Origin of the sequence: Streptomyces sp. NPDC006476 (assembly GCF_040612015.1) — a bacterium.
Taxonomy (GTDB): domain Bacteria; phylum Actinomycetota; class Actinomycetes; order Streptomycetales; family Streptomycetaceae; genus Streptomyces; species Streptomyces griseorubiginosus_B.
In genome coordinates this window covers 113941-171252 of record NZ_JBEXPK010000019.1, presented here as the reverse complement: position 1 = coordinate 171252, position 57312 = coordinate 113941, and the positions used below count along the sequence as shown (strand labels likewise).

Annotated in this window: 45 protein-coding genes, 1 tRNA gene and 1 pseudogene (2 of these 47 cut by a window edge); 31 read left to right on the top strand and 16 right to left on the bottom strand. The window is 71.0% G+C overall.

Annotation, left to right across the window (positions count from 1 at the left end):
* Positions 1–2231 carry the 5' portion of a transglycosylase domain-containing protein gene (locus ABZZ74_RS22825; RefSeq protein WP_356767633.1) on the bottom strand. The gene continues 49 nt to the left of window position 1, outside the view, so the window shows 2231 of its 2280 coding nt (coding positions 1–2231); its start codon is at positions 2229–2231; its stop codon lies off the left edge, out of view.
* A gap of 408 nt (positions 2232–2639) precedes the next feature.
* Here ABZZ74_RS22825 and wblA point away from each other — a divergent pair, with 408 nt between their 5' ends.
* Positions 2640–2978 (top strand): transcriptional regulator WblA, encoded by a 339-nt coding sequence (wblA, locus tag ABZZ74_RS22820; protein WP_058924101.1) that lies wholly within the window; start codon positions 2640–2642, stop codon positions 2976–2978.
* A gap of 14 nt (positions 2979–2992) precedes the next feature.
* Here the strand turns inward: wblA and ABZZ74_RS22815 are convergent, their stop codons facing one another.
* Positions 2993–4381 carry an ArsA family ATPase gene (locus ABZZ74_RS22815; protein WP_356767631.1) on the bottom strand — a complete coding sequence of 463 codons (1389 nt, stop codon included), beginning with the start codon at positions 4379–4381 and terminating at the stop codon, positions 2993–2995.
* Between the two features lie 206 nt (positions 4382–4587).
* The gene (locus tag ABZZ74_RS22810; RefSeq protein WP_356767629.1) at positions 4588–5565 is read right to left on the bottom strand and encodes an ArsA-related P-loop ATPase; all 978 of its coding nucleotides are present in this window, start codon (positions 5563–5565) and stop codon (positions 4588–4590) included.
* Between the two features lie 72 nt (positions 5566–5637).
* Here ABZZ74_RS22810 and ABZZ74_RS22805 point away from each other — a divergent pair, with 72 nt between their 5' ends.
* From ABZZ74_RS22805 to ABZZ74_RS22790, 4 genes are all read left to right on the top strand, one after another.
* The gene (locus tag ABZZ74_RS22805) at positions 5638–5796 is read left to right on the top strand and encodes a DUF4177 domain-containing protein (protein ID WP_003991873.1); all 159 of its coding nucleotides are present in this window, start codon (positions 5638–5640) and stop codon (positions 5794–5796) included.
* The gene (locus ABZZ74_RS22800; RefSeq protein WP_133044220.1) at positions 5796–6260 is read left to right on the top strand and encodes a RidA family protein; all 465 of its coding nucleotides are present in this window, start codon (positions 5796–5798) and stop codon (positions 6258–6260) included. Before ABZZ74_RS22805 ends, ABZZ74_RS22800 begins: the two co-directional genes overlap by 1 nt.
* 61 nt (positions 6261–6321) lie before the next feature.
* The gene (locus ABZZ74_RS22795; RefSeq protein ID WP_356767626.1) at positions 6322–7191 is read left to right on the top strand and encodes an NUDIX hydrolase; all 870 of its coding nucleotides are present in this window, start codon (positions 6322–6324) and stop codon (positions 7189–7191) included.
* Positions 7188–8018, top strand: a complete 831-nt coding sequence (locus ABZZ74_RS22790) for an MBL fold metallo-hydrolase (protein ID WP_356767624.1) — start codon at positions 7188–7190, stop codon at positions 8016–8018. Before ABZZ74_RS22795 ends, ABZZ74_RS22790 begins: the two co-directional genes overlap by 4 nt.
* A gap of 17 nt (positions 8019–8035) precedes the next feature.
* Here ABZZ74_RS22790 and ABZZ74_RS22785 read toward each other — a convergent pair whose 3' ends face one another.
* Together ABZZ74_RS22785 and ABZZ74_RS22780 are read right to left on the bottom strand one after the other, a co-directional pair.
* Positions 8036–8854, bottom strand: a complete 819-nt coding sequence (locus ABZZ74_RS22785) for a nucleotidyltransferase domain-containing protein (protein ID WP_356767622.1) — start codon at positions 8852–8854, stop codon at positions 8036–8038.
* A gap of 36 nt (positions 8855–8890) precedes the next feature.
* Complete coding sequence (locus ABZZ74_RS22780) at positions 8891–9565, bottom strand: Crp/Fnr family transcriptional regulator (protein WP_058924095.1); 675 nt, start codon at positions 9563–9565, stop codon at positions 8891–8893.
* 276 nt (positions 9566–9841) lie between these two features.
* On the opposite strand from ABZZ74_RS22780, the gene nth reads away from it, so the two are divergent.
* The 3 genes from nth (at position 9842) to ABZZ74_RS22765 (ending at position 13045) form a co-directional block, all read left to right on the top strand.
* Positions 9842–10813 carry an endonuclease III gene (gene nth, locus ABZZ74_RS22775; protein ID WP_356767619.1) on the top strand — a complete coding sequence of 324 codons (972 nt, stop codon included), beginning with the start codon at positions 9842–9844 and terminating at the stop codon, positions 10811–10813.
* Positions 10814–11053: 240 nt separating this feature from the next.
* Positions 11054–11749: a CoA pyrophosphatase gene (locus ABZZ74_RS22770; RefSeq protein ID WP_356767617.1), complete on the top strand. Its 696-nt coding sequence runs from the start codon at positions 11054–11056 to the stop codon at positions 11747–11749.
* Positions 11750–11845: 96 nt separating this feature from the next.
* Positions 11846–13045: a MarP family serine protease gene (locus ABZZ74_RS22765; RefSeq protein WP_356767615.1), complete on the top strand. Its 1200-nt coding sequence runs from the start codon at positions 11846–11848 to the stop codon at positions 13043–13045.
* A 27-nt stretch (positions 13046–13072) separates the two neighbouring features.
* On the opposite strand, the gene ABZZ74_RS22760 is transcribed toward ABZZ74_RS22765, so the two are convergent.
* From ABZZ74_RS22760 to ABZZ74_RS22735, 6 genes are all read right to left on the bottom strand, one after another.
* Complete coding sequence (locus ABZZ74_RS22760) at positions 13073–13255, bottom strand: hypothetical protein (RefSeq protein ID WP_133044227.1); 183 nt, start codon at positions 13253–13255, stop codon at positions 13073–13075.
* A gap of 127 nt (positions 13256–13382) precedes the next feature.
* Positions 13383–14336, bottom strand: a complete 954-nt coding sequence (locus ABZZ74_RS22755; protein ID WP_356767612.1) for an alpha/beta hydrolase — start codon at positions 14334–14336, stop codon at positions 13383–13385.
* Positions 14333–14848, bottom strand: a complete 516-nt coding sequence (locus ABZZ74_RS22750) for a phage holin family protein (RefSeq protein ID WP_208782114.1) — start codon at positions 14846–14848, stop codon at positions 14333–14335. The genes ABZZ74_RS22755 and ABZZ74_RS22750 overlap by 4 nt, the downstream gene beginning before the upstream one ends.
* 77 nt (positions 14849–14925) lie before the next feature.
* Complete coding sequence (gene nhaA, locus ABZZ74_RS22745; protein ID WP_356767610.1) at positions 14926–16362, bottom strand: Na+/H+ antiporter NhaA; 1437 nt, start codon at positions 16360–16362, stop codon at positions 14926–14928.
* Positions 16363–16547: 185 nt separating this feature from the next.
* Positions 16548–18503 carry an acetate--CoA ligase gene (gene acs, locus ABZZ74_RS22740; RefSeq protein WP_356767608.1) on the bottom strand — a complete coding sequence of 652 codons (1956 nt, stop codon included), beginning with the start codon at positions 18501–18503 and terminating at the stop codon, positions 16548–16550.
* A gap of 220 nt (positions 18504–18723) precedes the next feature.
* Positions 18724–21363 (bottom strand): SulP family inorganic anion transporter, encoded by a 2640-nt coding sequence (locus ABZZ74_RS22735; protein WP_356767606.1) that lies wholly within the window; start codon positions 21361–21363, stop codon positions 18724–18726.
* 332 nt (positions 21364–21695) lie between these two features.
* Here ABZZ74_RS22735 and ABZZ74_RS22730 point away from each other — a divergent pair, with 332 nt between their 5' ends.
* Positions 21696–22967, top strand: coding sequence for a hypothetical protein (locus ABZZ74_RS22730; protein WP_356767604.1), 1272 nt, complete (start codon positions 21696–21698; stop codon positions 22965–22967).
* Positions 22968–22982: 15 nt separating this feature from the next.
* On the opposite strand, the gene ABZZ74_RS22725 is transcribed toward ABZZ74_RS22730, so the two are convergent.
* Positions 22983–23963 carry an ATP-binding protein gene (locus ABZZ74_RS22725; protein WP_356767602.1) on the bottom strand — a complete coding sequence of 327 codons (981 nt, stop codon included), beginning with the start codon at positions 23961–23963 and terminating at the stop codon, positions 22983–22985.
* Positions 23964–24064: 101 nt separating this feature from the next.
* Between ABZZ74_RS22725 and ABZZ74_RS22720 the strand changes: the two genes are divergently transcribed.
* The gene (locus tag ABZZ74_RS22720) at positions 24065–24889 is read left to right on the top strand and encodes an oxidoreductase (RefSeq protein WP_356767600.1); all 825 of its coding nucleotides are present in this window, start codon (positions 24065–24067) and stop codon (positions 24887–24889) included.
* Positions 24890–25225: 336 nt separating this feature from the next.
* Here ABZZ74_RS22720 and ABZZ74_RS22715 read toward each other — a convergent pair whose 3' ends face one another.
* Positions 25226–26059 carry an HAD family hydrolase gene (locus tag ABZZ74_RS22715; RefSeq protein ID WP_356767598.1) on the bottom strand — a complete coding sequence of 278 codons (834 nt, stop codon included), beginning with the start codon at positions 26057–26059 and terminating at the stop codon, positions 25226–25228.
* A gap of 575 nt (positions 26060–26634) precedes the next feature.
* Between ABZZ74_RS22715 and ssd the strand changes: the two genes are divergently transcribed.
* The 7 genes and pseudogenes from ssd to ABZZ74_RS22680 all read left to right on the top strand — a co-directional run.
* Positions 26635–27747 (top strand): septum site-determining protein Ssd, encoded by a 1113-nt coding sequence (gene ssd / locus ABZZ74_RS22710; RefSeq protein WP_356767596.1) that lies wholly within the window; start codon positions 26635–26637, stop codon positions 27745–27747.
* On the top strand, positions 27711–28943 hold the full coding sequence (locus ABZZ74_RS22705) for a TadA family conjugal transfer-associated ATPase (protein WP_356767670.1): 1233 nt from the start codon (positions 27711–27713) through the stop codon (positions 28941–28943). The genes ssd and ABZZ74_RS22705 overlap by 37 nt, the downstream gene beginning before the upstream one ends.
* The gene (locus ABZZ74_RS22700) at positions 28936–29796 is read left to right on the top strand and encodes a type II secretion system F family protein (RefSeq protein WP_356767594.1); all 861 of its coding nucleotides are present in this window, start codon (positions 28936–28938) and stop codon (positions 29794–29796) included. The genes ABZZ74_RS22705 and ABZZ74_RS22700 overlap by 8 nt, the downstream gene beginning before the upstream one ends.
* A 96-nt stretch (positions 29797–29892) precedes the next feature.
* Complete coding sequence (locus ABZZ74_RS22695) at positions 29893–30684, top strand: type II secretion system F family protein (RefSeq protein ID WP_356767592.1); 792 nt, start codon at positions 29893–29895, stop codon at positions 30682–30684.
* Between the two features lie 105 nt (positions 30685–30789).
* The gene (locus ABZZ74_RS22690) at positions 30790–30999 is read left to right on the top strand and encodes a DUF4244 domain-containing protein (RefSeq protein WP_356767590.1); all 210 of its coding nucleotides are present in this window, start codon (positions 30790–30792) and stop codon (positions 30997–30999) included.
* Positions 30986–31357 carry a TadE family type IV pilus minor pilin gene (locus ABZZ74_RS22685; protein WP_356767588.1) on the top strand — a complete coding sequence of 124 codons (372 nt, stop codon included), beginning with the start codon at positions 30986–30988 and terminating at the stop codon, positions 31355–31357. Before ABZZ74_RS22690 ends, ABZZ74_RS22685 begins: the two co-directional genes overlap by 14 nt.
* Positions 31358–31533: 176 nt before the next feature.
* Positions 31534–31812, top strand: a pseudogene (locus ABZZ74_RS22680) (Rv3654c family TadE-like protein); the annotation flags it as partial.
* Here the strand turns inward: ABZZ74_RS22680 and ABZZ74_RS22675 are convergent.
* Complete coding sequence (locus tag ABZZ74_RS22675; protein WP_356767586.1) at positions 31790–34258, bottom strand: DEAD/DEAH box helicase; 2469 nt, start codon at positions 34256–34258, stop codon at positions 31790–31792. The pseudogene ABZZ74_RS22680 and the gene ABZZ74_RS22675 sit on opposite strands and share 23 nt — an antisense overlap.
* Before the next feature lie 161 nt (positions 34259–34419).
* Here ABZZ74_RS22675 and bldG point away from each other — a divergent pair, with 161 nt between their 5' ends.
* The 12 genes from bldG (at position 34420) to ABZZ74_RS22615 (ending at position 53016) form a co-directional block, all read left to right on the top strand.
* A complete protein-coding gene (bldG, locus tag ABZZ74_RS22670; RefSeq protein WP_003975386.1) occupies positions 34420–34761 on the top strand; it encodes an anti-sigma factor antagonist BldG in 342 nt (113 codons plus the stop codon).
* Positions 34762–34879: 118 nt separating this feature from the next.
* The gene (locus ABZZ74_RS22665) at positions 34880–35311 is read left to right on the top strand and encodes an ATP-binding protein (RefSeq protein ID WP_356767584.1); all 432 of its coding nucleotides are present in this window, start codon (positions 34880–34882) and stop codon (positions 35309–35311) included.
* 328 nt (positions 35312–35639) lie between these two features.
* Positions 35640–38048: a sodium-translocating pyrophosphatase gene (locus ABZZ74_RS22660; RefSeq protein ID WP_356767582.1), complete on the top strand. Its 2409-nt coding sequence runs from the start codon at positions 35640–35642 to the stop codon at positions 38046–38048.
* Positions 38049–38254: 206 nt separating this feature from the next.
* Positions 38255–38851, top strand: coding sequence for a small secreted protein (locus ABZZ74_RS22655; protein ID WP_133044244.1), 597 nt, complete (start codon positions 38255–38257; stop codon positions 38849–38851).
* 43 nt (positions 38852–38894) lie between these two features.
* Positions 38895–40415: a methyltransferase gene (locus ABZZ74_RS22650; RefSeq protein ID WP_356767579.1), complete on the top strand. Its 1521-nt coding sequence runs from the start codon at positions 38895–38897 to the stop codon at positions 40413–40415.
* A gap of 181 nt (positions 40416–40596) precedes the next feature.
* Complete coding sequence (locus ABZZ74_RS22645) at positions 40597–42990, top strand: protein kinase (protein WP_356767577.1); 2394 nt, start codon at positions 40597–40599, stop codon at positions 42988–42990.
* A gap of 130 nt (positions 42991–43120) precedes the next feature.
* A complete protein-coding gene (locus tag ABZZ74_RS22640; RefSeq protein ID WP_356767575.1) occupies positions 43121–43318 on the top strand; it encodes a hypothetical protein in 198 nt (65 codons plus the stop codon).
* 258 nt (positions 43319–43576) lie between these two features.
* Positions 43577–46402 carry a type I DNA topoisomerase gene (gene topA / locus ABZZ74_RS22635; RefSeq protein ID WP_356767573.1) on the top strand — a complete coding sequence of 942 codons (2826 nt, stop codon included), beginning with the start codon at positions 43577–43579 and terminating at the stop codon, positions 46400–46402.
* Between the two features lie 144 nt (positions 46403–46546).
* On the top strand, positions 46547–49750 hold the full coding sequence (gene tmk / locus ABZZ74_RS22630) for a dTMP kinase (RefSeq protein WP_356767571.1): 3204 nt from the start codon (positions 46547–46549) through the stop codon (positions 49748–49750).
* Between the two features lie 154 nt (positions 49751–49904).
* On the top strand, positions 49905–51110 hold the full coding sequence (locus tag ABZZ74_RS22625) for a DNA polymerase III subunit delta' (RefSeq protein ID WP_356767569.1): 1206 nt from the start codon (positions 49905–49907) through the stop codon (positions 51108–51110).
* Between the two features lie 141 nt (positions 51111–51251).
* Positions 51252–52835 (top strand): alpha/beta hydrolase, encoded by a 1584-nt coding sequence (locus ABZZ74_RS22620; RefSeq protein ID WP_356767567.1) that lies wholly within the window; start codon positions 51252–51254, stop codon positions 52833–52835.
* A 107-nt stretch (positions 52836–52942) separates the two neighbouring features.
* A tRNA-Thr gene (locus ABZZ74_RS22615) sits at positions 52943–53016 on the top strand.
* A gap of 368 nt (positions 53017–53384) precedes the next feature.
* Here ABZZ74_RS22615 and ABZZ74_RS22610 read toward each other — a convergent pair.
* Positions 53385–53552 carry a hypothetical protein gene (locus ABZZ74_RS22610; RefSeq protein WP_356767565.1) on the bottom strand — a complete coding sequence of 56 codons (168 nt, stop codon included), beginning with the start codon at positions 53550–53552 and terminating at the stop codon, positions 53385–53387.
* Between the two features lie 307 nt (positions 53553–53859).
* Here ABZZ74_RS22610 and ABZZ74_RS22605 point away from each other — a divergent pair, with 307 nt between their 5' ends.
* Entirely contained in the window at positions 53860–54006 is a 147-nt protein-coding gene (locus ABZZ74_RS22605; protein WP_356767563.1) for a hypothetical protein, read from the top strand.
* Positions 54007–54243: 237 nt separating this feature from the next.
* Here the strand turns inward: ABZZ74_RS22605 and ABZZ74_RS22600 are convergent, their stop codons facing one another.
* On the bottom strand, positions 54244–57066 hold the full coding sequence (locus tag ABZZ74_RS22600; protein WP_356767561.1) for a PKD domain-containing protein: 2823 nt from the start codon (positions 57064–57066) through the stop codon (positions 54244–54246).
* 224 nt (positions 57067–57290) lie between these two features.
* Here ABZZ74_RS22600 and ABZZ74_RS22595 point away from each other — a divergent pair, with 224 nt between their 5' ends.
* Positions 57291–57312 carry the start of a hypothetical protein gene (locus ABZZ74_RS22595; protein ID WP_356767559.1) on the top strand. The gene runs 2993 nt beyond the window's last position, so 22 of the gene's 3015 nt are visible here — the first part of the coding sequence; it begins with the start codon at positions 57291–57293; the stop codon falls past the right edge of the window.

The window sequence follows — 57312 nt, the reverse complement described above, 5'->3', positions numbered from 1 at the left end:
AGGTTGTCCGGGAAGGAGAACGTCGGCGTCGGGAAGGTGTTGCCGCCGTTGTTGCCGCCCGAGTCCTGGCCGCCGTTGGTCAGGCCGGCGATGAGGCCGCCGTTGTCGTTGCCGCCGTTCTTCCCGTCGCCGTTGCCGTTTCCCTTGTCCTTGCCCTTGTCGGGGTTAGGGATGTAGACGAGGTGGAACTCCTCCACCGGCTTGCCGTCCAGCGCGCCGTCCATCATGTCGCGCCAGATCGGTCCGGGGACCTGGCCGCCGTAGACCTTCTCGTTCCAGACGCCGCCGATGGTGATGTTCTTCATCTGGCGCTCGTGGGCCGGGTCGCCGACCCAGACCGCGCCCGCCATGTTCGGGGTGAAGCCGACGAACCAGGCCGCGTAGCGGTTGTCCGTGGTACCGGTCTTGCCCGCGCTCGGGCGGCTGTCGAGGCCGGCCGCCTTACCGGTGCCGTCCTCGACCACGCCCTTCAGCAGCGTGGTGACGGTGTCGGCGGTCTTCTCCGACATCGCGCGCGAGCAGGTCGACTTCGGCACCTCCAGAGACTTCTTCTGGGTGCCCACGGTCTGGGTGATCGACTCGATGGCGACCGGCGTGCAGTACATGCCGCGCGCGGCGAAGGTGGCGTAGGCGTTCGCCATCGTCAGCGGCGACATCTCCTGCGTGCCGAGCGCGATCGACGGGGCCTGCTGGATCTTCTTGCCGTCGGCCCGCTCCACGCCCATCTTCTGCGCCATCGTCGTCACCGGGCAGATGCCGATGTCGCTGATCAGCTGCACGTAGTAGGTGTTGACCGACTTGGCGGTCGCCTCCTTCATGGAGTACGGGCCGTGTTCGTCGGGGTTCTCGTTGGTGAGCTTGACGCCCTTCTCGTCCCAGGTCCTGCCGTCGCAGGCGGAGACGGGGGCGGGGTAGTCCATCTCGTACGGCGAGGAGTACTGCTGCGTCGCCGGCGTACCGCCCTCGATGGCGGCCGCGGCCACGATCGGCTTGAACGTCGAACCGGGCTGGTAGCCGGCGCCGCCGCCCATGTCCTTGTCGACGGACAGGTTGATCGAGGTCTCGTGGTCCTTGATGTTGATGCCGTACGGCCGTGACTGGCCCATCGCCAGGATCTTGCCGGTGCCGGGCTCCACGATGGTGGCGGCGGTGGCGACCTGGTCGCTCTTGTAGACGTGCTTCTTGATGGAGCGCTGGACGGATTTCTGGGACTGCGGGTCCAGCGTCGTGCGGATCGTCAGGCCGCCCTGGTTCCAGACCTTGGCCCGGGCCTCCTGGGTCTTGCCGAACATCGGGTTGGTCAGGAAGACCTCGCGCACGTAGTCGCAGAAGAAGCCGGCGCCCTTGACGGCGGTGATGCAGCCGTTCTTGGGCTTGCTGGGGTGAAGACCCAGCGGCGTCTTCTTGGCCGTGTTGGCCTCCGCCTGCGAGATGTCGCCCATGTCGGCCATGCGCTGCAGTACGACGTTCCGGCGCAGGGTGGCCTCCGTCGAGTCGTTGACCGGGTCGTACCGGGTCGGCGACTGGACGATGCCGGCGAGCAGCGCCGACTCCTGGACGTTGAGGTCCTTGGCGTGCTTGGAGAAGTACCGCTCCGAGGCCGCCTCGACGCCGTAGGCCTGCTCGCCGAAGAACGTGATGTTCAGGTAGTTCTCGAGGATCTTCTTCTTGCCCAGTTCCTCTTCGACCTGGATCGCGTACTTCAGTTCCTTGATCTTGCGGCCGAGGGTCTGCTGGGTGGCCTGGGCGACTTTCGTCGGGTCGTCACCGGCCTCCTCGATGAAGACGTTCTTCACCAGCTGCTGGGTCAGCGTGGACGCGCCCTGGGACACTCCGCTGCTCTGCACGTTCTTGTTGAGGGCGCGCAGCACGCCCTTCAGGTCGACCGCGCCGTGCTGGTAGAAGCGCGAGTCCTCGATCGCGACGATGGCCTTCTGCATGTACGGCGAGATGTCCTTGAGCTGGACGACCGTACGGTCGCGCGAGTACACGGTGGCGATCTGGCCGCCGTCGGCGTCGAGGATGGTGGTGCGCTGGCTGAGCGGGGGCGTCTTCAGGTTGGCCGGGAGCTCGTCGAAGCTCTCCACCGATCCCTTGGCGGCCAGGCCCAGCGCGCCCACGGCGGGCAGCGCGATGCCGGCCATGACGGCTCCCGCGAGCACACTGACACCGAGGAACTTGGCGGCCTGCTGCGTTGGGGACAGGCCACCGCCCGAGCGCTTCTTTGGCATGAGGGCAGCCTACGTTCTCAATCGCCGGACACACGTATATGCCTTGGCCTAAGCTGCTCTCAACTGTCACAGCAGTAGGGCCACGTATCAATACGTCCGGCGACCCCGAATCGTTCCGGAGGTTCCCCGACTTTTTTGGTGGGGGCGTGTCCGAATCCGCCTTGTGTGTCGGGCGGTGTCCGTTGTGACTCCATGGAACTGTCCCGTTTCGCCGGGAAAGTCACGTATGTCACCAGCTCACTCCCCCGGGTGATCTGCCGCTTACCCATAGTCCGTTCGGGCCATTCAAGATTGGGCCCGAAGGGGGTGTTGCGCTGTGCCCGCCTTCCGTAACGTCCTCAACTGGCGGCGGTGAATATGCCGCTGCCGCCGTGGGGGAGCCTCGATTCGGGAGAGGACGGCGCCGGTATGGGCTGGGTAACCGACTGGAGTGCGCAGGCCGCCTGCCGCACTACCGATCCGGATGAACTGTTCGTTCAGGGAGCAGCGCAGAACAGGGCCAAGGCGGTGTGCACCGGATGCCCGGTACGCACCGAATGCCTGGCCGATGCGCTGGACAACCGCGTCGAGTTCGGCGTGTGGGGAGGCATGACGGAGCGGGAGCGCCGCGCGCTGTTGCGCAGGCGACCCACCGTGACCTCCTGGCGCCGGCTGCTCGAGACGGCACGTGTGGAGTACGAGCGGGGCGTGGGCATCCTGCCGCTCGACGACGACGAGGTGTACGAGAACTATGCGGCGGTGAGCTGAGGGCACCCCTCGGCTCAGTCGACGGCAGTCTCGGGCAGCTCCGGCCGGTTGGCCGCGAGCCGGTCACCGATGTCCCTGAGGCCCGCGAGGTCGTGCACATCGCCGGGCAGCGCGGCCACTTCGGCCACCGCCACCTCGGGGTGGAGCGCGGTGAAACGGTCGCGCGTGCGCTGCTCGCGGGAGAGCAGTTGCATACGTTCGGCGTGCAGCTTCAGCAGGCGCGCGGTGAGCCGCTCGACGCCCTGGGCGCCCTCGGCGCCCTCGTCCTCCTGAGCCGGACCGGGGGAGTTGGTCCTGGACACGGGGGGGTCGGCGGGCCGGGTCGCCCCGGACGCGGAGGGCCCGGACGCGGGAGATTCTGAACTGCCGTACGTGTCGGGAGAGTTACGAAGTCCAGCTTTCCCGCCGTCCTGATCGACAATGCGGGGCTCCACAAGATTTTCCGCGGCGCCGAGCGCGCGTTCGGCCGACAGCCGGTCGGCGCCGCTGCCGTGGACCCGGTTGAGCACCAGTCCGGCCAGCGGCATGTCCTCGGCCGCCAGCCGCTCCACGAAGTACGCGGCCTCGCGCAGCGCGTCGCGCTCCGGGGCCGCCACCACCAGGAACGCCGTCCCGGGCGCCTGCAGCAGCTTGTACGTGGCGTCGGCGCGCGTGCGGAACCCGCCGAAGGTCGTGTCCATCGCCGCGACGAACGTCTGGACGTCCTTGAGGAGCTGACCGCCCAGCAGTTTGCCGAGCGTGCCGGTCATCATCGACATCCCGACGTTCAGGAACTTCATCCCCGCGCGCCCGCCCAGCTTGGCCGGCGCGGTCAGCAGCCGGATCAGCCGGCCGTCGAGGAACGACCCGAGCCGCTTGGGCGCGTCCAGGAAGTCCAGCGCCGAGCGGGAGGGCGGGGTGTCGACGATGATCAGGTCCCACTCGTCCCGGGCCCGCAACTGCCCCAGCTTCTCCATCGCCATGTACTCCTGCGTGCCGGCGAAGCCCGCGGACAGCGACTGGTAGAACGGGTTCGACAGGATCGTGGCCGCGCGCTCGGGGTCCGCGTGCGCCTCGACGATCTCGTCGAAGGTGCGCTTCATGTCGAGCATCATCGCGTGCAGTTCGCCGTCGCCCTCGACGCCCTTCACGCGGCGTGGCGTGTTGTCCAGCGAGTCGATGCCCATGGACTGGGCGAGCCTGCGCGCCGGGTCGATGGTCAGCACGACCACCTTGCGTCCGCGCTCGGCGGCCCTGAGGCCGAGTGCCGCCGCGGTCGTGGTCTTGCCGACTCCGCCCGAGCCGCAGCACACCACGATCCGCGTTGCCGGGTCGTCCAGCAGCGGGTCGACGTCGAGCACCCGCGCGGGGGAGAGGCGGTGGGGTCGGACGCTCTCCTGGGCGCTTGCCGAATCCGGACTCATGACATCCCCTGCTTCCGACTTGTGCCCCGGTTCATGACGGGCCCTGCTTCCGATACGTGCCAGCGGTTCATGACCGGCCCTGCTTCCGACCTCGGCCTGCCTTCGACCTGTGCGCGCTTTTGACCTCTGCGCGCTTTCGGCCTGGGCCCGCTTCCGACCTGTGCCCCGATTCATGACCGGCCCCCGCTTCCCACTCGTGCCGCCGGTCATGACAGGTTCTGCTTCCGCAGCTCCCTGGCCAGCTCGTACAGGCCCGCCAGGTCCATGCCCTCGGCGAGCAGCGGCAGTTCGTGCAGCGGCAGGCCCAGTTCGGTGAGGACCGAGCGCTGTTCGTGCTCCAGCGCGTACCGCTCGGCGTACTCCTCCGCCTGCCGCAACAGCGGGTCGACCAGCTTCTCGGCGTTCCCGCCGCGCCGCGCGCCACCGAGACCCGCCGCCGACAGCGCCTTCGCGACGGAGGAACGCGGCACGCTGCGGACGAGTTCCAGGTCCGTGCCGTCCAACACCTCCGGGCGCACCATGTTGACGATGATCCGGCCCACCGGCAGCTTCGCGGCGCGCAGTTCGGCGATCCCGTCCGCGGTCTCCTGGACGGGCATCTCCTCCAGCAGCGTCACCAGGTGCACGGCCGTCTCCGGCGACTTCAGCACCCGCATCACGGCCTGTGCCTGATTGTGTATCGGCCCTATCTTCGCCAGGCCCGCCACCTCGTCGTTGACGTTCAGGAAGCGGGTGATGCGGCCGGTGGGGGGCGCGTCCATGACGACGTAGTCGTAGGTGAAGCGCCCGCTCTTCTCCTTGCGCCGCACCGCCTCGCACGCCTTGCCGGTCAGGAGCACGTCCCTGAGGCCCGGGGCGATGGTGGTGGCGAAGTCGATCGCGCCGAGCTTCTTCAGCGCTCTGCCGGCACCCCCGAGCTTGTAGAACATCTGGAGGTAGTCCAGAAGGGCCAGTTCGGGATCGATGGCGAGGGCGTACACCTCCCCGCCCCCGGGAGCGACGGCGATCTTCCGCTCCTCATAGGGCAGCGCTTCCGTCTCGAAGAGCTGCGCGATGCCCTGGCGCCCCTCGACCTCGACGAGAAGCGTCCGCTTCCCCTCGGTCGCGAGGGCCAGCGCGATAGCGGCGGCGACCGTGGTCTTTCCGGTCCCGCCCTTGCCGCTGACGACCTGGAGCCTGCTCACGTCTTCGAGCCTAACCAGTACGCCCGCGACCTACGCGCCAGCCTGTGGATAACAGCGGATACAGTCAGCCACATGACCAAGTGGGAATACGCAACCGTGCCGCTGCTCGTCCACGCCACGAAGCAGATCCTGGACACCTGGGGCGAGGACGGCTGGGAGCTCGTCCAGGTCGTGCCCGGGCCCAACAACCCCGAGCAGCTGGTGGCCTACCTGAAGCGGGAGAAGCAGTAATGGGCGCGGTCGAGGAGAGGCTCGCCGAACTGGGCCTGACGCTTCCCGAGGTCGTCCCGCCGCTGGCTGCGTACCAGCCGGCCGTCCAGTCGGGCGTGTACGTCTACACCGCCGGCCAGCTGCCGATGGTGGAGGGCAAGCTGCCCGTCACGGGCAAGGTCGGCGCCGAAGTCACGGCAGAGGAGGCCAAGGACCTGGCCCGCACCTGCGCCCTGAACGCCCTGGCGGCCGTCAAGTCCGTCACCGGCGACCTGGACCGGATCGCGCGCGTGGTCAAGGTCGTCGGCTTCGTCGCCTCGGCCGCGGACTTCACCGGCCAGCCCGGTGTGGTCAACGGCGCGAGCGAACTGCTCGGCGAGGTTCTCGGCGACAAGGGCGTGCACGCGCGCAGCGCGGTCGGCGTGGCGGTGCTCCCGCTGGACGCGCCGGTGGAGGTCGAGATCCAGGTCGAGCTCGTGCCGTAACGGCCGCTCTGACCTCGGGGGACCTCTCGAACATTCGCGCACCACGGGATAGCCTCCGCCCATGGCGAATGGGCAGTGGTTTCCGCAGGACTGGCCGGAACGCATCCGGGCGCTCGCCGAGGGCACCCTCACTCCGGTCGTCCCGAAGCGCGCGGCGACCGTCATGCTCCTGAAGGACACCGACGGCGGTCCCACCGTCCACATGCTGCGCAGACGCGCCTCCATGGCCTTCGCCGGAGGCGCGTACGCGTATCCGGGCGGTGGCGTCGATCCCCGGGACGACGAGCGCCAGATCCGCTGGGCGGGCCCCACGCGCGCGTGGTGGGCGAACCGGCTCGGCGTCGACGAGGCGGCCGCGCAGGCGATCGTCTGCGCGGCCGTGCGGGAGACGTACGAGGAGGCGGGCGTCCTGCTCGCCGGGCCGTCCGCGGACTCCGTGGTCGGCGACACCACGGGCGAGGACTGGGAGGCCGACCGCGCGGCCCTGGTCGCCCGCGACCTCTCCTTCGCCGAGTTCCTGGACCGCCGCGGTCTCGTCCTGCGCTCGGACCTGCTGGGCGCCTGGACGCGCTGGATCACTCCCGAGTTCGAGACCCGCCGCTACGACACCTGGTTCTTCGTCGCCGCTCTGCCGCACGGCCAGCGCACCCGCAACGCCTCCACGGAGGCCGACCGGACGGTGTGGATCCGGCCTCCGGAGGCCGCAGACGGCTACGACAAGGGCGAGCTGCTGATGATGCCGCCCACCATCGCGACCCTGCGCCAGCTGGCCCCGTACGCCACGGCCGACGAGGCGCTCGCGGCGGCCCCGGGCCGTGACATGACCGCCGTACTGGCGCGGGCCCGGCTGGCGGACGGCGAGATCGTGCTGTCCTGGCCGGGCCACGACGAGTTCACCAAGCACATCCCGACCGGTGGAGCCCCCGCATGACCGATGCAGCAGCCCTCCCCGGCCGGCCCCGCGGCGGGGTCTCCTCCGGGCCCGCCACCGCGCGGGCCGTGAACGTGCTGGCGCCCAACGCCTCGCCGATGACCCTGGACGGCACGAACACCTGGATCCTCGCCGAGCCCGACTCCGAGCTCGCGGTGGTCGTCGATCCCGGTCCGCTGGACGAGGGCCATCTGCGCGCGGTCGTCGACACCGCCGAGAAGGCCGGCCGGCGCGTCGCGCTGACCCTGCTGACCCACGGCCACCCGGACCACGCCGAGGGTGCCGCGCGCTTCGCCGAGCTCACCGGCACGAAGGTACGGGCCCTGGACCCGGCGCTGCGGCTGGGCGACGAGGGGCTGGGCGCGGGGGACGCGGTCACTGTCGGCGGCCTGGAGCTCAGGGTCGTACCCACCCCCGGGCACACCTCGGACTCGCTGTGCTTCCATCTCCCGACCGATCAGGCGGTCCTGACCGGCGACACCGTCCTGGGCCGCGGCACGACGGTCGTGGCGCACCCCGACGGCCGTCTCGGCGACTACCTGGACTCACTGCGCCGGCTGCGCTCCCTGACGGTCGACGACGGCGTCCACACGGTCCTCCCCGGTCACGGCCCCGTCCTGGAGGACGCGCAGGGCGCCGTCGAGTTCTATCTCGCCCACCGCGCCCACCGCCTCGCCCAGGTCGAGACGGCCGTCGAGGACGGCTACAGCACCCCGTCCGAGGTCGTCGCCCACGTCTACGCCGACGTCGACCGCTCCCTGTGGCCGGCGGCGGAGCTGTCGGTGCGCGCCCAGCTGGACTACCTGGAGGAGCACGGCCTGATCTAGGGCCCGTCGACAGGACCTCAGGGCCGGGGAGTCTTCACGCCGTGCACGCGCGCGTACTCGTCGGCGAGCCACGGTCCGAGGTCGTCGACGTACGACCGCAGCACGGCCGGATCTCCGGTCGGCTCGTGGCCGAGCAGCGCCGCCGCGCGCATCTGCTCGGCCCGCTCGGGGTAGTACGCGGCGAACACCTCCGCCATCTCCGTCAGATCGCTGGTCCAGCCGCCCCAGCGGGGCATGACGAGCGTGAACCCGGTGCGCACGAGATGGCGTGACATGAACCGTACGAGGGGCCTGCGGGCCGCATCCGTGTCGTCGGCGTCCGCGATCCGCCGCCGCCAGCGGGGCAGCAGCTCGGCGAGGTCGCCGTTGGTCTCCCGGGCGAGCCGGGAGTCGGGCCGGTAGCGCGGCAGGTACTCGGCGAGGTCCTCCCCGAGCAGCGGGGTGCACATACAGGCGACGAACCACCCAAGGTCGTACGTCTCCGCCGCGCTCAGCAGCCGCGCCCGGCCGTACAGCAGCGTGCCGACGCCGTCGATCTGCGGGAACTCCTTGTCGAGCGCCTCGCCCAGCGCCCGTACGGCGTCGTGGTCCGCGTCGGCCGGCTCCTCCCGGAGGGCGACCAGGAGATCCAGGTCGCTGCGGCCCGTGCGCGCGGTGCCCCGCGGGACCGACCCGTAGAGGTACGCGCTGTGCAGCCGCGCCCCGAAGAGGTCCAGCAGCCGGTCACGAGCGGCGGCGACGACGGGGCGGAAGGCGTGCGGGACGCGCCCGAGGGAGCCCTCGCGCTCGATGTAGCCCTGGGGATCGAGGCCCTTGGAGAGCACGTTGTCGGACATGGCTCCACTACATCAGCCGGAGCTCCCTCAGGAGCGTCAGCGAGACCGCTTGGCGAGCCTCTCCACGTCCAGGAGGATCACCGCACGTGCCTCCAGGCGCAGCCACCCGCGCTGGGCGAAGTCCGCCAGCGCCTTGTTGACCGTCTCGCGCGAGGCGCCGACCAGCTGGGCCAGCTCCTCCTGCGTGAGGTCGTGGACCACGTGGATGCCCTCCTCGGACTGCACGCCGAAGCGGCGCGAGAGGTCCAGCAGGGCGCGTGCCACACGGCCGGGGACGTCCGAGAAGACCAGGTCGGACATCTGGTCGTTGGTCTTGCGCAGCCGCCGCGCGACGGCGCGCAGCAGGGCGCCGGCCACCTCGGGCCGTACGTTCAGCCAGGGCTGGAGGTCGCCGTGGCCGAGACCGAGCAGCTTGACCTCGGTCAGCGCGGTGGCCGTGGCGGTGCGCGGGCCCGGGTCGAACAGCGACAGCTCGCCGATCAGCTCGCCGGGGCCGACGACGGCGAGCATGTTCTCGCGGCCGTCGGGGGAGGTGCGGTGCAGCTTGACCTTGCCCTCGGTGACGACATAGAGCCGGTCACCGGGGTCGCCCTCGTGGAAGAGCGAGTCACCGCGCGCGAGGGTCACCTCACTCATGGAGGCGCGGAGCTCCGCGGCCTGCTCGTCGTCGAGCGCCGCGAAGAGCGGGTTCCGCCGCAGAACGTCGTCCACGAGTTCTCTCCTTGTCGACCTGCTCAGGGGATCTTGCTCCCCCTCGGTACCAGGGGTCCGTGTTCCCCATCTTGCCGGACGGTCCAAACAGTGTGATCTGTCACAAGGATGCCGCACAGGTGTCCCGGGGTGGGCGGCAGGGGTCCAATTGGCGGCCGATCCCCTGGGTCCGGGGCGGATGTCGGTGGCGGGCTCTAGGCTGGCCGGGTGTCCAAATCGCCGGTGAGAGCACAGGCCAAGGGGGCTGGGCGGGTGGTTGTACGTCGTGATTCCGCTATGGGCGAACAGAACTCCGGTGGCGGAAAGAAACCGGCAAAAGTGACAGAAGCAGTTCCGGTGAAGAAGGCGGCCGCGAAGAAGGCCGTGAAAAAGTCGCCTGTGAAGAAGGCGGCTGTGAAGAAGGCGGTGGTGGCACCCAAGAAGGCGACCGCCGCGGTGCAGGCCCCGGCCGCGAAGACCGTCGCGCCTCCGAAGGGCGAGTCGCACACCGCCCTCGTGCGCCGTGCCCGGCGGATCAACCGCGAGCTCGCCGAGGTGTACCCGTACGCCCACCCGGAGCTGGACTTCGAGAACCCCTTCCAGCTGATCGTCGCGACGGTCCTGTCGGCCCAGACCACGGACCTGCGCGTGAACCAGACGACACCGGCCCTGTTCGCCAAGTACCCCACCCCCGAGGACCTGGCCGCGGCCAACCCCGAGGAGGTCGAGGAGATCCTCCGCCCGACCGGGTTCTTCCGGGCCAAGACCAAGTCGGTGATAGGGCTGTCGAAGGGGATCGTCGAGCAGTTCGGCGGGGAGGTGCCCGGGCGGCTCGAAGACCTCGTCAAGCTGCCCGGTGTGGGACGCAAGACCGCTTTCGTGGTGCTCGGCAACGCGTTCGGGCGCCCCGGCATCACCGTGGACACGCACTTCCAGCGGCTGGTCAGGCGGTGGCAGTGGACCGCGGAGACCGACCCGGACAAGATCGAGGCCGCCGTGGGAGCGCTCTTCCCGAAGAGCGACTGGACGGACCTGTCGCACCACGTGATCTGGCACGGCCGCCGCATCTGCCACGCCCGCAAGCCCGCCTGCGGCGCCTGCCCCATCGCCCCGCTCTGCCCGGCGTACGGCGAGGGCGAGACGGACCCCGAGAAGGCGAAGAAGCTCCTCAAGTACGAGAAGGGCGGCTTCCCGGGGCAACGCCTCAATCCCCCGCAGTCCTACCTGGACGCGGGCGGCAAGCCGGCACCCCCGCTGGGCGCCGGATGACGGGCCTCGCCGTGCCCGCCCCCAGGAGTGGGGCTCGGGTCGGCCGGGCTCCGGGAGCATGCGCGAACCGGCGCTCTGCGGTGGGCGGGGATCGAGGTCAGGGTCCGGACCGTTTCCGTGGTCCGGTCGTCGGGGACCCGGACCTGGGCCCAGGGGTGGTCCTCGGGGTGATCTCAGGGTCGTGGCAGGAACGGGCGAGGGGGTCGTGGGCGTTGGACGGGCAGGACGACGGGGGTGGCGATGACGCGCACGAGTGATACGCAGGGCGGGGCGGTGACGATCAGCAAGGAGGGGCTGCCCGACTGGCTGGACCCGGTGGTGCGGGCGGTGGAGACGGTTCAGCCGCTGCAGCTGAGCCGCTTCCTGCCCCCGGCCGACGGGGCGGGCCGGCAGTCGGCGGTGCTGGTGCTGTTCGGCGAGGGAGAGCGCGGCCCCGAGCTGCTGCTGATGGAGCGGGCCAGCTCGCTGCGCTCGCACGCCGGCCAGCCCTCGTTCCCCGGCGGCGCCCTCGACCCCGAGGACGGCGATCCGAATGCCGACGGGCCGCTGCGGGCCGCTCTCCGCGAGGCCGAGGAGGAGACCGGGCTCAACCCCTCCGGCGTCCAGCTCTTCGGCGTCCTGCCCAAGCTGTACATCCCGGTCAGCGGCTTCGTGGTGACGCCGGTGATGGGCTGGTGGCGCGAGCCGAGCCCGGTCGGCGTGGTCGATCCGAACGAGACGGCGCGGGTCTTCACCGTCCCCGTGGCGGATCTCACCAACCCCGACAACCGTGCGACGACCGTCCACCCCAGCGGCCACCGAGGTCCGGCATTCCTGGTCGAATCGGCCCTGGTGTGGGGCTTCACGGCGGGAATCATCGACCGCCTGCTCCACTACTCCGGCTGGGAGCGCCCCTGGGACCGCGACAAGCAGGTCCCGCTCGACTGGCGCTCATGACAGGGTGTCTGCCGTGCTGTGTCTTCCCGGGGGACATCCCCCGGACCCCCGGCTGACCTGTGGTGACCGCGATATGACGAGGCGAGGCTCGAACCGGTGAACGTGCTGGACATCCTGTTGCTGGTCGCCGCCGTGTGGTTCGCGATCGTCGGCTACCGGCAGGGCTTCGTCGTCGGCATCCTGTCGGTGATCGGTTTCCTCGGCGGCGGTCTCGTCGCGGTCTACACGCTGCCCGTCATCTGGGACGCCCTGACCGACAACGCCGAGGTGAGCACGACCGCCGCCGTGGTCGCGGTCGTCGTCGTGATCGTCTGCGCCTCCGTCGGGCAGGCCCTGACCACCCACCTCGGCAGCAAGCTGCGCCGGTACATCACCTGGTCCCCGGCCCGCGCCCTGGACGCGACCGGCGGCGCCCTGGTCAACGTCGTCGCGATGCTGTTGGTCGCGTGGCTGATCGGCTCCGCCCTCGCCGGCACGACGCTGCCCACCCTGGGCAAGGAGGTCCGTAACTCCAAGGTCCTCCTCGGCGTCTCCCGGGCGCTGCCCACCCAGGCGAACAGCTGGTTCGCGGACTTCTCCTCGGTCCTCGCGCAGAACGGCTTCCCGCAGGTCTTCAGCCCCTTCGCGAACGAGCCCATCACCGACGTCCAGCCGCCCGACCCGGCCCTCGCCAACAGCCCCGTCGCCGTTCGCGCCAAGCAGTCCATCGTCAAGGTCGTGGGCACCGCCCAGAGCTGCGGCAAGGTCCTCGAGGGCACCGGCTTCGTCTTCGCCGACCGCCGCGTCATGACCAACGCGCACGTGGTCGGCGGCGTCGACGAGCCCACCGTCCAGATAGGCGGCGAGGGCAGGACGTACGACGCCAAGGTCGTCCTGTACGACTGGCACCGCGACATCGCCGTACTGGACGTGCCGAAGCTGAAGGCGCCCGTCCTGAAGTTCTCGCCCACGGCCGCCGAGCGCGACGACGGAGCGATCATCGCGGGCTTCCCGGAGAACGGCTCGTACGACGTCCGTGCCGCACGGGTACGGGGGCAGATCCCCGCCAACGGCCCGGACATCTACCACCGGGGCACCGTGCACCGCGACGTCTACTCGCTGTACGCGACCGTCCGCCAGGGCAACTCCGGCGGCCCGCTGCTCACCCCCCAGGGGGAGGTGTACGGCGTGGTCTTCGCGAAGTCCCTCGACGACCCCGAGACCGGATACGCGCTCACCGCGCACGAGATCCAGGAGGACATCGTCAGGGGACGTACCGCGAACCAGCAGGTGGACAGCGACAGCTGCGCCCTCTGAGGAGTCGTGCGGGGTGCGGAGAGGGCGTCAGCCTCGAGGGTGACGCAGCCGTACCGAGACCCAGCGGGCCCGGCGGCGCAGAATGCGCGGGATGCCCACCCGGAGATCCGTGCCCGCCAGCTGCGGCGCACCGCCTCGTTGGTGGGAGCTCAGACCATTGGCCGAGCGGCGAGTGCGTGCTGCGTCACTGTAGTCGTGCGTCCAGCCCATACCCCGACGTGTGCCCCTGCCCCAAGGTCGATAACCGTCACCAGAGCCCCCAATTGGCCTATGCGCCGGGCAAGTGGCTGTTCGTAGAACAGGCGTTCAGATCCGGATACCGGGCGCATCGGAACGGTCACCGATCGGGCTCGGGATCCTTCAGCCAGTTGACCAGTTCCGCGGTGAAAGCCGCCGGGTCCTCCTCGTGCGGGAAGTGACCCAGACCGTCGAACAGGCGCCAGCGGTACGGGGCTTCGACGTACTCGCCGGAGCCGGCCGCGCTGCGGGTGCGCATCACCGGGTCGAGGGAGCCGTGCAGATGGAGGGTCGGCACCCGCAGCGGGCGCTTCATCCGGCGGTTGAACTGGATGCCGTCCGGCCGGGCGATCGAGCGCACCATCCACCGGTACGGCTCGATCGAGCAGTGCGCCGTCGACGGGATGCACATCGCCCGGCGGTAGACGTCCAGCACCTTGTCGTCCGGCACCTGCGGCCCGGACCACTCCCGGATCAGCTCGGCGACGAGCGCGCCGTCGTCGGCGGTCAGCTGCCGCTCCGGGATCCACGGCCGCTGGAAGCCCCAGATGTAGGAACCGGCGCGTGTCTGGCGGACGTCCGCGAGCATCGCCGAGCGCCAGCGCCGCGGATGCGGCATCGAGGCCACCGCGAGCCGCCGTACCAGCTTGGGCCGCATCACGGCCGCCGTCCACGCCAGATACCCGCCCAGGTCGTGGCCGACCAGCGCGGCGTCCGGCTCGCCGAGGGAGCGGATCACCCCGGTGATGTCGAGCGCGAGATTGGCCGGGTCGTAGCCGCGCGGGGTGCGGTCGCTGCCGCCGACTCCGCGCAGGTCCATGGCGACGGCCCGGTAGCCGGCCTCGGCCAGCGCGCCGAGCTGGTGCCGCCAGGTCCACCAGAACTGCGGGAAGCCGTGCAGCAGCAGCACCAGCGGCCCGTCACCGGCCTCGGCGATGTGGAAGCGGGCGCCGTTGGCGGCGACCTCACGATGGGTCACCTTCGTCCCGTCGGGGAGGGCGTCCGGTCGTACCACCGAAGCGGGTTGCGCCGAAGGCGTGGCGGGATCCGTCATGAGGACGAGCGTGCCACAGCCTCGATGGCCGCGGGGGCGCGGTCCTCGATCGCCGGGGTCTCGGGCCGCGGATGCGGCTTGGCCTTCTGCAGGACGCCCGCCGACTCCTTCATGGAAGCGGCCACCTTCTGCGGTCCCTTGCTCTTCTTCGCCTTCTTCGCGAAGATCACGCCGACCAGGGCGAGCAGCCCGGCGATCAGCACGTTCGCCGCGAAGGACAGCAGAAAGCACCAGCCGAGGCTCCAGCCGCCCTGTCCGTTGTGACCGCCGGTCCAGGCCTGGATGCCGTACGCCAGCGCGAAGTTGAGCATCGGCAGCGAGAACACGAGGACCGCGGCGGCCACCGTGAACGCCCCGCCGCTGGTCGCACCCTTCTTGACGTCCTGCTTGAGCTGCGCCTTGGCCAGCGCGATCTCGTCGTGCACCAGCGCCGACATCTCGGCCGTCGCCGAGGCGAACAGCTGACCGATGCTGCGTTCGGTGCCGACCGGGCTGCCGTCGGGTGCGCTCATCGCCGTCTCCCTCTTCTGCCTGACTGCTGTGGACGGATCCATGTGTACGGACGATCCGTTTGTACCGTCCCGTCAGATCATGCCGGACGGCCGTCCTCCTCGCCCGCCCCGCCCGGCACTTCGGCGGGCGCGCGTCGCTCTGCGGCCTTCTCCTCGGCGATCCGCCGGTGCTCGGCCGCCTTCCCCTCGTAGATCGCGGCCATGCGCAGGTGGTACGCCGGATCGTCCTGCTCGTAGATGTCCGGGATGCCGTCGAGATCCTCGTCCCGCTCCTCGGCCTCGCACAGCCTGCGGTACTTCGCGTTGCGGATCTTCAGCAGAACGGTCGCCAGCAAGGCCGCGATCAGGGACCCGGAGAGCACGGCGGCCTTGACCTCGTCGGTCAGTACGGCGTTCCCGGCGAAGGCCAGTTCGCCGATGAGCAGCGACACGGTGAACCCGATCCCCGCGAGCGTCGCCACCGCGAACACGTCGGCCCACTGAAGGTCCTCACTGAGCGAGGCCCTGGTGAAGCGTGCCGTCAGCCATGTCCCGCCGAAGATCCCGACCGCCTTGCCGACGACCAGCCCGAGGACCACGCCGAGCGTCTCCGGCTTGGTGAACACATCGCCGAGCGCTCCCCCGGAGACGGCGACACCGGCGCTGAACAGCGCGAACAGCGGTACGGCGAGCCCCGCCGACAGGGGCCGCACCAGATGCTCGATGCGCTCGCCGGGGGAGTGCTCCTCGCCCTCGCGGCGGTGGCAGCGCAGCATGAGGCCCATCGCGACACCGGCGATGGTGGCGTGGACGCCGCTGTTGTACATCAGCGCCCAGATGACCACGGCGAGCGGCACGTACACGTACCAGCCGTGCACGCCCTTGCGCAGCAGCAGCCAGAAGACGGCCAGGCCCACGACCGCGCCGCCGAGCGCGGCGAAGTCGATGGTGCTGGTGAAGAAGACGGCGATGATCAGGATCGCGAAGAGGTCGTCGACGACGGCGAGCGTCAGCAGGAAGGCCCGCAGCGCGCTCGGCAGCGACGTGCCGATGACGGCCAGGACCGCGAGCGCGAAGGCGATGTCGGTGGCCGTGGGCACTGCCCAGCCCTCGAGGGAGCCGTGTCCGGTGAGGTTGGTGAGGGCGTAGACGAGCGCGGGTACGGCCATGCCGCACAGCGCCGCCACGACCGGCAGGGCGGCGGCCTTGGGGTCGCGGAGATCGCCCGCGACGAGTTCGCGCTTGAGCTCGATCCCGGCGACGAAGAAGAAGACCGCGAGAAGGCCGTCCGCGGCCCAGTGTGCGACCGAGAGGTCCAGGCCGAGGGCCGCCGGGCCGAAGTGGAAGTGGCTGACGCTCTCGTAACTGTCGTGCAGCGCGGGGATGTTGGCCCAGACCAGCGCGGTGACCGCGGCCAGGAGCAGCAGCACACCGCCGACCGTCTCGGTGCGCAGCGCGTCCGCGACGAAGGTGCGCTCGGGCAGCGAGAGCCGTCCGAGGACCTTGCGGGCGGTGGGGGTGCGGGGCGCGGCCACGGGGGGAGACCTCCGGTCGGTGGGCAGGACGGAACGCTTGCCGACCAGACTTCCCGGCACACCTGAGGGTGGAGCTTTGCTTAGTTTACCTAAAAGTGCAGCCGAGGGGAATCCGGCGATTCCCACGTTAGGCATGAAAAGGGCACCCGGCGCGCTCGGCGCCGGGTGCCCGCTTCTCGTCGTGCTCAGTCCTCGCTGGGTGCCGCGGGGAGCTTGGCCTGGATGAGGTCCATCACCGTGGAGTCGGTCAGCGTCGTGACGTCACCGAGCTGACGGTTCTCGGCGACGTCGCGCAGCAGCCGCCGCATGATCTTGCCGGAGCGGGTCTTGGGCAGCTCGGCGACCGGCAGGATCCGCTTGGGCTTGGCGATCGGGCCGAGGGTGGTTCCGACGTGGTTGCGCAGCTCGGCGGCCAGGTCCTCGGTCTCGGCCGCGGTGCCGCGCAGGATGACGAAGGCGACGATGGCCTGCCCGGTGGTCTCGTCGGTGGCGCCGACGACGGCCGCCTCGGCCACGGCGGGGTGGGAGACGAGGGCGGACTCGACCTCGGTGGTGGAGATGTTGTGCCCGGACACCAGCATCACGTCGTCGACGCGTCCCAGCAGCCAGATGTCGCCGTCGTCGTCCTTCTTGGCGCCGTCACCGGCGAAGTACCTGCCCTCGAAGCGGGACCAGTAGGTGTCGAGGAAGCGCTGGTCGTCTCCCCAGATGGTGCGCAGCATGGACGGCCACGGCTCGGTGAGCACCAGGTAACCGCCGCCGCCATTGGGGACCTCTTTCGCCTCGTCGTCGACGACGGTCGCGGAGATGCCGGGCAGCGGGGTCTGCGCGGAGCCGGGCTTGGCAGCGGTGACGCCGGGCAGCGGCGAGATCATGATCGCGCCGGTCTCGGTCTGCCACCAGGTGTCCACCACCGGGGTGCGGTCGTGGCCGATGTTCTTGCGGTACCAGATCCACGCCTCGGGGTTGATCGGCTCGCCCACCGAGCCCAGCACCCGCAGGCTGGAGAGGTCGAACTTCGCGGGGATGTCGTCGCCCCACTTCATGAACGTACGGATCGCGGTCGGCGCCGTGTACAGGATCGTCACCCCGTACTTCTGCACGATCTCCCAGAACCGGCCCTGGTGCGGGGTGTCCGGCGTGCCCTCGTACATGACCTGGGTCGCGCCGTTGGCCAGCGGCCCGTAGACGATGTAGGAGTGCCCGGTGACCCAGCCGACGTCGGCCGTGCACCAGTACACGTCCGTCTCCGGCTTGAGGTCGAAGACGGCGTGGTGGGTGTAGGAGGTCTGGGTGAGGTAGCCGCCGGAGGTGTGCAGGATGCCCTTCGGCTTCCCCGTCGTACCCGAGGTGTACAGGATGAACAACGGGTGCTCGGCCTCGAACGCCTCCGGGGTGTGCTCGGTCGGCTGCCGCTCCACCAGCTCGTGCCACCACACGTCCCGGCCCTCGCTCCAGGCGACCTCCTGGCCGGTACGGCGCACCACCAGCACGTGGTGGACGTTGCCGGCCTTGGCGATCGCCTCGTCCACGGCCGGCTTGAGCGCGGACGGCTTGCCGCGCCGGTAACCGCCGTCGGAGGTGATGACGACCCGCGCGTCGGCGTCCTGGATGCGGGTGGCCAGCGCGTCGGCGGAGAAGCCGCCGAAGACGACGGAGTGCGCGGCGCCGATGCGGGCGCAGGCCAGCATCGCGACGGCGGTCTCCGGGATCATCGGCATGTAGATCGCGACCCGGTCGCCCTTCTGCACACCGAGCTCCAGCAGCGCGTTGGCGGCCTTGCTCACCTCGTCCTTGAGCTCGGCGTAGGTGATGGCGCGGCTGTCGCCGGGCTCGCCCTCGAAGTGGATGGCGACCCGGTCGCCGTGACCGGCTTCCACATGCCGGTCCACGCAGTTGTAGGCGACGTTGAGCTCGCCGTCCTTGAACCACTTGGCGAACGGCGGGTTCGACCAGTCCAGCGTCTCGGTCGGTTCCTTGGCCCAGGTCAGCCGGCGGGCCTGCTCGGCCCAGAAGCCGAGCCTGTCAGCCTTGGCCTGTTCGTACGCCTCCGCCGTGACATTGGCGTTCGCGGCCAGGTCGGCGGGGGGCGCGAACCTGCGTTCTTCCTTGAGCAGGTTGGCCAGGCTCTCGTTGCTCACGGCATCTGCCTTTCCCAGGGTGTCCGTTGTGTCCCAGGCCACAGCTCATCAGACCCGGGGGCCCGATGACAAGGGCCGACCGAGAATTGGTTTAGACCTGTCGTCCAGGCTGGTCGACGAGGCCGCCCCGAGGGCCGTGACCCGGGTCATCCGTACCCACGGAGGCCGGCCGGGCGGGGTTCAGCGATGTGCTGCCCCTCACACCCGCCCGGCCCTCCGATCAGGCGGACAGATCCGTCACCCCCACATGGTCGAACACGTGCTCCTCACCCGTCTCGGCCAGCAGATACGCCTGCGCCTCAGCCACATGGAAGTACATCCCGTGCAGTTCCAGCTCCCCTTCCCGCACGGCCCGAGCCACCGACGGATGGGCGCTCAGGTGCTCCAACTGCTGGACGACATTGGTCAGGCACAGCTGCTCGACCGCGTCGGCCGGTGCCCGGCCGGCCAGCCGGGCCCAGGGCCGGCCGTCGTCGGCCATCCGCTCCAGACTCGGCAACCCGTGCCGCAGCCACCGCTGGAGCGGTGTCCGAGCGCCCGTGGGCTCGGAGTTGAGCAGGGCCTGCATGGCCCCGCACCCGGAGTGCCCGCACACCGTGACGGACCGCACGCCCAGGACGTCCACCGCGTACTCGATCGCGGCCGCCACCGAGTCGTCGCCGCTCTCCTCGCCTGGCGGCGGCACGAGATTGCCGACGTTGCGCACCACGAACAGGTCACCCGGACCACTGGAGGTGATCATCGACGTGACGAGCCGCGAGTCCGCGCAGGTGAGGAACAGCTGGGACGGCCGCTGCCCCTCCCGGGCCAGCCGCGCCAGCTCTCCCCGCACCAGCGGTGCGGTGTTGCGCTGGAACGCGCTGATACCGCGTGCCAGTTGGTGACCTCCGGAAGCGCCGGTGGTGTCGGCGTCTGCGGACGCGCCGGGTGTACGCGAACCGGGTCTACTGGCACCGGGTCTACTGGCACCGGATCTGTCGGCGCCGGATCTGCTCGCACCGGGGCCGCTCGGATCGGGTCTGCTCGGGTCGTCCGGGTCGTCTGGGTCGTTCGGTCCGTCAGGAGCGGCTGACGCACCAGGGGTGCCGGACGCGTCGAGAGTGTCGGACGCACCGGGTCGCGCACCGGGGGTGACGGACGCGTCGGAGGCGTCGGACGCACCGGAGTGCGGTGCGGTCCGTGGGGGCTCGCACTGGTGGTTGCGCCAGGGGGTCCAGGGGCGGCAGCGGCAGCCGACGGAGGGGGTCGAGGCGGCGGTTGACGGGGCTCCCGGCTCCGTCCCGAGGCCGGGCCGAGGTGTTGGAGGCTCGGCGTCGCTCAACCCCGTGCGACGGCCGGTGATGTCCGCGGTGCCGCCCTGTGCGGTGTGCGTGTTGTGCCAGTCCTGCAGTGACTCGTACGCCGCGTGGTCCATGAACGACCCGTCCAACTCCACGACGGCGTGCGCGCTGTGGGGTACGAGATGCAGGGCGCGGCTCAGCCGCGGTACCGCGAGGAACGTCAACTGGCCTCGGACATGTACGTGATGGACTCCTTCCTTCTCCTCGTGCGTGATACGGGTGTGGGCGAGGCGCTGCATGGCGACGGCGACGGCCACGGCGATCCCCAGCGCCACGCCTTCCAGGACGCCGAAGACCACCACGCCGAGGGTGGTGACGACGTACACCAGCACTTCGCGGTGGCGTGTCACCGTGCGGATGTGGTGCAGGGACACCATCTGGATGCCGACGGCCATCACCAGGGCGGCGAGTGCGGCGAGCGGGATGCACTCCAGGACCGGGACCATCAGCAGCGCGGCGATCACTACGAGAACGCCGTGCAGCATCGTGGAGTTCCGGCTGACGGCACCCGCCTTCACATTCGCCGAACTTCTCACCGCCACCCCGGCGACCGGCAGTCCGCCGAGTGCGCCGGAGACCACGTTGGCGGCGCCCTGTCCCAGCAGTTCGCGGTCGAGGTGGGAGCGGCCCACCCGGACTGTGAGGCCGGGCCGGGCGGCCGCAAGCTTGTCGACGGCGACGGCGCCGAGCAGCGACTGCACGCTGCAGACCAGGGTGGTGGTGAGCACGGCGGCGGTCAGGCCGAGCACCGGGCCCTCGGGCAGGCCGGCGAGGGCGTGGCTGCTCCAGGACGGCAGGTCGACCCTGGGCAGGGTGAGGCCGGTGAGCGAGGCGGCCGTGGTGGCGCCGGCGACGGCGACGAGCGGGGCCGGGATCGTGCGCAGCAGGCGCCCGGCCCGGCCGGGGACGCGCGGCCAGAGCAGCAGCAGGGTCAGGGTCAGTGCGCTGACGGTCACCGAGGCGGGCTGCAGCCCCGTCAACTGGGCTGGCAGAGCACGCAGGTTGGCGAGGACGGAGCTCTGCGGGGTGCCCCCGAGGACGATGTGCAGCTGGGCGACGGCGATGGTGACGCCGATGCCGGCGAGCATGCCGTGCACGATGGCGGGGCTGACGGCGAGCGCGGTGCGCGCCACGCGCAGGCAGCCGAGGCTGAGTTGGGCGAGACCGGCGAGGACGGTGATGGCGCAGGTGGTGCGCCAGCCGTAGCGGTGGATGAGGTCGGCGGTCACCACCGTCAGGCCCGCTGCCGGCCCGCTGACCTGGAGCGGGCAGCCGCCGAGCCGGCCGGCGACGATGCCGCCGACGGCGGCCGCGACGAGGCCTGCCTGGAGTGGTGCGCCGGTGGCGAGGGCGATGCCCAGGGACAGCGGGAGGGCGATCAGGAAGACCGCGATCGAGGCGGATACATCGGCGCCCGCGACGCGGAAGCGACGGTGCGGGCCGGGTGGTGGGCTGTGGGGTGGGTGGACGCGCGGGGGCCGATTCGGGTCGGCGGCGCGGGTGGGGGCGCAGGCGGACATGGTTCCCGTCTCCTCCGGGGCAGCGCGGTCGCGGATCAGGTGGTCCCCGCCCGGGGCGGGGTCGGAACGCGGCCGTGGGTCACGGCGTACAGCGGGATGGATCAACGCTCGGTAAATGAATCGTAATTCAGAGTAAAGGGCAGGCATAGACTTTTCTGGCAAATGGTGTATTAGCTCACCTGAATGAGTGAAGTGGGCATTTCATCGGCTTGTCGTACTAATTCCTTCTCGGCTCCGTGCGACCTTGACGGCGCTGTCGGGCCCGCCCGGCACATCGCCAGAAAACGCCCTTACCGGCGTCGGTCTGAGAGAAGGAAGAAGGTGGGCGGAAGATGGCCGCCACCCAGAGGATCGCCACCGGAGCAGTGATCGCCGCAGCCTGCGCCGCGTCGCTCGCCGGCTGCGCGATCGGCACCAACGGCTCCAAGCCGGGTGCCTCCGGTCCCCAGAAGGCCAGGCCGGCCCAGGCGCCGGGCAGTGTGGTCCGACTGATCGGCGACGGCTCCACCGCGTACACCGGAGCGCAGCCGCACCTGCCCAGACCGGAGCGGCTGATGCCCGGCCAGAAGCCCCCGCAGTTCGTTGTCTTCTCCTGGGACGGCGCCGGTGAGGACAGCCAGAAGCTCTTCTCGCACTTCCGCGAGGTGGCCAAGGCCAACCACGCGACGATGACGTACTTCCTCAGCGGCGTGTACATGCTCCCGGAGGACAAGCGCGACCTGTACAAGCCGCCGCAGCACTCGCCGGGGCGCTCCGACATCGGCTTCAACGACGAGAAGGGCATCGCCGACACCGTCAAGCAGCTGCGCCTGGCCTGGCTGGAGGGCAACGAGATCGGCACCCACTTCAACGGCCACTTCTGCGGCAAGAACGGCGGCGTCGGCGAGTGGTCGGTCGACGAGTGGAAGGACGAGATCGCCCAGGCGAAGCAGTTCGTGAAGTCCTGGAAGACCAACGCCGAGATGAAGAACGCGGCCCCGCTGCCCTTCGACTACGACAAGGAGCTGATCGGCGCCCGCACCCCCTGTCTGGAGGGTCAGCAGAACTTCGTGAAGGCCGCGAGCCAGCTCGGTTTCCGCTACGACACCAGCGGGGTGAACGAGCAGGTCTGGCCGAAGAAGAGGGAAGACCTCTGGGACCTGTCGATGCAGCTGGTGCCCTTCCCCGGGCACTCCTACGAGCAGTTGACCATGGACTACAACTTCATGGTCAACCAGTCCGGCACCCGGACCCAGGGCGACCCCGCCAAGTTCGCCTACTGGGGCGACCAGATGCGGGACGGTCTGCTCGCCGGTTTCAGGCGCGCCTACGACGGCAACCGAGCGCCCCTGATCATCGGCAACCACTTCGAGTCGTGGAACGGCGGCACCTATATGCACGCCCTCGACGACGTCATCGAGAACGTCTGCAACAAGCCCGAGGTGCGCTGCGTCTCCTTCCACCAACTGGCCGACTGGCTGGACGCCCAGGACCCGCAGGTTCTCGCGAAACTGCGCGGCCTGAACGTCGGGGAGGCCCCGAAGCAGGGCTGGGCGTCCTTCCTGTCGGGCCGCCCGGCCCCGGCGCCGAAGGGCGTGCCCGGAGCGCCGGCGGCCAAGCAGTAGCCAACCCGAGGGCGGTCAGGCGGTTGCCGCCAGGCTCTCGCCCAGCACGAAGCCGGGGTCGACCTGAGCCGCCAGGTCGGCCCCGGTGCGCGCGTTGCCCCATGAGTCGGCGTTCTTCAGATGGAAGTGCACCATCTGCCGGGTGTAGGTCTGCCAGTCACGCAGTTCGTACGTCGCGTCCGCGGCGACCTGAAGCGTGCGCAGGGCACGTCGGTTGACGTCCTCCAGCAACTCGAACCGGGGCGGACGGCCCTTCTCCATGGCGCGTACCCAGTCCGAGTGCCCGACGGTCACCAGCAGGTCGTCCCCGACCTCGGCGCGCAGGAAGTCCAGATCGTCCTGCCCCTGCACCTTGTTGCCGACGACCTTCAGGAGGACACCGAAGTCTCGGGCGTGCTCCTTGTACTGGCGATAGACGGAGACCCCCTTCCGGGTCGGCTCGGCCACGAGGAACGTGATGTCGAAACGGGTGAACATGCCGGAGGCGAAGGAGTCCGAGCCCGCCGTCATGTCCACCACGACGTACTCGCCCTGCCCGTCGACCAGGTGGTTCAGGCACAGCTCCACCGCTCCCGTCTTGGAGTGGTAGCAGGCGACCCCCAGATCGGCGTCGGTGAAGGGGCCGGTGACCATCAAACGGACGGCGCCGCCGTCGAGTTCCACCGGCCGGGCGCAGGCCTCGTACACCGGGTTGTCCTCGCGCACCCGCAGCAGCCGTGAGCCCTCGCCGGGCGGGGTCGTCTTGATCATCGTCTCGGCGGAGGCGATGCGGGGGTTGGTTCCGCGCAGGTAATTCTTGATCAGGGGCAGCCGGTCGCCCATCGCGGGCAGCGCGGCGGCCTCCGTCTCGTCCAGGCCGAGGGCGGGTCCCAGGTGCTGGTTGATGTCCGCGTCGATCGCGACGACCGGCGCGCCGCCGGCCGCGAGGTGACGGACGAACAGGGAGGACAGGGTCGTCTTGCCGCTGCCGCCCTTACCGACGAAAGCAATTTTCATGTTCACGAAGAGTAGTGGTGAGATAGCTGTATGTGGCAGACGGGCGTGAAGAAGACCACTCATTCGTGGGGCACGCGCGCGGGGTGGCTACTGTCGTACTCATGAGTACGACAGGCGCGACCGCCGATCCGCTCGCCGCCCTGGGCTCGCTGCCCGGCGTGGCCGAGTCCGTGGAGTCCGTGCGCAAGGCCGTGGACCGGGTCTACGGGCACCGGGTCATGCGGCGCCGCAGCAACGAGATCACCTCCGAGGCGGCGCTGCGGGGCGCCCGCGGCTCGGCGGCGCTGTCCGGCGCCGACTGGGCACTGGAGGAGGTGCGCCGGCGCACCGACTTCAGCGGCGACGGGGACGCGCGCGTGATGGGCGCGGCCCTGAGGCTCACCGCCGAGGCCGGACAGCTGCTGTCCATCTGGCGCCAGTCGCCCCTGCGGGTGCTGGCCCGGCTGCACCTGGTGGCCGCCGCGACCAACGGGGACGAGGTGGGGCGGCCACGGCGGGCGGGCGAGTCCGTCGACGAGCCGTTGGTCGAGCTGCGGCTGCCGGACGCCGACGAGGTGCACGGCAGGCTGGAGGGCCTGTCCGAACTGATCATCGCCGGCAGCTCCGCCCCCGCCCTGGTGACGGCGGCCGTCGTGCACGGCGAGCTCCTCGCGCTGCGCCCCTTCACCTCCCACAACGGCCTCGTGGCACGCACCGCCGAGCGCATCGTCCTGGTGGGCAGCGGCCTCGACCCGAAGTCGGTCTGCCCGGCGGAGGTGGGCCACGCCGAACTGGGCCGGGCGGCCTATCTGGCGGCGCTGGAGGGGTACGTCTCCGGAACGCCGGAGGGGATGGCCGCCTGGATCGCGCACTGCGGGCGGGCGGTCGAACTGGGTGCGCGCGAGTCGACGGCCGTGTGCGAGGCACTGCAGCGCGGGGCGGCGTAGAAGGCTTGGAAAAAAGAGGTGCGGCGGTACGAGGACTCGTACCGCCGCTGGCATGCTCACCGGGTTACCAAGCGTCCTCGATATGTTGCCCATCAGGTCGGGAACTTTGCCCGTCACCTGGTGCGGCTGGCCCGTAATCGACGGGTCGACGTCGCGTGGGTGCCCGGTGTTCATGCTCGGTCCGTGGGGCCAAATGCGTTGTTTAAGGTGATCCTCTCGGATGTCCTTGGTCTCGCGGGCCGTGAACCCTTTGTACTCCAGGCGTGATGCAAGCGGAACCCCCGCCCGCGCTTCTTTACTTTTGGTCTCAAATCAGTTTCAAACGGGCGCCAGTTGTCACACGGGTGTCGCCCGTCGCCTGCTCGCGTACCAGACGAAGCCGGCAGTGGCGGCCGCCGCGCCGATCGCCGCGACCGCGACAAGGGCCGGACGGGGCGGTACCGAGAACGTCGGAATCCGCTGCTTGAGCCGGACCGGGCGGTGGAAGTCCAGAATCGGCCACCCGCGCGCGAGTGCCTCGCGGCGCAGCGCGCGGTCCGGGTTGACGGCGTGCGGGTGGCCGACGGCCTGCAGCATCGGCAGATCGGTCGCGGAGTCGCTGTAGGCGTAGCAGCGTTCGAGGTCGTACCCCTCGGACTCGGCCAGCTCCCTGACCGCCTCCGCCTTGGTCGGGCCGTACGCGTAGTACTCCACCTCGCCGGTGTAACAGCCGTCCTCACCCACGACCATACGGGTGGCCACCACCCGGTCCGCGCCCAGCAGTTCGCCGATCGGCTCGACCACCTCGGCGCCCGAGGTGGAGACGATGACGACGTCGCGGCCGGCCGTGTGGTGCTCCTCGATGAGGGAGGCGGCCTCGTCATAGATGATCGGGTCGATCAGGCCGTGCAGGGTCTCGGCGACGATCTCCTTGACCTGCTGGACGTTCCAGCCGCGCACGAGCTGGGAGAGGTACTCGCGGGTCCGTTCCATCTGGTCGTGGTCCATACCGCCGACGAGGAAGACGAACTGGGCATAGGCGGTGCGCAGGGCGGCTCGGCGGTTGATCAGGCCGCCTTGGTAGAAGGACTTGCCGAAGGTGAGCGTGCTCGACTTCGCAATGACCGTCTTGTCCAGGTCAAAGAAGGCCGCTGTGCGGGGCAACGAGTGGTTTTCCACGACCCCGAGCATAGGCGCAGCCCATTCGGCGTAAGGTGGGCGCGTGGGTTTGCCTGAGAGGGCTCTCGGGTACACCATGGAAGTCACGGATCGTTCGCGACCGTGCTAACCCGGTCCGGCTCCTCCCCCCCCGAGTCGGCCGTGGAGACGACCCCCGCTCTCCCCCCCGGCGGGGGTCGTCGCATGTCCGGGTGGGTTTTTCCTCTCTCTTCGCTCTCGTACGGCTGTCCTGGTGCCGCTGCGGAAGCCCATTCGCCATGCTCATGACTCATCACTCACCGTAGTCGTCAGGCTGCTCTGCGGATGTCGTACGTGGATCCGTGCAGGGGTCACCGGTATGGGTGACGGCCATATTCACAACCGCCGACTTGTCCACAGTTATCGACCAAGATCCACACGATTTCCGGGATCGCTGCACCGTGATTCCAGCGCGTCCCGCACGGCCCGAGTTCATGACGGGTTCCGGTTAGTCGGGCGGGTTTGGCCGGTTCGTATCGGCCGTTCATATGGAGGCCGCTTGCCGGTTCTTCAGATGTTTGGGAATCGCGGGGCCGCAGGGGCCTTCGCGAAAGACACAGCGAAGGGGGATGGAGCACGTGACCGGAGCCGTCACACACGACCCACCGCCCGCCGTCCCGGGGCGGCAGGCCAAACCACTCATCGTCACGGAGGACGTCGATCTGCTCGACGACCTGCTGCGGCTGTGCGCCGCGGCGGGAGCGACACCGGAGGTCCACCACTCCGTCCCGGAGCGCGCGGGCAGCTGGGAGGCCGCACCGCTCGTCCTGGTCGGCGACGACGCCGCGCGGCGGGTGCGCGGGGCCGCGCGCAGAAGGGGAGTGGTGCTGGTCGGCCGCGACCAGGACGACTCCGGGGTCTGGCGCCGGGCCGTCGAGATCGGCGCGGACCACGTCCTGATGCTGCCCGACGGCGAGCAGTGGCTGGTCGACCGAATCGCCGACGTCGCCGAGGGCGTCGGCCGGCCCGCCCTCACCGTCGGCGTCATCGGCGGACGCGGTGGGGCCGGGGCGTCCACGCTCGCGTGCGCCCTCGCCGTCACCTCCGCACGTGAGGGACTGCGCACTCTGCTCGTGGACGCCGATCCGCTGGGCGGCGGACTCGACGTACTCCTCGGCGGCGAGAGCGCGGAGGGACTGCGCTGGCCCGCCTTCGCCGCCTCGCGCGGAAGGGTCGGCGGCGGCGCCCTGGAGGAGTCGCTGCCGGAACTGCACTCGCTGCGGGTGCTGAGCTGGGACCGAGGGGACTGCGTCGCCATCCCGGCCCAGGCCGTCCGTGCGGTGCTCGCCGCGGCCCGACGCCGCGGTGGCACGGTCGTAGTCGACCTCCCGCGCCGCATCGACGACGGGGTCGCCGAGGCCCTCGCCCAGATCGACCTCGGCATCCTCGTGGTCCCCGGCGAACTGCGCGCCGTCGCGGCGGCGGGCCGCGTCGCCTCGGCCGCCGGGATGGTCCTGCGAGACCTGCGCGTGGCGGTACGCGGCCCGTACGCACCCGGCCTCGACGACCGGGAGGTGGCCCGGCTGCTCGGTCTGCCCCTGGTCGGCGAGGTGCCGGTGGAGGTCGGACTGGTGCGACCCGGGGAGGGCAGGACACCGCCCGGAGCCGCCCGGCGCGGCCCCCTGGCGCGCTTCTGCAAGGAGTTCTGGGAGCGGGCGCTGATGGAAGCGGGTGCGGCGTGAGCGCCTCTTCGGGACTCCTCGACGGAGTCCGCCAATGGCTGGTGGAGAGCGGGGCGGAGCCGACGCCCGCGCGGGTGGCGCAGGCCCTGCGGGAACAGGGGCGAGTGCTGGGGGACGCCGAAGTCCTCGGTGCGGCCGAGCAGTTGCGGTCCGAACTGGTCGGCAGCGGCCCCCTGGAACCGCTGCTCGCCGATCCCTCCGTCACCGACGTCCTGGTGTCGGCCCCGGACCGGGTGTGGGTGGACCGCGGCGGCGGCCTGGAACTGACCTCGGTCGCCTTCCCGGACGCCGCAGCCGTACGACGCCTCGCGCAACGGCTCGCCGCGGTGGCCGGACGCCGGCTGGACGACGCCCGGCCCTGGGCGGACGCCCGGCTGCCCGACGGCACGCGTCTGCACGCGGTGCTGCCACCGGTGGCCGTGGGCTGCACCTGTCTTTCACTGCGAGTGGTACGACCCCGGGCGTTCACGCTCGACGAGTTGGTCGCGGCGGGCACGGTACCGCCGGGCGGGGACCGCGTGCTGCGGGCGCTGATCGAGGCCCGGCTGTCCTTCCTGGTCAGCGGGGGCACGGGCAGCGGCAAGACGACGCTGTTGAGCGCGCTGCTGGGGCTCGTCGGACCCGGTGAGCGGATCGTGCTCGCCGAGGACTCCGCCGAACTCAGGCCGGACCATCCGCACGTCGTCCGGCTCGAGACCAGACCCGCCAACCAGGAGGGCGCGGGGCTGGTCACCCTCCAGGACCTGGTGCGGCAGGCGCTGCGGATGCGGCCGGACCGGCTGGTCGTCGGCGAGGTACGGGGGCCCGAAGTGGTGCATCTGCTCGCTGCGTTGAACACCGGCCACGAAGGCGGCTGCGGCACCGTCCACGCCAACGCGGCCGCCGACGTCCCCGCCCGCCTGGAGGCGCTCGGTACGGCGGCCGGGCTCGACCGGGCCGCGCTGCACAGCCAGTTGGCGGCCGCGCTGTCGGTGGTGCTGCATCTCGTACGGGACCGGGCGGGACGGCGCCGCATCGCCGAAGTACACGTGCTGGAGCGAGACCCGTCGGGCCTGGTCCGGACGATGCCGGCGCTGCGTTGGGGCGTGCGGGAGTTCGAGCGGGAGCGCGGATGGGAGCGGCTGCGGGGGCTGCTCCACGGCGAGATGTCGGGAGGAGAGGGGCACGGGGTGTCGGGAGGAGAGGGGCATGGGTGAGATCGCCATGGGGGCCGCCGTGTTGTGCGTCGGCGCCGCGGCGCTGCTGCTGGGCGGCTGGCATTCCGGGGCGCGGCGGGCGCAGTTGCTGCTCGCCGGTGGCGGGGTGGTGGGAACCGGGCCACCGTCCTGGCGGGAGATCGCCGGGTGGCTGCGGCGGACGCGCGGACGGCTCGGAGCCGAATGGTGGGTGCTGGCGGCGGGGTTGGCGCTGGCGGTGCTGGGGGCCTCGGTGCTGCCGATCGTCGCGGGGGCGGCCGGGGTGCCGTTGGCGCGGCGAATCCGGGTGGCCAGGCAGGTCCGCCGGGCACGGGAGTCACGCGGGAACGCGGTGATCGCGCTGTGCTCGGCGCTGGCGGGTGAGGTGCGGGCCGGGCGGCAGCCGGGAGAGGCGCTGCTGCGTGCCGCGCGGGACTCCGGGGGACTCGGCGAAGCCCAGGCGGCGGTGCTGGCGGCCGCGCGGTTCGGCGGCGACGTGCCCGACGCGCTCTCGGGCGCGGCCCGGCAGCAGGGCGCCGAAGGCCTGTTGGGGCTCGCGGCCTGCTGGCGGGTTGCCGTGGACCAGGGCGCGGGCCTCGCCGCCGGACTCGACCGGCTCGAAGCGGCGTTGCGGGCGGAGCGGGACCAACGTGCGGATCTGCGCGCCCAGTTGGCGGGCGCCCGCTCCACGGCACTGATGCTCGCGGGACTGCCGGTGCTCGGCCTCCTCCTGGGCACGGCCCTGGGCGCCGACCCCCTCCACGTCCTGCTGCACAGCGGCGCGGGCCTTGGGTGCCTGCTGATTGGCGGCCTGCTGGAGGGGCTGGGGATGTGGTGGGCGCTGGGGATCGTACGGCGGGCGGGGGCGGCGTGAGGGCGGGGGGCTGGCGAGGCGTGCGGTGGCGAGGTTGGTCGTCGGACGGGTTCCGATGCGTGGGCGGAGCTGGACGGGACGGGGAGAGGGGTCGGTGTGAGCGCGGATGTTGTCCACAGGCTGGGGGTGACGGTGGGGATCGTGGTCGTCCTCGGATGGCTGCTGCGGTGGCTGGAGGCGGTGCGGCGGGAGCGGAGAGTGCGTCGGCGGCTGGCCGGGCTGGTGTCCGCCGTGGAAGGAGCGGTGGACGGGCCTCGGTTCGAGGTCGGTGAGGTCGCACGGAGGTGGGCGCCGGTAGCCGGGGTGGTGGCCGCCGGGTGGGTGCTGGTCGGCGGAGTGGCCGGGTTCGCGGTCGGGTTGGTCGTAGGGGCCGGGCTGTGGTGGTGGCGCCGTCGGCAGGGTGCGGTCGCTGTCGCGGAGGCGGTCGACGCTGCCAAAGCGGCCGGGCAACTGCCGCTTGCCTCCGATCTGTTGGCGGCCTGCATCGCGGCGGGGGCCGCTCCGGTGTTCGCCGCGCAGGCGGTGGGCGAGGCCCTGGGCGGAGTGGTCGGTGACGCGTTGGCACGGGGCGCGGCCGAGGTACGGCTCGGGGGTGAACCGGCGGAGGCGTGGCGGAGGTTGGGCGCTCTGCCGGGTGCGCAGCCCCTGGCGCGGCTCCTGGAACGGGCCGACGTGTCCGGTCTCCCGGCCGCCGCACCGGTGGCCCGGCTGGCGACCGAGGCCCGCGCCGACTGGGCCCGCGCCGCGACCGAGCGAGCCAGACGCGCGGCCGTCATGGTCACCGTGCCGGTGGGGCTGTGCTTCCTGCCCGCGTTCATCGCGGTCGGCGTACTGCCCGTGGTGATCGGGCTCGCGGGCGGGGTGCTGGGGGGAGGAGGTGGCGGCTGACGGTCGTGCAGCAGGCAGGTAGCAGCAAGTAGCAGTCGAGCAAGTACTCGAGCAATCAATCGAGCAATCAGTCGAGCAACAGGAACGAACCTCACGGGGGTTGAGATGTGCAAGGTGGTACGGGCGCGGCTGCGCGCCCTGGTGTGCAGGGTGCATGCGGTGCGGAGGGACGCGGGAATGGTGACCTCCGAGTACGCGATGGGGATCGTGGCGGCGGTGGCGTTCGCGGTGGTCCTCTACAAGGTGGTGACGAGCGGGGCGGTCAGCGCGGAGCTGCAGGCCATCGTGAAGCGGGCGCTCGATGCGCGGATGTGAACGGCGTGACACGGACCGTGGGTTCGTGACGGCGGAGTCGGCCGTGGTGCTGCCCGTGCTGGTGATGTTCGCTACGGCCCTGGTGTGGGGGCTGCTCGTGGTGGCCGCGCAGATCCAGTGCGTGGACGCGGCACGCGCCGGGGCACGGGCGGCCGCCCGTCAGGACCCGGCCGGCGCGGTCGTCGAGGTGGCCCGCGAAGCCGCCCCGCGCGACGCGTCGGTCACGGTCAGCCGGGAAGGCGACCAGGTTCGGGTCACCGTCGTGGCGAACCCACCGGCGCTGGACGGGCTGCCCTTCGAGGTACGCGAGGAGGCCGTGGCGTCGGCGGAGGAGATGGTGGGGGTGAGGGGACCGTGACCGGCGCGTTCGCTCGACGCCGACGGGGCGCGGCGGCCGCGCGGGAGCCAAGGCACGGGCCTACGGTTGACCGGCGCTCCTGCGGCCGCTCAGCCGGGGCCGGGGGTGCTGATCGTGATGTCTGGAGCCGTCGGCATGACGACCGTGGATCCGCCACCGTCTGGAGCGTCGGTGCCATCGCCGTGTTGTGTGTGGTGTTCGGGGTCGTGCTCGCCCTGGGGCAGGCCGTCGTGGTCCGGCATCGGGCGGCCGGTGGCGCGGATATGGCGGCGCTCGCCGCGGCGGATCACTGGGCTGACGGCGGTGCGGCGGCCTGTGCCCGGGCCGATCAGGTGGCTCGGGCACAGGGCGTGCGGCTCGTGCGCTGTGTGATCGTGGGCGAGATCTCGGACGTGACGGCGGCTTCGGGAACGGGCCCGTTCACCGCGGAGGTCAGGGCACGGGCGGGCCCTGCGGAGCCGAACCCGGCGCCCACTCCTCCACCGGCACGCCGGCCCCCTCCGGCACCCCCACAACCCCATCCCCCGGCTTCTCCTGCGGTGCCCCCCGCAACAGCACCGTGAGGAGTCGTACCGCGCCCCTCTTGTGGAGTGGGTCGTTGCCGTTGCCGCACTTGGGGGACTGGATGCAGGACGGGCAGCCGGCGTCGCACTCGCAGGAGGCGATGGCCTGACGGGTGGCGGTGAGCCAGGTGCGGGCGGTGTGGAAGGCCCGCTCGGCGAAGCCCGCACCGCCGGGGTGGCCGTCGTACACGAAGACCGTAGGCAGGAGCGTGTCGGGGTGCAGGGGGATCGACACGCCGCCGATGTCCCAGCGGTCGCAGGTCGCGAAGAGGGGCAGCATGCCGATCGACGCGTGTTCGGCGGCGTGCAGGGCGCCGCCGAGGATCTCGGGGTTGATGCGGGCCTCGTCGAGCTGGTCCTCGGTGACCGTCCACCACACCGCGCGTGTGCGCAGCGTACGAGGAGGGAGGTCGAGTTTCGTCTCGCCCAGGACCTCACCGGTGATCAGACGCCGGCGGAGGAAGGAGACGACCTGGTTGGTGACCTCGACGGAGCCGTAGCACAGGCGGCCCTCGCCCCAGGGGATCTCGGTGTCGGTCTCCAGGACGGAGATGGACGTGGTGTCCCGGGCGACCGTCGAGTAGGGCGGGTTCGCCTCCGAGACCAGGGCGACGGAGTCGTCCAGGTCGAGGGAGCGCACCAGGTAGGTGCGGCCCTGGTGGAGGTGGACCGCGCCCTCGTGCACCGTCGTGTGCGCCGCGCCCGCGTCCACGGTGCCCAGCAGACGGCCGGTGCCCGCTTCGACGATCTGGACCGGGCGTCCGCCCTCGCCACGGATGTCGGTGAGGTCGGCGGCCCGTTCCCGGCGGGTCCAGTGCCAGGCCTTCGTGCGGCGGCGCAGGAGCTTCGCGGCCTCCAGTTGGGGCAGCAGGCTCTCGGTCTCGGGGCCGAAGAGATCCAGGTCCTCGTCGGTCAGGGGCATCTCCGCCGCGGCCGCGCACAGGTGCGGGGCGAGGACGTACGGGTTGTCGGGGTCGAGGACCGTGGATTCCACCGGCTGGTCGAAGAGGGCCTCGGGGTGGTGGACGAGGAAGGTGTCCAGAGGGTCGTCGCGGGCCACGAGGACGGCCAGCGCGCCCTGCCCGGCGCGCCCGGCGCGGCCCGCCTGCTGCCACAGGGACGCGCGCGTGCCCGGGTAGCCGGCGATCACCACGGCGTCCAGGCCGGAGACGTCGATGCCGAGTTCGAGGGCGGTCGTCGCGGCGAGGCCCAGCAGTTCGCCGGAGTGGAGGGCCTGTTCCAGGGCGCGGCGCTCCTCCGGGAGGTAGCCGCCGCGATAGGCCGCGACACGCCGGGCGAGGGAGCGGTCGACCTCGGCGAGACGTTCCTGGGCGATGACCGAGATCAGCTCGGCGCCGCGCCGGGAGCGGACGAAGGCGACCGAGCGCACGCCCTGCACGGCGAGGTCGGTGAGCAGGTCGGCGGTCTCGGCGGTGGCGGTTCGGCGGACCGGGGCGCCCTTCTCGCCCCGCAGCTCGGTGAGCGGGGGCTCCCAGAGGGCGAACAGCAGCTCGCCGCGCGGGGAGGCGTCGTCGGCGACCTCGACGACCGGGAGGCCGGTGAGGCGGCGGGCGGCGACCGCCGGCTCGGCGGCGGTGGCGGAGGCGAGGAGGAAGACGGGAGAGGCGCCGTAGCGGGCGCAGAGGCGGCGCAGCCGGCGCAGCACCTGGGCGACGTGGGAGCCGAAGACACCCCGGTAGGTGTGGCACTCGTCGATGACGACGTACTTCAGCGACTTCAGGAAGGAGGACCAGCGGGGGTGGGAGGGGAGTATCCCGCGGTGCAGCATGTCCGGATTGGTCAGGACGTAGTTGGCGTACTGGCGGATCCACTCGCGCTCCTCGAACGGCGTGTCGCCGTCGTAGACCGCGGGACGCACCGCATTTCCCAGAGGATGTGAAAGTTCCTTCACGGATCGGCACTGGTCGGCCGCGAGCGCCTTGGTGGGGGACAGGTAGAGGGTGGTGGCACCGCGGCCGTTCGGGGCCTCGGAGCCCTCCAGGAGGGTGGAGAGGACCGGTACGAGATACGCCAGGGACTTGCCGGACGCGGTGCCGGTGGCGACCACCACCGAGTCGCCGTCCAGGGCGTGCTCGGCGGCGATCGCCTGGTGGGCCCAGGGGTGCTCGATGCCGCAGGCCTGCACGGCCGCGACGACCTCCGAACGAATCCGGTCAGGCCAGACGGCATGCCGACCCTCGCGCGGGGGCAAGTGCTCCGTATGAGTGATGCGCGAAGCCCGGCTCGGCCCGGAGGCGAGCCGGTCCAGGATCGTGCCCGGTGCGAGCCGGGACACGGGGTCCGCCGGGGATCGATCGGATCGGTGATTCTTGGCCATCGGCACCGAGTGTGTCACTGGCGTGACGGACAATGGGACCAAGGCGTCGTGCACGTCTGCCGTAAGTGATTGAATGCCATCGCGGCTGGCGAACCGTTCCGGGGGCTCTGCCGAGGTGTCCCGAGGGGCGACCGCTCGAGTAGCAAGGTGCTGGAGGATCCGTGGACCTGTCCCTGTCGACCCGTACCGTCGGCGATCGTACGGTCGTCGAGGTCGGTGGCGAAATCGACGTATATACCGCGCCCAAGCTGCGCGAGCAGCTGGTCGAGCTGGTGAACGACGGGAGTTTCCACCTCGTCGTCGACATGGAGGGCGTGGACTTCCTCGACTCCACCGGGCTCGGCGTGCTGGTCGGCGGCCTGAAGCGGGTACGAGCCCATGAGGGCTCACTGCGCCTGGTCTGCAACCAGGAGCGCATTCTGAAGATCTTCCGCATCACCGGCCTCACCAAGGTGTTCCCGATCCACACCTCGGTCGAGGAAGCGGTGGCGGCGACCGACTGACCACCGCCCCATGGAGCGGGAAGGGTCCGCTCCCGGGACGGAAGATGTACCGACAGGGGGTCCGGGCTTTCGGCGGCCCGGTCCCCCCACAGCACGCCCGTAGTTCCGAGGGGGACGCATGGCCACCGTTGAACTCCGCTTCAGCGCGCTGCCCGAGCACGTCAGGACCGCCCGACTGGTGGCGGCAGCGGTGGCGCGCAGGGCCGGAGTCGACGAGGCCGTCCTCGACGAGGTCAGGCTCGCCGTCGGCGAGGCATGTTCCCGTGCCGTCGGACTACACCAGAGCGCCGGCATCACCACGCCGGTGCAGGTGAAGCTGATCGAGGAGGAGAAGCAGTTCTCCATCGAGGTCGGTGACGAGGCCCCGCACTCGGTGCCCGGAGACCGGGCACCAGGGTCGCTGGGTGACGATGTGGAGGCCGAGGAGGACGAGATGGGCCTCGCGGTCATCAGCGGCCTCGTCGACGACGTAGAGGTCAGTGCGGGGGAGAACGGCGGGTCGATCCGGATGACCTGGCCGACCACTCCGCCGGTCGCGGTACTCCCCTGACCCCGCCCTCGTACCAGCTCAACGACACCTGAAGATCACCGGAAGACCGCCTGAAGGGCCCTGCTGAGCAGGGCCCTTTCAGTTTTTCCGATCACCCTTGGAATTCGTGAATGAATTCACGATCAATGAGGTGATAATTCGATCAAGCGGCAATGCGGCCGTCAATGCCTTTGGGGCGTTACCTCTTTCGGGTTCCCTGGCGTGACGTCGATCATTTGCTGAGGAGCATGTGAAGGCTAATTCCGTTTCCCGTGCTCTGTTTTGATCAGGTCGGGGTACCTAGAATCCGTCCACATCTTGAGCTCAGCCCAAGCGTCAAGGAGGACGAATGGCGGGGCTTTCTACCCCTCATGAGTTGGACCACCCCACAACCTTCGCAGCCGCAGTGCTCACCGACGACAACCGGATCATCGTGACGATCATCGGGGTCGTCGCGCTGGCCGCGCTCGTGGTCGCGGGCATCCTGGTGCGCCAGGTGCTGGCGGCGGGCGAGGGCACCGACAGCATGAAGAAGATCGCGGAAGCGGTCCAGGAAGGCGCCAACGCCTATCTGGGACGCCAGCTGCGCACGCTCGGCGTATTCGCCGTCGTCGTGTTCTTCCTGCTCTTGCTGCTGCCCGCGGACGACTGGAATCAGCGCGCAGGCCGATCGGTGTTCTTCTTGATCGGCGCCGCGTTCTCGGCGGCCACCGGTTATATCGGCATGTGGCTGGCGGTGCGCAGCAATGTGCGTGTTGCCGCGGCGGCCCGGGAAGCGACGCCGGCGGAGGGTGAGCCGGAAAAGGATCTCACCACCGTCTCGCACAAAGCCATGAAGATCGCTTTCCGCACGGGCGGCGTCGTCGGCATGTTCACGGTGGGGCTCGGTCTGCTGGGCGCCTCCTGTGTGGTGCTGGTGTACGCGGCCGACGCGCCGAAGGTGCTCGAGGGCTTCGGCCTCGGAGCCGCTCTGATCGCCATGTTCATGCGTGTCGGCGGCGGCATCTTCACCAAGGCCGCCGACGTCGGCGCCGACCTGGTCGGCAAGGTCGAGCAGGGCATTCCGGAGGACGACCCGCGCAATGCCGCGACCATCGCCGACAATGTGGGCGACAACGTCGGCGACTGCGCCGGCATGGCGGCCGACCTCTTCGAGTCGTACGCCGTGACCCTGGTCGCCGCGCTGATCCTCGGCAAGGTGGCCTTCGGTGACTCCGGGCTCGCCTTCCCGCTGATCGTGCCGGCCATCGGCGTGATCACGGCCATGATCGGCATCTTCGCGGTCGCCCCGCGCCGGGCCGACCGCAGCGGCATGTCCGCGATCAACCGGGGCTTCTTCATCTCCGCGGTGATCTCGCTCGGGCTGGTGGCGGCGGCCGTTTTCATCTATCTCCCGGCCAAGTACAGCGACCTCGACGGCATCAGCGACGCGGCGATCCGGGCCAAGGACGGCGACCCGCGCATCCTCGCGCTCGTCGCCGTGGCGATCGGCATCCTGCTGGCTGCCGTGATCCAGCAGCTGACCGGCTACTTCACCGAGACCAACCGCCGCCCTGTCATGGACATCGGCAAGTCCTCGCTGACCGGCCCGGCCACCGTCGTCCTCGCCGGTATCTCGGTGGGGCTGGAGTCGGCCGTCTACACCGCCCTGCTGATCGGCCTCAGCGTCTACGGGGCCTTCCTGCTCGGCGGTACGTCGATCATGCTCGCGCTGTTCGCGGTGGCGCTGGCCGGCACCGGTCTGCTCACCACGGTCGGCGTGATCGTCGCCATGGACACCTTCGGCCCGGTCTCCGACAACGCGCAGGGCATCGCCGAGATGTCCGGCGACGTCGAGGGCGCCGGCGCCCAGGTGCTCACCAACCTGGACGCCGTAGGCAACACGACGAAGGCCATCACCAAGGGCATCGCCATCGCCACCGCCGTCCTGGCGGCGTCGGCGCTCTTCGGGTCGTACCGGGACGCGATCACCACGAACGTTCAGGACGTGGGCGAGAAGCTGACCGGCAAGGGTGCCCCGCTGAGCCTGTCCCTGGACATCTCGCAGCCCAACAACCTCGTCGGCCTCATCGCGGGCGCGGCGGTCGTCTTCCTCTTCTCGGGGCTGGCGATCAACGCGGTGTCGCGGTCGGCGGGCTCGGTGGTGTACGAGGTGCGACGGCAGTTCCGCGAGCACCCCGGGATCATGGACTACAGCGAGAAGCCGGAGTACGGCAAGGTCGTCGACATCTGTACGAGGGACGCCCTCCGGGAGCTGGCCACACCAGGTCTGCTCGCCGTGATGGCGCCCATCTTCATCGGGTTCACGCTCGGCGTCGGCGCGCTGGGGTCCTACCTTGCCGGTGCGATCGGTGCGGGTGCGCTGATGGCGGTGTTCCTCGCCAACTCCGGTGGCGCCTGGGACAACGCCAAGAAGCTCGTCGAGGACGGTCACTACGGTGGCAAGGGCAGTGAGGCCCATGCCGCGACGGTGATCGGCGACACGGTCGGCGACCCCTTCAAGGACACGGCAGGGCCGGCGATCAACCCACTGCTGAAGGTCATGAACCTGGTGTCGCTCCTCATCGCACCCGCGGTGATCAAGTTCTCCTACGGCGACGACAAGAACCTCGGGGTACGGATCGGGATCGCGGTCTTCGCCCTCATCGTCATCGTCGGGGCGGTCTACGTCTCCAAGCGGCGGGGGATCGCCATGGGAGACGAGGAAGGAAATTCGGAGCGAGCGTCCAAGTCGCCGGACCCCGCGGTGGTTTCGTAGACGGTCTTATGGCGCTCCACTTCAAGGGGCGGGCGGGAGGCGCGGGTTGACGCGTCGACCGCCCGTCTTCGTCTGTGCGCCCTACTGTGTGCAGGCTCACGGTGAGCCTTCTCTCGCCTGGTGCAAATGGATTCAAAAAGGTCTTTAGTGGACGCTCGGCATGGGGTTGCCGTCTGTGCGGCGTGTATGTTCCGGGGCCGAGAGCCATGGAAGGGACCAAACCGGTGAACAAGAAGCTCGCGGCCGCACTGTCCGGCGGTGCGGTACTGGTACTGGCGCTGTCGGGATGCAGCAGCAGCAACAACAACGACAAGCTGGACTCCTGGGCCAAGCAGGTCTGCGACGGCGTACAGCCGCAGGCCAAGAAGATCGAGGCCGCCAACGCCGCGATCCAGAAGGAGACCTCGGACAACAGCACGCCGGAGCAGGTCCAGCAGACCGACGCGCAGGCCTTCCAGGACATGTCCGACGCCTACAAATCGATCGGGGCCGCGGTGCAGAACGCCGGGGCGCCGAACGTCGACGACGGGGCGAAGAAGCAGCAGGACGCGGTCAAGGAACTCAACGACATCTCCGCGTCCTACGCCTCGCTGAAGGCGCAGGTCGACAAGCTGGAGACCAAGGACCAGGCCAAGTTCGCCGACGGGCTCAAGGGCATCGCGACCTCGCTGGACAAGCTGAGCCAGAGCGGGAACGACGCGCTGAAGACGCTCGAGGAGGGCGAGGTCGGCAAGGCGATGGCGAAGCAGGAGAGCTGCAAGGCGGCCTCGGCGACGCCCTCCTCGGCGGCGACGGGGAGCTGAGCCGGGGCTGCGGACGGTCGCCGCTGGCCGCCACAATGGGGGCGTGAGTATCTCCGGCCTGCCCGCCCTGCCAGCCTCCGACCGTCCCGACGTCGCCGCCCGGCTGCGGGACGCCCTGCTCGGGGCGTCCTTCACCGCCGACGGCCTGCTCGACCTGCTCGGCGCGCCCGCGTACGCGGCGCTGGCGCGCAGCGAGACCGTGCCGGCGCTGCGGGCGACGCGCGGGGACACCCCGCTCGAGGTGCTCGTACGGCTGTTCCTGCTACAGCAGCCCGTGCCGCACGCGCGCGTGGAGGCCGTTCTGCCGCTCGACGCCTGTCTGGAGAGCGGGTGGCTCGTCCCGGCGGGCGTGGACGAGGTGGCCGCCACCGTGGACGTACGGCCGTACGGCGGGCCCGACGGCGAGGACTGGTTCATCGTGTCCGACCTGGGCTGTGCCGTCGGCGGCGCCGGTGGCATCGGCAGCCGCGAGGAGGGCGTCGTCCTCGGCGTCGGCGGCGCCTCCACGACCCTGGCGGGCATCACCGTCCGTACGCCCGCCTCCAGCGCCCTGGACCTCGGCACGGGGTCCGGCATCCAGGCGCTGCACGCCTCCCGGCACGCCACGCGTGTGACGGCGACCGATCTCAACCCACGCGCGTTGCACATCACCGCGCTCACCCTGGCCCTGTCCGGCGCCCCCGCGGCCGATCTGCGCGAGGGCTCGCTGTACGAGCCGGTGCTGGACGACGAGACGTACGACCTGATCGTCTCCAACCCGCCCTTCGTCATCTCGCCCGGCGCCCGGCTGACCTACCGGGACGGCGGGATGGGCGGGGACGATCTGTGCCGCTCGCTCGTTCAGGGTGCGGGGGACCGCTTGAACGAGGGCGGGTTCGCGCAGTTCCTCGCCAACTGGCAGCACGTGGAGGGGGAGGACTGGCAGGACAGGCTCAGGTCGTGGGTCCCGCGCGGCTGCGACGCGTGGATCGTGCAGCGCGAGACGCAGGACGTCACGCAGTACGCCGAGCTGTGGCTCAGGGACGCCGGTGACCACCGGGGCGACTTGGCCGAGTACCAGGCGCGGTACGACGCGTGGCTGGACGAGTTCGAGGCGCGCAAGGTGAAGGCCGTCGGCTTCGGCTGGATCACCCTGCGCAGGACGGGCGCCGCCGTGCCTTCCATCACCGTGGAGGAGTGGCCGCATTCGGTCGAACAGCCGCTCGGAGAAACGGTGCGGACGCACTTCGACCGCGTCGACTACCTGCGCTCGCACGACGACGCGGCCCTGTTGGAGGGGCGCTTCCGGCTCGTCACCGAGGTCGTCCAGGAACAGGTCGGGCTGCCCGGTGCCGAGGACCCGGAGCACGTCGTGCTGCGCCAGCACCGGGGCATGCGCCGCGCCACCAAGGTGGACACGGTCGGCGCGGGCTTCGCGGGCGTGTGCGACGGCTCGCTGAGCGCCGGCCGCATCCTGGACGCCATCGCCCAACTGGTCGGCGAGGACCCGGTGTTGCTGCGCGACCGGACACCGGCGCAGATCAGGCTGCTGGTGGAACAGGGGTTCCTGGAGCCTGCGGAGTGACCGGCGTGCCGCAGGTCGCTCATGGGAAGAGCTCGCACCCCTGATGGCTCTGCGTCCGATCTGCCGCGATTTACGGGATTGGTGACGAAAAGTACTCCTGTCAGTGGTGCATGCGACGCTACTTTCTAGAGACAGGCTCCACGCGTCCTCGGGGGAGGCGCGCTGTCTCGGGGGAGGCGCCATGGCGGGGGACACGCCGGAACACGGCCAGGGCCGGATGATCAACGGACGGTACCGGCTGCTGCGCACGCTGGGCGCGGGCGGCATGGGCCGCGTCTGGCTCGCCCACGACACCGAACTGGCCTGCGAGGTCGCGGTCAAGGAGATCGCGCTGCCGGACCTGCCGGTGGACGGGGACGAGACGGCGCAGCGCATCGCCCGGGCCCGCAGCGAGGCCCGGCACGCGGCGCGGCTGCGGGGTCATCCGCATGTCGCCACGGTGCACGACGTGGTGGTCCACGAGGGGCTCCCGTGGATCGTCATGGAGTACGTCCCGGACGCGGTCGACCTCCAGGCGGTGATCCGGAGTTCGGGCCCGCTGCCGCCCGCGCGGGTGGCCGAGATCGGGCTCGCCGTGCTCGACGCGCTCACCGCGGGCCATCGCATCGGCATCCTCCACAGGGATGTGAAACCGGCCAACATCCTTCTGGCGCCGGACGCTTCGGGCGACGCCTACGCGCGCGTGCTGCTCACCGACTACGGCATCGCCCTCATGCCCGAGTCCCACGAACCCCGGCTCACCGCGACCGCGGGGATCCTCGGCACACCCGGGTACCTCGCACCCGAGCGCGCGCGGGGCGAGCCGCCCACCCCGGCCGCCGACCTCTTCTCCCTCGGCGCCACGCTGTACGCGGCCGTCGAGGGCCGCGGCCCCTTCGACCGCCACGGCGACTACGCCACCCTGACCGCCCTGCTCGGGGAGGAACCGACCCCGCCGGCCCGCGCGGGCGAACTGGCTCCCGTGCTCCACGGGTTGCTGGTCAAGGACCCGGTGCGCAGGTCGGCGCCGGAGACGGTCCGTCCCGCCCTGGAGAAGGCGCTGCACCAGTCCGCGGCACAGGCACCGGCGAAGGGATTCGGCCCACCGCAGGGATACGCGGCGGGTGCGGCACAGGGCGGTCCGCCTCCGCCCGGGTACGGGGCGTACGCGGCGCAGGGAGGTTCGTCCCCGGCGGGGTACCCGGGTGGCGCGCAAGGGAGTTCGTCCCCGCCCGGGTACGCGGGTGCCGCGCAAGGCGGTTCACCCGGCTCACCTCCGCCCGGGTACGGTGCGGCGCCGCCCGGATACGTGGCGAGCACGCCCTCGCAGGGCAGCACGCCGAACAGCCCACCGCCGCCGGGGTACGTGGCGGGTGGGATGCCTGCGGGGTACGCGGGCGGTGCTACGCCCCAGGGACATGGGGCGGGCGGCACGCCTCCCGGATACGTCACCGCAGGACCGTACGGCGAGCAGTCGCCCGTACCGCCGGGCGGACCGCACACGCCCGGGGCGCCGCAGACCCCCGACAACCCGCCGACTCCGACTCCGACTTCGCAGACGCCGGGCGGCCCGCAGGCCCCGGTGCCGTATCCGGGCTGGAATCCGTACGCGAGCAGCCCCACCGTCACGTACGCGGGAACCGGCGGCACCGGCGGCCCGGGGCAGAGCCCGGCGGCCGTACCGCAGCCCGGTGGCCCCCGGCGTTCCCGGCGGACCGTCGTCATCGTCGCCGCGGTGGCCGCCGTGACGCTCGTGCTCGGGGTCGGAGTGTGGGGCGCGGTGTCGCTGACTCGCCACGACAACAGCGCCCAACCACACAGGAGTCCGTCGGCGCGGTCGTCCCCGCAGCCGACCCCCACCGGGCCGGTGTACGTGTACGGCGAGCAGGTCGGCCTCACCAAGCCGCTGCAGGCCGGGGACTGCGTGAAGGCCGTGTGGTCGGGCGAGCCGTTCAAGTCGCCGCCCAACCTCGGGGTCGTGGACTGCGCGAACGACCTCCCCGAGGGCCAGGTGGTCGCGGTCGACTCCGCGGCCGACTACGCCGACGCGCGCGCCCACGGCGCCGACCGCTGCGCGCGCCAGAGCGAACCGCTGGCGCGGAGCCTCCCGGACGCGGGGTACTACGCCGTCGTACCGACCCGCCAGGGATTCGGCGCGTCCAGCGGCGGTACGGCCTGTCTCGTCCTCGGCCGGCACATACCCATCGGGGGCGAGGTCGGGCGGTTCCGGGACGCCGGGATCGACATGGCGGCGGCCCAGATGAGCGTCGGCGACTGCTTCACCTACCTGGAGGAGAAGGACACCACCCACACCTACCTCACCGACTGCGCACAGGCGCACACGGACCAGGTGATCGGCTTCGCCCGGGCCCCGGCGAACATGGACTTCACCACGGGCACCAAGAACGCCGAGAAGCTCTGCACCAACAAGTTCGAGTCGACCTGGTCACCCGGCTCCGGCCGGGCGATCATCGGCTGGTGGAACACCAAGGAGAACTGGAACCAGGGCTTCACCACGGTGATCTGCACGATGGAACGCGCCGACGGGGAAAAATCGACGGGACAGCTGACCCCGCCGCCGTCCGGCTCGGCGTGACGGTCCCGCTTGGGCAACGCATGGCGGTCCGGACTCCTGGCGTTCACCCCTGGTTCGCCCGCGCGTCTCCCGACGCTGCGAGCGTCCGGGTCCAGCACCCCCGCACGGAACGGCACGGGAAGGACCCACCATGGAGAGCGGTCCGGCGATCTTCACCGGCACGGTGTTCGCCCTGTTCGGAGCCGCCCTGCTGGCCTGGGTCGCCGTCCGGCTGCGGCACCGGCGGCCGGTCGCCCTCGGTGTGAGCCCGGTCGCATCCGCGGCCCTTGCCACCATCGCCGGCGCGGGCGCTGTCGCGGTCGGCGTCTGGTGCTTCGCAAGCGTCTGACGACGCGATCTCCCAAGCCGCGCGGAGATGGCCGGGAGTGACCGGTACGTGACGTTCCGCCCGCTGCCCGAATGCCGCTGACCACTCCGTGCGGCAGGAATGGCGCGACTCGGGTTACCGTTCGAGTGGCCGTTGTGGGCTTTTCCCGTTTGACACGGGGGCGGGATGTACCGTCACACTCCGCAGCGTCACCATGACACGACCCCGGGAGGAACGCCTGGGGAGGCCCCAGCGTCGACCGGAGAGAGAAGAGCGAAGTTGTCCCCGACCAGCGAGACCGCACACGGCGGCCGCCGACTCGTCATCGTCGAGTCGCCTGCCAAGGCGAAGACGATCAAGGGCTACCTCGGCCCCGGCTACACCGTCGAGGCGAGCGTCGGGCACATCCGCGACCTTCCCAACGGCGCCGCGGAGGTGCCGGAGAAGTACACCGGCGAGGTCCGCCGCCTCGGTGTGGACGTCGAGCACGACTTCGAGCCGATCTATGTCGTCAACGCCGACAAGCGGGCCCAGGTGAAGAAGCTCAAGGACCTGCTGAAGGACTCCGACGAGCTCTACCTCGCCACCGATGAGGACCGCGAGGGCGAGGCCATCGCCTGGCACCTGCAGGAAGTGCTCAAGCCCAAGGTCCCGGTCAAGCGGATGGTCTTCCACGAGATCACCAAGTCCGCGATCCAGGCCGCCGTGGCCAACCCGCGCCAGCTCAACCAGAAGCTGGTCGACGCCCAGGAGACCCGCCGCATCCTCGACCGCCTCTACGGCTACGAGGTCTCGCCGGTCCTGTGGAAGAAGGTCATGCCGCGGCTGTCGGCGGGCCGCGTCCAGTCCGTCGCCACCCGCCTCGTGGTCGAGCGGGAACGCGAGCGCATCGCTTTTCGTTCTGCCGAGTACTGGGACCTGACGGGCACCTTCGCGACCGGCCGCGCGGGGGATCCGTCGGACCCGTCGTCGCTGGTCGCGCGTCTGCAGACCGTCGACGGCAGGCGAGTCGCGCAGGGCCGCGACTTCGACTCGCTCGGACAACTCAAGAGCGAGCAGGTTCTCCACCTCGACGAGGCCAACGCCCGCGCGCTGGCCGCCGCCCTGGAGCAGACGCAGTTCTCCGTCCGCTCGGTCGAGTCGAAGCCGTACCGCCGCTCGCCGTACGCCCCGTTCCGTACGACGACGCTGCAGCAGGAGGCCTCCCGCAAGCTCGGCTTCGGCGCGAAGGCGACCATGCAGGTGGCCCAGAAGCTGTACGAGAACGGCTTCATCACCTACATGCGTACGGACTCCACGACCCTCAGCGACACCGCCGTGGCCGCCGCCCGCGCCCAGGTCACCCAGCTGTACGGCGCCGACTACCTGCCGTCGAGCCCGCGGACGTACGCCGGGAAGGTCAAGAACGCGCAGGAGGCGCATGAGGCGATCCGGCCCTCGGGTGATCGTTTCCGCACGCCCGCCGAGACCGGGCTGACCGGTGACCAGTTCAAGCTCTACGAGCTGATCTGGAAGCGGACCGTCGCCTCCCAGATGAAGGACGCGACCGGCAACAGCGTGACCGTGAAGATCGGTGGCACGGCCGCCGACGGCCGGGACGTCGAATTCAGCGCGTCCGGCAAGACGATCACCTTCCACGGCTTCTTGAAGGCCTACGTCGAAGGCGCCGACGACCCGAACGCCGAGCTGGACGACCGCGAGCGGCGGCTGCCGCAGGTCGCCGAGGGCGACCGGCTCACCGCCGAGGAGATCACGGTCGACGGGCACGCCACCAAGCCCCCGGCCCGTTACACCGAGGCCAGTTTGGTCAAGGAGCTCGAAGAGCGCGAGATCGGCCGCCCGTCGACGTACGCGTCGATCATCGGCACGATCCTTGACCGCGGTTACGTCTTCAAGAAGGGCACGGCACTCGTCCCCTCCTTCCTGTCCTTCGCCGTGGTCAACCTTCTGGAGAAGCACTTCGGGCGGCTCGTCGACTACGACTTCACCGCCCGCATGGAGGACGACCTCGACCGGATCGCCGCCGGTCAGGCGCAGTCCGTGCCGTGGCTGCGGCGCTTCTACTTCGGTGAGGGCGAGGGTGCCGGCGAGGGTGGCGCGGCCGACGCCGGCAACGGCGACGGGGACCACCTCGGCGGCCTCAAGGAGCTGGTGACCGACCTGGGCGCGATCGACGCGCGCGAGGTGTCGTCGTTCCCGGTGGGCAACGGCATCGTGCTGCGTGTCGGGCGCTACGGCCCGTACATCGAGCGCGGCGAGAAGGACTCCGAGGGCCACCAGCGGGCGGACGTGCCCGAGGACCTGGCCCCGGACGAGCTGTCCGTCGAGCTCGCCGAGGAACTGCTCGCCAAGCCGAGCGGCGACTTCGAACTCGGCGCCGACCCGGAGACGGGCCACCAGATCATCGCCCGGGACGGCCGCTACGGCCCGTACGTCACCGAGGTGCTCCCCGAGGGCACCCCGAAGACCGGCAAGAACGCCGTGAAGCCGCGTACGGCCTCGCTGTTCAAGTCGATGTCGCTGGACACGGTGACGCTCGAGGACGCGCTGCGGCTGATGTCCCTGCCGCGGGTGGTAGGCACCGACGCCGAGGGCCAGGAGATCACCGCGCAGAACGGCCGCTACGGTCCGTACCTGAAGAAGGGCACTGACTCGCGCTCGCTGCAGTCCGAGGAGCAGCTCTTCACCATCACCCTCGAAGAGGCCCTGCAGATCTACTCCCAGCCCAAGCAGCGCGGCCGGGCCGCCGCCAAGCCGCCGCTGAAGGAGCTGGGGACCGACCCGGTCAGCGAGAAGCCCGTGGTGGTGAAGGACGGCCGTTTCGGGCCGTACGTCACCGACGGGGAGACCAACGCGACCCTGCGCTCCGGCGACAGCGTCGAGACCATCACCCCGGAGCGCGGCTTCGAACTCCTCGCCGAGAAGCGGGCCAAGGGCCCCGCCAAGAAGACGGCGAAGAAGGCTCCCGCGAAGAAGGCGGCCCCGGCCAAGAAGACGACGGCCGCCAAGAAGACCGCGGCGAAGAAGACGACGACGGCCGCCAAGAAGACGACCGCCAAGACCGCGGCGAAGAAGGCCACGGCCGCCAAGTCCGCGGAGGAGTAAGGGCGTTCGGGACCCGGTCGGCGACGGCCGGGACCTTCACGTCCTGTTCGCGAAACGAACGCCCCGGTATCGCTTTGGTGTCGGGGCGTGCGCACGTGCGGCCGCGCCCCCCGGGCTGTCAGTCGGTCCCGATAGGCTGAAAGCATGACGCGAGCGGACCAGCCAACGGCCCACCACCCGGCCCCCGACGACGCCCTTGTCGCGGACTCCCGCGAGCGCGCCGTCCGCGCCCTGCTGCGCCAGCCGCAGCTGAAGCGGCTGTGGAGCGCCCACCTCGTGGGGTCCGTCGGCGACACCCTCGCCCTCCTCGTCCTGGTCCTGCTCGCCCTGCAGGCGGCGATCAGCGAGGGCTCCTTCGGCGGCAGCTACCGGGGCGTGGCGTTCGCAGTGGCGACCGTTTTCGGGGTGCGCATCCTGGCGACGCTGCTCTTCGGAGCGGTCCTGCTCGGCCCGTTGACTTCGCTCACTTCGCAGGAGGGTCCGCTCGACCGCCGCTGGACGATGGTCGGCGCCGACGCCGTCCGGGTCCTCGCGCTCATCGTCGCGCCCCTGTGGATCGACTGGACGCCGGACAACGCGCTGGCGATCCTTCTGGTCACCGCGTTCGTCACCGGCGTCGCCGAGCGCTTCTGGACCGTCTCCCGCGAGAGCGCCGCGCCGGCCCTGCTGCCGGCCCCGCCATTGGAGGGTGCGACGGTACGGCCGCTGCCGGACCACATGGACGCCCTGCGCCGGCTGGCGCTGCGCACGGCCTTCGTCGCGATCCCGCTGGCGGCCGTCGCGCTCGTCGTCACCGGACTGCTCAACAACCTGCTGGGCTCCGGGATCGCCTGGTTCGCCCAGCACCAGGCGGCCCTCGCCTCGTACGTGGCGGCGGGCCTGTTCGCCGCGTCCCTGTCCGTGCTGACCTACCTGGAGCTGCCGGCCACGCGCACCCCACGCGCGCGTTCCCCGCTCGAGGGGCTGCGCCGCCCGCGCACGGGCGAGGGCGTCGACAAGGGCCGCACGGGCGCGATCCCGCTGCTGGTGCTCGCCTGCGCCGCCGTCGCCGGAGCGGTCTCCGCGGCCGTCGCCGTGGCGGTGCTGCACGCCAAGGACCTGCACGGCGGCCCGGTGCTGTACGGCCTGCTGGTGCTCGCCCTGACCGGCGGAGTCGTCGTCGGCATCCGTACGGCGCCCAAGGTGCTGGTGTCGCTGTCGCGGCGCCGGCTGCTCGCGCTGGCCATCGCCTTCACCGGCGTCACGCTGCTGGCCGCGGGTCTCGTCCCGGACGTGACGACCGTCCTGCTCATCCTCGCCCTGGCGGGCATCGGCGCGGGCGTGGCCGCCAACACCGGGCACACCCTCCTCGACCAGGAGGCCGAGGACTACCGGCGCGCCCGCACGACCGAGCATCTGCACGCCGTCGTCCGCGTCTCCGTGGCGCTCGGCGCGGTCATCGCCCCGGTCGTGGCCGCGGGCATCGGACCGCACCGCCTGGAGAACGGCAGGTTCGTCTTCGCCCACGGCGGCGCCGCCTTCACCCTGATGCTCGTCGGCGCGCTGCTGCTGCCGGTGGCCGCGCTGGTGCTGGCCAAGGTCGACGACCGCTCCGGGGTCCCGCTGCGGCACGACCTGCGGGACGCGCTGCGCGGCGGCGACGACCCGGTGACGGCCCCCGCCGCGAACGGCTTCTTCATCGCCCTGGAGGGCGGCGACGGCGCCGGCAAGTCCACCCAGGCCGAGGCGCTCGCCGAGTGGATCCGGGCCAAGGGCCACGAGGTCGTCGTGACCCGCGAGCCGGGCGCGACGCCGGTGGGCAAGCGGCTGCGGTCGATCCTGCTGGACGTCTCCAGCGCCGGGCTCTCGCACCGGGCCGAGGCTCTGCTGTACGCGGCGGACCGCGCGGAGCACGTGGACACGGTGGTGCGGCCTGCGCTGGAGCGCGGCGCCGTGGTCATCTCCGACCGCTACATCGACTCCTCGGTGGCCTACCAGGGCGCGGGGCGCGACCTGTCCCCGACGGAGATCGCCCGCATCAACCGCTGGGCGACCGACGGCCTCGTACCGCATCTGACCGTCCTGCTGGACATCTCCCCGGAGATCGCCCGCGAGCGGTTCACCGAGGCGCCGGACCGACTGGAGTCGGAGCCGGCCGAGTTCCACGCGCGCGTGCGCTCCGGTTTCCTGACACTGGCCGCCGCCGACCCCGGCCGCTACCTGGTGGTGGACGCCGGCCAGGAGCCCGAGGCCGTCACCACCGTCGTACGGCACCGGCTCGACCAGATGCTGCCGCTGTCCGAGCAGGAGATCCGGGAGCGGGAGGAGGCCCGCAAGGCCGCCGAGGAGGAGGCCCGCCGCAAGGCCGAGGAGGAGGCCGCCCGCAAGGCCGAGGAGGAGCGGCTGGAGCGTGAGCGCCAGGAGCAGCTCGCCAAGCTGCGCGCCGAGGAGGAGGAGCGCAAGCGGCGCGAGCTGGAGGAGGCGCAGCGGCGCGAGGCCGAACGGCAGGCGGAGGAGGCCCGGCGACGGGCCGAGGAGGCCGCCCGGCGCGCGGAGGAGGAGCGGCAGCGGCTGCTCGCCGAGGAGAAGGCACGCGCCGAGGAGGAGGCCCGCCGCAAGGCCGAGGAGGAGCGGCGGCGCAAGCAGGCCGAGGAGGAGGCACGGCTGCGGGCCGAGGCGGAGGCGCTTCGGCTGGAGAAGCAGCGCAAGGCCGAGGAGGCGCTGCTGCGGGCCGAGGAGGCCCGCCGGCTCGCCGAGCAGGCCGCGGCCGCCGCGGAGGCGGGGCCCGAGCAGCCGACGGCGCCCGCGGTCGCGCCGGAGGCCTCGACCGTGCCGACGCCGGTGGTGACGCCGACGAACGCGTCGGGCGGACCGGCCGAGGAGACGGCCGTGCTGCGGCCGGTACGGGAGGACGGCGCCGGGGGCGCCGACGCCGACGCCGCGGCCGAGGGCCGTAAGCGCCCTGTCGGCGAGTCGGACTCCGAGGTGACGACAAAGCTGCCGCAGCCGCCGGCGCCGACAGGTGCCGCCGACGACACGGCTGTGCTGCCGCCTGTGGTGCCGGGTGCCGCTGACGAGACGGCCGTGCTGCCGCCGGTGCGTGAGGAAGGGCCCGCGGACCGGGTGCCGCCGGGATACTTCCGGAACGAGCGGGCGGGGGGTGCGCGGCCGGACGGGGGCGAGGAGCGTACGCGGGAGATGCCGCAGGTCGACGCGGAGGGGGCACCTCGGCGCCGCACCCGGTCGGACTGGGCCGAGGAGACGCCGCTCGACGACCTGCCGTCACTGGCCGACGAACTGCTCGGGCCGCACGAGGACGAGTACGACGAGGACCAGGGGCGGGGCCGGCGCCGCGGCCGGGGGCGTTGAGCGTTCTCGCCCGGTCAGCCCGGCGTGAGTGTCTTCCGGCTCGCTCGGTCAGCTGCGGCGTGAATGCCTGCCACCCTGCTCGGCGCCCCGTTGTCAGTGCCGCCCCCCACAATGGAACCCGCGACACGAACCGTGGTGGAAGGGCGGGGGACGCATGACGGTCTGGGACGACCTCGTGGGCCAGGAGAAGGTGGCCGAGCAGCTGGACGCCGCCGCTCGGGACGCCGACGCGCTCGTCACCGCGGTCGCCGCCGCCGCACCTCCGCCCGAGGCGTCGAAGATGACGCACGCCTGGCTGTTCACCGGGCCCCCTGGGGCCGGGCGGAACCAGGCGGCGCGGGCGTTCGCCGCCGCGCTGCAGTGCGTGTCGCCCGACCGCGCGCTCGGCGGATCACCGGGCTGCGGGTTCTGCGACGGATGCCATACGGCCCTGGTCGGCACGCACGCGGACGTCACCAGCGTCGCCGCCGTCGGCTCGCAGATCCTCGCCGAGGACATGCGGGACACCGTACGGAAGTCGTTCACCTCGCCGGCGAACGGCCGTTGGCAGATCATCCTGGTCGAGGACGCCGAGCGGCTGAACGAGAAATCGGCCAACGCCGTGCTGAAGGCGGTCGAGGAACCCGCCCCGCGCACGGTCTGGCTGTTGTGCGCGCCCTCCATCGAGGACGTCCTGCCCACCATCCGCTCCCGCTGCCGACACCTGAACCTGCTGACGCCGTCGGTGGACGCCGTGGCCGACATGCTCGTACGGCGCGAGGGCGTGGAGCCGGCCGTCGCCGCGGCCGCGGCCCGCGCCACCCAGGGGCACGTCGACCGGGCCCGCCGACTGGCCACCGACCCGGCGGCCCGGGCGCGCCGTGCCGCCGTGCTGAAGCTGCCGCTGCGGGTCGAGGAGATCGGCAGTGCGCTGAAGGCCGCCCAGGAGTTGGTGGACGCGGCCGCCGAGGACGCCAAGCAGCTCGCCGAGGAGATGGACGGCAAGGAGACCGAGGAGCTGAAGGCGGCGCTGGGCGCGGCTCAGGGCGGCCGGATGCCGCGCGGTACGGCGGGCGTGATGAAGGACCTGGAGGACAAGCAGAAGCGGCGTCGGACAAGAACCCAGCGCGACAGCCTCGACCTCGCTCTGACCGACCTCACCGCGTTCTACCGAGACGTCCTGGCCCTGCAGCTCGGCACGCGCGTGGCGTTGTCCAACGCGGAAGCCGAGGACGCCCTGGAGCGCCTGGCCCGCGGCAGCTCCCCGGAGTCCACCCTGCGCCGCATCGAGGCGATCGCCGCCTGCCGCGACGCCCTCGACCGCAACGTGGCCCCGCTGCTGGCGGTGGAGGCGATGACGATGGCCCTCAGAGCGGGCTGACCACCCAGTGCCGCGCGGCACCCCTGGGCGGAACAGCGCACGACACTCGCGGCTGATCAACGGAGGTTGACCATGTAACTCGTACGAGGCACGACGGGCACGCACGGCATCCGAGCAGCTGCACACGGTTACGCTCGCCAGATGCACATCAGGCGCAGCCCCCGTCCCCGCCGGCCCCGAATCGCCGCCGCTTCTCTCCTCGCCACCGCCCTCCTCGTCTCCGCCTGCTCCTCCGGAAGTACGACGACCACTGCGAGCGGTCCCGCCGAGGCGGCCCTGGCCGCGCTGCCGCAGTCGACGCCGTCCGCCCTGGCGCCGTACTACGAACAGAAGCTGAGCTGGCGCAGCTGCGGGGTGCCCGGCTTCCAGTGCGCCACGATGAGGGCGCCGCTCGACTACGCCAAGCCGGGCGCGGGGGACGTACGGCTCGCCGTCGCCCGCAAGAAGGCCACGGGCAAGGGGCGGCCGCTGGGGTCGCTACTGGTGAATCCGGGCGGGCCGGGCGGCTCGGCGATCGGCTACCTGGAGCAGTACGCGGGGGTGGGCTACCCGGCGGAGGTGCGGGCGCGGTATGACATGGTCGCGGTCGATCCGCGCGGGGTCGCCCGCAGCGAGCCCGTCGAATGCCTCAGCGGACGCCGCATGGACGCCTTCACGCAGACGGACACCACACCCGACGACACGAAGGAGACCGACGAACTCGTCGACGCCTACAAGAAGTTCGCCGAGGGGTGCGGGGCGCACTCCCCGGACCTGTTGCGGCATGTGTCCACGGTCGAGGCGGCCCGGGACATGGACATCCTGCGCGCGGTCCTCGGGGACCGGAGACTGACGTACGCGGGGGCGTCGTACGGGACGTTCCTCGGGGCGACGTACGCAGGGCTGTTCCCGGAGCGGGTGGGCCGCCTGGTGCTCGACGGCGCGATGGATCCCTCCCTGTCCGCCCGCCGGATGAATCTGGACCAGACGGCCGGTTTCGAGACGGCGTTCCAGTCCTTCGCGAAGGACTGCGTACGGCAGCCGGACTGCCCGCTCGGCACCAAGGGCACCACGCCGGCGCAGGTCGGCGAAAACCTCAGCGCGTTCTTCAAGAAGCTGGACGCCCACCCCATCCCCACCGGCGACGCGGACGGCCGCAAGCTCGGCGAGGCCCTCGCCACCACCGGCGTCATCGCGGCGATGTACGACGAGGGTTCATGGGGCCAGCTGCGTGAGGCGCTGACCTCGGCGATGAAGGAGAACGACGGCGCGGGCCTGCTGGTGCTGTCCGACAGCTACTACGAGCGCGACGCCGACGGCCGCTACTCCAACCTGATGTTCGCCAACGCGGCCGTGAACTGCCTGGACCTGCCCGCCGCCTTCTCCTCTCCCGACCAGGTCGAGAAGGCACTCCCCGCCTTCGAGAAGGCCTCCCCGGTCTTCGGCGAGGGCCTCGCCTGGGCCTCCCTGAACTGCGCGTACTGGCCGGTGAGAGCCACGGGCGAGCCGCACCGCATCGAGGCGAAGGGGGCGGCGCCCATCGTCGTGGTCGGCACCACGCGCGACCCCGCGACCCCGTACCGCTGGGCCCAGTCCCTCTCCCGTCAGCTCTCCTCGGCCCGCCTGCTCACCTACGTGGGCGACGGCCACACCGCGTACGGCCGCGGCAGCGACTGCATCGACTCCGCGATCGACACCTACCTGCTCGACGGCACCCCTCCGACCCAGGGAAAGCGCTGCTCATAGCCCCGCCGCACGCCCCGGGACCGCCTGCCCCGGGGCGTGGTCAGAGCACCACCCGAAACTGTGTAGACTTACCGATGTTGCTGATCGCACCATAGTGCGGTCGGCGCGCCGCCTTAGCTCAGATGGCCAGAGCAACGCACTCGTAATGCGTAGGTCTCGGGTTCGAATCCCGAAGGCGGCTCCGGTGATGGCCAGGTTACATAGCCAGTGACCTGGCCTTTTACCATTCTTTTGATCAACTTCTGGTCTACGCCGCTACCCGATCGGGCCCCGAATTGGCTCAATGGGGCCTGATCTGGGGCCCACGCGGGACCTGTTTGCCCCCATTTGATCGATTCGTCTTTTGTATCGCAAGCCGAGGCCGGAGCGGCGAGCATGTTGGGCATGACATCGGGCCCGTGTCAGTCGACATGCCATCGCCGCGTGCCCGACCGCCGCCTGCGCAGCCTTGAGCGTGAAGTCGACGGCGCGCCAGACTCTCGGCCTCGTGGCGGCCGTTTCAATCGCAACTGCCGCCGGAGGCCCGCCGGTTACGCCGCCCAAGTCCAGCTATGGACGTGTGGCGAACCGCCCATCAGGGCGTTTGTGCAGCCAGCCGCGATCGGCGAGCTTGGTCATCTTCGCCCGCAGCGGCTCCAACTTGCCGTGCACCGAGGCGTCCAGGCCCAGCCGCTCGCCGACCGCCCTGACCTGCACCGGGCTGTCGGCCTCCCGCACGAGGTCGATGGGCGGGGCGCTTCTCCGGTCATTGGTGGCCTTGCGTCGAACCGTCTTCTGTTGGCAGCTCGTGTCGGATCGGTGATCGCAAGTCATCGGACGTCGACGTGGTCGGTGACCCGCGTGCTTCTGAGGTAGTGGTTTCCGGTCTCGCGGCTGAGGGCTACGGCCCAGGTGCCGTCCTGCTTCGCGGTGACCATGCCGATGAGGTGGCCGTGTTTGTCGGTGCTCAGTTCGCAGGCGTAGTGGTACGTGCTGGATTGCCCGGCTGCTGGACGCGTTGCGGAAGGCGGGGACGCAGGAGCAGGTGGACGCCCTGACCGCACGCCTTCTCGCGGTGGGTCTCTTCGATCAGTTCATCAAAGATGATGCACGCAACTTGAAGCAGTTCCGGTTCGGGCGTGAGCCCTACGGGAGTGCGGCCCTTCCCTGGTCATGGGACGACCTGGAGTGATCCAACCTGGGCTCCAGGATGGGAACGCGTTGCCAAACATCACCACGGCGTCTGTACGCCCTCGGATAACGCTCGTGTGTGCCGGATCGCGGCCGGTGTCCGGACCGCCTGCTGCGGCGCGGCCTTCCAGGTCGTCGTCATGGGCAGTTCGGGCCGCCTGGCGGAGGAGGCGGCGGTCCTCCGCCGCGGCCGTGCGGTCCTGAACCCCTCATCCACGAGGGACCTTCTCCGGCGCCCTCAGCCGTAGTAGCCCTCCAGATCGGCGACGACGTCGACCGAGCCGAGCGCGTTGTGGATGCGGATGGAGCCGTCGGCCCCGACCGGGACCACGGCGAGGACCGGGCGGGTCTGGCCCGCGGTGAGGTTGTCGTTCGAGACGTTCGGCAGGGCGCCGTCGCCGTAGGCGGTCAGGTGGGTGGCGGCGGTCGGGGCGACGCCCGTGAGGTTGACCAGTACGGCGGTGGCTCCCGCCGGGACCTTGGTGAGCTTCACTGTGACGGTGCCGTTCGCGCCCAGCGGCTTCGCGGACGCCCCCAGACCCGTGCGGGTGTCGAGGAAACGGGTGGGGGCCGTCGCCACGAACTGCCGGCCGGCGGGGGCGAGCGGGTCGTCGAGTCCGTCCGCCTGGTAGTTGGTGTACAGCCCCTGGAGGTCGGCGATCAGCTGAACGTGCCCGGCACTGTTGTAGATGTGCAGCTTGCCGCCGCCCACGCAGGGAACGGCCAGGTTGGAGGCGGTCTGCCCGGCCCGGTAGTTGAGGGTGGACGTGGTCGGCCGGGCGGGGCCGACGCAGGACACGGTGATGTAGCCGCTGCTGGTGCCTCCGGTCACGGTGACGTCGAGGACCGCGCCGACCGTCGCCTCGCCCCGGGCGTACTTCGGCAGGGTGACGGACGTGGTGCTGCCCGGACCGACCGCTCCCTTCGGCGCGCCGGTGCCGTTGCGGGTGTCCAGCACCCGGGTCGGAGTCACCGGGGCCAGGCCGGTGACGTATGGGTCGTAGCTGCTGGGCTTGGTGGTGTAGTAGCCCGCCAGATCCGCGACGAGGTTCACGTTGCCGTGCGCGTTGTACAGGTCGACGTACCCGTCGGCGCCCACCCGCACGGTGACCAGGTTCGGATTGACCTGCCCCGCGAGGAAGTTGAGGTTCGAGGCGCTCGGGCGGGCGGTGCCGTCCGGGTAGACCGCCACATAACTGGGCGCCGTGGCGCCCGTGTCGGTGACGTTCAGGGTCACCGCCGTCACCCCGGACGACGGGACACCGCCCACGCCGAGGATCTTCAGCCGGACCACGCCGCCGGCACCGACGGCTCTCTTGGGCGCGCCCGTCCCGGACCGGGTGTCCAGCAGCCGTACGGGACCCTGGCCGACGAAGGCCGCGCCGACCACGGCCGGGTGCGTCACGGTGGCGGTGCGCCCGCCGGAGTCGGTGACCGTCCGTGTGACGGTGTAGGTGCCCGGCGCCTTGTAGGTGTGCTGCACCTGGTCGCTGTGGGCGGTGACGGAGACAGCCGCCGAGCCGTCGCCGAAGGTGATCCGGTCACTGCTGATGGGGTAGGGGTCGAAGCCGGTGTCGTAGGAGCAGTTCGCGGTGTCCGGCAGCGAGGGGACGTTCCAGCAGCCGAACGTCTGCGTGAGATCCGGCAGCGGACTGACCTGTTCCCAGTAGTCGGCCGAACCGACCCGCGTGCCGTCGGCCCTGTTCACCACCACCGAGGCCTCGATGCCAACGCCCGACGTGATCTGCGTGTAGGTGTGGGTGGCCGAGCCGGTCGTGGAGGTGACCGTCGTACCGTCCGCGAAGTCGAAGGTGTAGGTGAGACCGTCGAGCGGGTCCGACCACGGGTTGCTCAGCTGGGCGACTGCGCTGGTCGGGACACCGACGTACCCCTGGCCGACGCGGAGTCCGCTCACCGTGAGCGGGTCCTGGAACTCCGTGGCGCCCCGGTCGTCGGTCCCGGTGCCGGTGTTCGTGACCAGCGGGTCGTCGACCCGGGGGCGGCCGTTGACGTCCGTGGACAGCGCGCCGGGTGCGCCGGAGTCGGCCGAGTCGATGAGCGGTGAGTGCTCCGCGGGCAGCCCGCTCGCGGGGATCGTCAGATCCGTCTGGTCCAGGTCGTGGGCGCCCTGGCCGGTGCCCGCCCGGAACGTCTCGGCGGTGGCGTAGGCAGTGCCGGCCCAGTCGTAGTCCGTTCCGTTCGACGGCGGGTTGAACGCGTTGTAGTCCGCGGTGACCTGAGGGGCGGACGCGGCGTCCACCGTGAGTTCGGCGGTGGTGGTGGGGCAGGTCGTCGTGCCGTAGGGCAGGGCGACGGTGTTCTCCACCGACCCGGAACTGCCGTCGGTCAGGCTGATCGCGCCGCAGACCGTCCGGAACGTGTCGCCCGCGAAGTCGATGCCGGTGGTGCCCACGGCGGAGACACCGCCGTTGTCGAAGGTGTCGCCGGCCAGCGTGATGCTCCGTGCTCCGGCCGCGCTGCTGACGGCCGTCGGTCCGGAGCCCCGGTAGACCTTGAGGCGGGTGAGGGAGATGTCGGAGGAGGATCCGTCGATCGCGATCACCGCGGTGGCGCCGTCACCGATGTTGCCCTGTGCGGAGGCGGCGCGGTAGGTGATGTGCCGCGAGTCCTCGACGACCACGGCGCTCGCTCCGGCCGCGTCGGCGCGGACCCCGGCCATATCGACGTACCGGGCACCGGAGAAGGTGATCGCCGTGGCTGGACGAGGACCCGCCACGGTGACGGCCGAGGCGTCGCCGATCGCGCCGGCGGTGAAGGTGACGGGCGCGTCCGCGGTGCCCGTGGACCTGATGGTCACGGGTGCGTAGGACTTGCCGGTCTCCGCGATGCGCACGGTGCTGCCGGGCGCCGCGGCGTCCGCGGCCGGCTGGATCTGGCAGAAGGGCTCCGCCGCCGTACCGGGACCGGTGTCGCTGCAGCCGGCGGCCTCGTCGTTGACGTAGAACGTCGTGCCCGTGACGGCATCCGCGTGGGCGACGCCCGCCGCAGGACAGCCGATGAGCACAATCGCGAGGACCACCAGTGCCGGTCTGCGCCCCATGAACACGTCCCCCTCCGGACCTTCACGCTGGAACTGACGGGACAGTAGGCCAGGTTGGGGACGGCGGATGCCGGTGATCGGCCCAGGTCTCCCGAAACGCCGAAAGTTTGCACTAAGTTTGACTGGAGCGGGGGCCACGCGGACAAGCGCATTGGCAGGCTTTGGTGATCATCCCTGGATCTTTGAAGATCACCTCTTGACGTCGGAACGGAGATCGGGCCGCCATGCCTCCCCTCAGACGCCGGT

What these genes read in the sequence shown, in the direction of transcription:
- ABZZ74_RS22660 (WP_356767582.1), top strand. Translation starts at nt 35,640, where the DNA reads ATGGCGGGGCTTTCTACCCCTCATGAGTTGGACCACCCCACAACCTTC.
- ABZZ74_RS22690 (WP_356767590.1), top strand. Translation starts at nt 30,790, where the DNA reads ATGTGCAAGGTGGTACGGGCGCGGCTGCGCGCCCTGGTGTGCAGGGTG.
- ABZZ74_RS22675 (WP_356767586.1), bottom strand. Translation starts at nt 34,258, where the DNA reads ATGGCCAAGAATCACCGATCCGATCGATCCCCGGCGGACCCCGTGTCC.
- ABZZ74_RS22805 (WP_003991873.1), top strand. Translation starts at nt 5,638, where the DNA reads ATGACCAAGTGGGAATACGCAACCGTGCCGCTGCTCGTCCACGCCACG.
- ABZZ74_RS22735 (WP_356767606.1), bottom strand. Translation starts at nt 21,363, where the DNA reads ATGTCCGCCTGCGCCCCCACCCGCGCCGCCGACCCGAATCGGCCCCCG.
- ABZZ74_RS22725 (WP_356767602.1), bottom strand. Translation starts at nt 23,963, where the DNA reads ATGAAAATTGCTTTCGTCGGTAAGGGCGGCAGCGGCAAGACGACCCTG.
- ABZZ74_RS22665 (WP_356767584.1), top strand. Translation starts at nt 34,880, where the DNA reads ATGGCCACCGTTGAACTCCGCTTCAGCGCGCTGCCCGAGCACGTCAGG.
- ABZZ74_RS22655 (WP_133044244.1), top strand. Translation starts at nt 38,255, where the DNA reads ATGGAAGGGACCAAACCGGTGAACAAGAAGCTCGCGGCCGCACTGTCC.
- ABZZ74_RS22770 (WP_356767617.1), top strand. Translation starts at nt 11,054, where the DNA reads ATGACGCGCACGAGTGATACGCAGGGCGGGGCGGTGACGATCAGCAAG.
- ABZZ74_RS22795 (WP_356767626.1), top strand. Translation starts at nt 6,322, where the DNA reads ATGGCGAATGGGCAGTGGTTTCCGCAGGACTGGCCGGAACGCATCCGG.
- ABZZ74_RS22640 (WP_356767575.1), top strand. Translation starts at nt 43,121, where the DNA reads ATGGAGAGCGGTCCGGCGATCTTCACCGGCACGGTGTTCGCCCTGTTC.
- tmk (WP_356767571.1), top strand. Translation starts at nt 46,547, where the DNA reads ATGACGCGAGCGGACCAGCCAACGGCCCACCACCCGGCCCCCGACGAC.
- ABZZ74_RS22730 (WP_356767604.1), top strand. Translation starts at nt 21,696, where the DNA reads ATGGCCGCCACCCAGAGGATCGCCACCGGAGCAGTGATCGCCGCAGCC.
- ABZZ74_RS22720 (WP_356767600.1), top strand. Translation starts at nt 24,065, where the DNA reads ATGAGTACGACAGGCGCGACCGCCGATCCGCTCGCCGCCCTGGGCTCG.
- ABZZ74_RS22645 (WP_356767577.1), top strand. Translation starts at nt 40,597, where the DNA reads ATGGCGGGGGACACGCCGGAACACGGCCAGGGCCGGATGATCAACGGA.
- ABZZ74_RS22785 (WP_356767622.1), bottom strand. Translation starts at nt 8,854, where the DNA reads ATGTCCGACAACGTGCTCTCCAAGGGCCTCGATCCCCAGGGCTACATC.
- ABZZ74_RS22625 (WP_356767569.1), top strand. Translation starts at nt 49,905, where the DNA reads ATGACGGTCTGGGACGACCTCGTGGGCCAGGAGAAGGTGGCCGAGCAG.
- ssd (WP_356767596.1), top strand. Translation starts at nt 26,635, where the DNA reads ATGGAGCACGTGACCGGAGCCGTCACACACGACCCACCGCCCGCCGTC.
- ABZZ74_RS22815 (WP_356767631.1), bottom strand. Translation starts at nt 4,381, where the DNA reads ATGAGTCCGGATTCGGCAAGCGCCCAGGAGAGCGTCCGACCCCACCGC.
- wblA (WP_058924101.1), top strand. Translation starts at nt 2,640, where the DNA reads ATGGGCTGGGTAACCGACTGGAGTGCGCAGGCCGCCTGCCGCACTACC.
- ABZZ74_RS22750 (WP_208782114.1), bottom strand. Translation starts at nt 14,848, where the DNA reads ATGAGCGCACCCGACGGCAGCCCGGTCGGCACCGAACGCAGCATCGGT.
- ABZZ74_RS22760 (WP_133044227.1), bottom strand. Translation starts at nt 13,255, where the DNA reads ATGGGCTGGACGCACGACTACAGTGACGCAGCACGCACTCGCCGCTCG.
- ABZZ74_RS22790 (WP_356767624.1), top strand. Translation starts at nt 7,188, where the DNA reads ATGACCGATGCAGCAGCCCTCCCCGGCCGGCCCCGCGGCGGGGTCTCC.
- ABZZ74_RS22700 (WP_356767594.1), top strand. Translation starts at nt 28,936, where the DNA reads ATGGGTGAGATCGCCATGGGGGCCGCCGTGTTGTGCGTCGGCGCCGCG.
- ABZZ74_RS22620 (WP_356767567.1), top strand. Translation starts at nt 51,252, where the DNA reads ATGCACATCAGGCGCAGCCCCCGTCCCCGCCGGCCCCGAATCGCCGCC.
- ABZZ74_RS22755 (WP_356767612.1), bottom strand. Translation starts at nt 14,336, where the DNA reads ATGACGGATCCCGCCACGCCTTCGGCGCAACCCGCTTCGGTGGTACGA.
- ABZZ74_RS22800 (WP_133044220.1), top strand. Translation starts at nt 5,796, where the DNA reads ATGGGCGCGGTCGAGGAGAGGCTCGCCGAACTGGGCCTGACGCTTCCC.
- nth (WP_356767619.1), top strand. Translation starts at nt 9,842, where the DNA reads ATGGGCGAACAGAACTCCGGTGGCGGAAAGAAACCGGCAAAAGTGACA.
- ABZZ74_RS22685 (WP_356767588.1), top strand. Translation starts at nt 30,986, where the DNA reads ATGCGCGGATGTGAACGGCGTGACACGGACCGTGGGTTCGTGACGGCG.
- ABZZ74_RS22715 (WP_356767598.1), bottom strand. Translation starts at nt 26,059, where the DNA reads ATGCTCGGGGTCGTGGAAAACCACTCGTTGCCCCGCACAGCGGCCTTC.
- ABZZ74_RS22600 (WP_356767561.1), bottom strand. Translation starts at nt 57,066, where the DNA reads ATGGGGCGCAGACCGGCACTGGTGGTCCTCGCGATTGTGCTCATCGGC.